The following is a 41,746-nucleotide window of genomic DNA, read 5'->3' on the forward strand; positions in this document are numbered from 1 at the left end:
TTATTGATTCGTTACCCTGATTTCCTGTATAATTTCCATTTCCTGTGTAATTTCCGTTTCCTGTTATTGACTCGTTATCCTGATTTCCTGTATAATTTCCATTTCCTGTGTAATTTCCGTTTCCTGTTATTGACTCGTTATCCTGATTTCCTGTGTAATTTCCATTTCCTGTTATTGATTCATTACCCTGATTTCCTGTGTAATTTCCATTTCCTGTCTTTGACTCATTACCCTGAATTCCTGTGTAATTTCCATTTCCTGTTATTGACGCATTACCCTGAATCCCTGTGTAGTTTCCATTTCCTGTCTTTGACTCATTATCTTCTATTGTTTCCTGAATCCCTGTGTAATTTTCATTTCCTGTCTTTGACTTATTCTCTTCCTCTACTGTTTCCTGATTTTCTGTACTTTTGTTTTCTTTTATTTTATACAGTTCAAAATTTAAAAGAGGAATTGGCGACTTAGTGACTTCTTCTACTGTTTCCTGATTTTCTGCACTTTTGTTTTCTTTTATTTTATACACTTCGAAATTTAAAAGAGGAATTTGTGGTTTAGTATCTTCTATTGTTTCCTGATTTCCTGTGTAATTTCCGTTTCCTGTTATTGACTCATTTTCTTCTTTTGCTGTTTCCTGAATCTCTGTGTAATTTCCTTTTCCTGTTATTGACTCATTATTCTCTTTTACTATTTCTTGAGTCCCCGTGTAATTTCCTCTTCCTGTTTTTGACTCATTCTCTTCTTCTACTATTTTCTGAGTCCTTGTGTAATTTCCTCTTCCAGTTTTTGATTTATTCTCTTCTACTGTTTCCTGATTTTCTGTACTTTTGTTTTCTTCTAATTTATGAACATTGAAATTTAAACGAGAAATTTGTGACTTATTATCTTTTTCTACTGTTTCCTGACTTCCTGTGTAATTTCCTTTTCCTGTCTTTGACTCATTATTCTCTTTTACTATTTTCTGAGTTCCTGTGTAATTTCCTTTTCCTGTCTTTGACTGATTATCTTCCCCTACTATCTTTTGAGTTTTCGTGTAATTTTGTTTTCCTGTTTTTGACTGATTATCTTCCCCTACTATCTTTTGAGTTTTCGTGTAATTTTGTTTTCCTGTTTTTGACTGATTATCTTCCCCTACTATCTTTTGAGTTTTCGTGTAATTTTGTTTTCCTGTTTTTGACTGATTATCTTCCCCTACTATCTTTTGAGTTTTCGTGTAATTTTGTTTTCCTGTTTTTGACTGATTATCTTCCCCTACTATCTTTTGAGTTTTCGTGTAATTTTGTTTTCCTGTTTTTGACTCAGTGTCCTCTGTGTTACCTTGTTCTCTACTTACTATACAGTAAGAACAATTATTCTCAGTATTATTACTTACTTTAATATTTGATTCGTGTACAGTTCTGTCGCTTACCTTGCTATTTGTGCTGCTTTCTTTTCCTGTAGCCGATACTGATATTACTAAAAAAACAAGAATAAGAGCAATAAAGATTAATCTCCACTTCCTACCATATGTTTCGTTATGAATCCCTGTTTTTCTCTTCAATCATTACACCCCTTAATTATTCTCTTTTCTGCTTAACTTCGGGTTTCTGCTTAATTTCGGGTTTCTGCTTAATTTCGGGTTTCTGCTTAACTTTGGGTTTCTGCTTAACTTTGGGTTTCTGCCTAAGCTTATAATTTTATATTTATTTATACAGTTATATGTAATCTTAAGTTTTATTTCAACATGATTTGTTATTTTGCAAATTTGTTAAGTTAAATTTCTTTTATTGTAATAATTTTAAGGAATTTTAAAGCCGCTTAAATATTTTTAATGAACTATTTTCTGTAAAAGCTTTTTCTTTTTTCAAATTTTTTCTCTTTGAATAACACTGTAGTAATTATAATATCATTGAGAACTCTAAGTCCACCTATCTTGACTTTTCATTACTTAAAGTATTCTTTCTTAGTTCAAACTCTTTTAGTAAATTTTCCTTATGGATTTAACTTGATTCAATAGGAATTTTACTTCTAGAGCCAGTTTCATGCAGGTTGCTGGCTGACCTGCTGGATATATCTCCAACAATCATATCCTATGTAATAGCTTCATAGATACTGAGGTAACTGTTTCTGAAAAGACTATATATCAGGATTTTGGATGTTAAAACAGAAGCTTGAATTTTATACGCCAATATGAGGAAAATAAAGAATTCCTTATCCTTCAAAGGCCATATAATAATTCAGTTCCAAGATATTATATTATAAAACAAATTCTTAAATGTTTTAGCTCAAATGTACACAATTTGCCAGTTATATAATTTAGAATACGCAATTTTTGAAAAATATCTTCCGAGAAATGAAATATATAAAGAAAGAACTAAATATATCTCTCTTTTATTTATTTGCACAGTCAGGCAGACCATAACCTCAGTACTGGATTATAATCTCACATGCAGGTGTCCTAAACTTAAATATAAAAATATAGATAAAACTCAAAACACCAGCATAATATCTAAAACAAGAATTATAGAGTTTTAAGCAAACTTCAACTGACAAATTCATCCGATCTCAAAAATGTTTTTGTAAAGGGTGATCGATTACAACTTAAAGCTTATAATTTACAAGTTTGCGTATAATCTAATATAGGCTGGTATACGTCTACTCTATTATAGTAGGCTTTGGTATACATCTTCTCTATATAGTAGGCTTGGTATACGTCTACTCTATTATAGTAGGCTTGGTATACGTCTACTCTATTATAGTAGGCTTGGTATACGCCTTCTCTAATTATAGTAAGCGTAGTATACGTACTTCTAAGCCGACATATGGTCATTTGCCGGCCGAGAAGTAGAGCTAGTATTCTTTTGACTATAGTTTCTAATATTTCAACTTCAATTTGGTAACAATAAGCTTAACTCTTTAATCTATTTACTTGTCTCTTACCTGAAACGGATTTTTTCTTTCTGAATTCTCTTCTCGCCCTACAAAGGCTTTATATATTAGATGTGCTATCTAAAGGCAAAGTACATCCGAGATGGAAATTTCACGCATTTTAGTGTTTGAAATTATCTAATCAGATCAATGTGATGCTTAATGCTAATATCCTGGAAGTTTCCGGGATATAGGGTTTTCTGCCGTTTTTTACGGGAGATTTCCTGCATTGAAGATAAATCCAGTGAGAAAAGTCGGATCAACATGAGTGTAAAAGGGCCAATGCTTTGAAACGCCCGCTTTTGGTGTCTTGACGGCGCCTAAAATCGCACGAAACTGTTCAGGTTTTCGATGAGTCGCGGTTGCAGTTACTGAATACTGAGGTTTCAAATCAGGGAACTGAATTCAAAATCAGGTTACTGAATACTGAAGTTTCAACTCAGGCTACTAATGTTTCAAATCAGGGCCGGATGCCTGGATTTGGGTCTGCCAGGATCGTAAAATCGGTCCTTTAAGAGTATGCTCCTGCTAGACAAGCTGGGAAGAGGATCGGATATTTGCAGATGCCTGAAGGAATTAGGGTACCGGGAGCAATAAAGCTCTGGTCTGCTCGAGGCATATCTGCCAGGCAGGTCTGAAAGACGTCCCTCCCCACCTGGTAGCGTTCGGGGAATCCAGTGCATTTTTCTTTTGCTACTCATGTTGAGCCGACCGGAGGGACTGGCATTTCAACTGAAATTTACGGAGTAGAAATATGGCAAGCATACACCGACCAAAACGAGGTTCCCTCGCATTCAGTCCGCGCAAGAGGGCAAAGAGCCACATTCCACGGTTCAGGTCCTGGCCGGAGGCTACAGGTGAACCAAAGCTACAGAGTTTTGCAGGGTACAAGGTGGGCATGACCCACGTGATCATGGTTGATGACATAAAGAACAGCCTTACCCAAGGTATGGAAATTTCCGTGCCTGTTACTGTCATCGAAACTCCTGCAATAAGGGTCGCAGCCATCCGGGCTTACGCAGAAGACAGCACCGGAGAAAAGGCAATTGCTGAAGTCTGGGCAGCAGATCTGGATCCTGAACTTAAGCGCAGGATCCCTATACCAGCAGCCGAAAACATGGCCGAAACCCTTGGAAATATTGGAAAAATGATAGAAGAAGGCAAGGTAAGCGACATCAAGGCAGTTACCTATACCCTGCCAAAGAGCCTTACCGGAGTCCCTAAAAAGACCCCAGACATCATGGAATCCGGAATTAGTGCCAGAGATCTCAGTACCAAATTCGAGTATGCAAAATCAATTCTCGGCACTCTTGTAAGCGTCACCGACGTTTTCAAAACCGGAACACTTGTTGACACGGCTGCTATTACTATCGGAAAAGGTACTCAGGGCCCAGTAAAGCGCTGGGGTATCCAGCTCATGAAGGGTAAGCACTCCAGGCAGGGCAGCCTTAGACAGGTCGGTACCCTTGGAGGTTTCAACCCTCGCCACGTTAACTGGAGAGTTCCACAGATGGGTCAGACAGGATACCACCAGAGAACCGAGTTCAACAAGCGCATCCTTAGGATTGGGTCCGATGGGGAAGAAGTCACTCCAGAAGGAGGCTTTATAAACTACGGCCTTGTCCGTGGAGACTATGTGTTGATTAAAGGCAGCGTTCCAGGACCTTCAAAAAGGATTATAAGACTTAGAGATCCGATCAGGGCTAAGAAAGCCGATCTTGGTGAACCGAATATCCTTCGCATAAGCAGGGAATCCAAGCAGGGGTGAAGTTAAATGGCTACAGCAAAAACAATAGACCTCACAGGGAAGGTTGTCAGGGAGATTGAGCTTCCCGATGTGTTTGATGTGGATTACCGCCCTGACCTGATTAAAAAGGCAGTGCTTGCGGCACAGGCAAACAGGCTTCAACCCTATGGTCCCCGTCTCTACGCAGGCATGGAAACTTCCGCAAGAGGCTGGGGTTCAGGGCGAGGCACATCCCATGTTCCAAGGCTCGTAAACAGCAGCAGAGCTGCAAGAGTTCCTCATGCAAGAGGCGGAAGAAGAGCTCACCCACCAAAACCGGAAGCTGACAGAAGCGAGAAAGTCAACACCAAGGAACGCCGCTATGCAATCCGCTCCGCAATCGCAGCAACAAGGGATCCGACTCTCGTAAGCCTGAGAGGCCATATCTTTGAAGCCGAACTTCCTATTGTTACGGAGAACGCTCTTGAAGACCTGGACAAAACAAAGCAGGTAATAGAATTCCTGCAGGCTATCGGAGTCTATGAAGACGTGCTCAGGGCAAAATATGGAAGACATATCAGAGCCGGCCGCGGAAAGCTAAGAGGCAGGAAATACAAGCACAAAAAGAGCATCCTTATTGTTGCAGGGGAAAATGCCCCTATCCTGAAGGCTGCAAGAAACCTCTCAGGAGTAGACATTGCAACAGTGGACTCACTTAATGCCGAACTGCTCGCACCTGGCACTCACGCAGGACGCCTAACTATCTGGACAGAATCCGCAGTTGAGAAACTGGAGGGTGCATTCCAATGAGTTCAATCAATTATCCTTTTGTTACTGAAAAAGCGATGATGTTGCTTGATGAAAACAAGCTTCAGTTTATCGCGGATACCAGGTCAAACAAAAAGCAGATCGTAGAAGACGTTGAAAAACTGTACGGGTTCAAAGTAAAATCCGTGCGAACCATGACCACCATGAAGGGCACGAAAAAAGCAATCCTGACATTCGAAGATCCTGAATCTGCACACGAGATTGCAACCCGGATAGGACTTATGTGAGGTGTGATGTATGGGTAAAAGAATCATATCACAAAATAGGGGTAGAGGTACTCCGACCTATAGAGCTCCTTCTCACAAGTACAAGGCAGAACTGAGGCATCCTCGCGTTGACGAGAATACGTCGATTCAGGGGAAAATCATTGATCTCGAGCACGACCCTGCTCGCTCAGCTCCTATAGCAAAAGTTGCCTTTGAAAATGGAGAAGAACTTCTCCTGCTTGCTTCAGAAGGAGTTGCAGTAGGGAGCACAATCGAGTGTGGAGACGATGCCGATGTCCAGCCAGGAAATATAGTTCCCATCGGAAAGGTGCCTGAAGGTTTCTTTATCTGCAACATCGAGTCGAAGCCAAATGATGGTGGCAGATTCGTGCGTTCTTCCGGTGTATACGCAACTGTCGTAACCCATGAGCCTAACAGGACTGCGGTGGCAATGCCTTCAGGTAACATTAAATGGTTAAATCCGAAATGCAGAGCAGTTGTCGGTATCGTTGCAGGAGGAGGCCGGGTTGACAGGCCATGGCTCAAAGCAGGGAAAAAGTACCACAAAATGAAAACAAGAGCTGCAAAGTATCCCAGGGTTTCAGGAGTTGCCATGAATCCGCGTGACCACCCATTCGGTGGAGGTGCATGGAAACATCCGGGCAAGCCTACAACAGTTAGCAGAAACGCTCCGCCTGGAAGGAAGGTCGGACTGATTGCAGCTAGAAGGACCGGAATGAAGCGCTGATGAGGGGTATTCGTTATGGCTAAAAAATTATCATCAAGATTACCAAAGAGAAAGGGTGAATATACCTACCGCGGGAAAACCGTCTCAGAACTTCAGGAACTGAGTCTTGAAGAATTTGCAGAACTCCTGCCTTCAAGGGAACGCAGGAGCATTAAACGCGGGTTTACCGACGGGCAGAAAAAAGTTCTGCATGATTTCAAGGAAGGAAAGAAGGTCAGGACTCATCACAGAGATATGATCATTCTACCTGAAATGATCGGACAGACGATTGAAATCCACAGTGGGAAAGGCTTTGTGAGTGTAGACCTTCAACCTGAAATGATCGGGCATCGCTTCGGAGAATTTGCACCCACAAGATCAAAGGTTTCACACGGCAGTGCCGGTGTGGGAGCAACCCGTTCAAGCAAATTCGTGCCGCTGAAATGAGGTGAGAGGGATGGCAAGAATTAATTATTCAGTTAAGGGAGACCCTGAGACTACCTCTAAGGCTATGGGTTCTGAACTCCATATTTCCCCTAAAAAGTCCCGTGAAGTCTGCTGCAAAATTAAGGGCATGAAAGTTGCTGAAGCAAGAAAGTTTTTAGAAGATGTAGTTGCTTTAAAGCAGGCAGTACCCTTCAAAAGACACCACGAAGGAACTGGACACCGAAAAGGTCCAATGGCTGCAGGCAGGTACCCTGTTAATGCTTCAAAAGAGATTCTCAAAATCTTGAAGAATGCAGAAAGCAATGCCGAATATAAGGGTCTTGAACCCGCAAACATGTATATTACCCACGCTGCAATTCAGCGCGGGAGGGTAATTCACGGGTTTATGCCAAGAGCTAGAGGACGGGCCACTCCCAAAGACACAGACACTGTAAATATTGAGATGATTCTTTCCGAGGTGCGCTAAATGGCAATAGAAAGAAAATTCGTCAATGACGGGTATGTTAAAGCCTCTATGGACGAGTATTTCGCAGAACAGCTGAACAGAGCTGGATACGGCGGTATGGAGCTTAACAGGACTCCTATGGGTACCCAAATCATTATCTATTCTGAAAAGCCTGGAATGGTAATTGGGAAAGCCGGAAAGGTCATCAGAAAGCTTACCAGGGACGTTGCAATCAAGTACAATCTCGAAAACCCACAGATTGACGCTCAGGAAGTTAAGAAACCTGAACTTAACGCTCAGATGATGGCATCAAGGCTTGCAGCTTCAATTGAGAGAGGCTGGTACTTCAGAAAAGCCGGACACAACACAATTCGAGCAGTCATGAATGCAGGCGCCCTCGGCTGTGAAGTCGTAATCTCAGGAAAGCTTACGGGTGCCAGGTCAAGAGTTGAAAAATTTATTGACGGGTACGTAAAGCACTCTGGACACCCTGTAGAAGAGGTCGTAGACGAAGGGTTTGCAGTAGCAGTCAAAAAGCTCGGAACCCTTGGTTGTAAAGTTAGGATCATTCAGCCGGACGTTATCCTGCCTGACTCATACAGGATTAAGGAAGCAAGTGAGATTGTGACTGAACCGGTTGAAAAACCTGCCGAAAAATCGGCTGAAAAGCCCGCTGAAGCCCCTAAAAAGGAAAGTGTGGCAAAGCCGCGAGCTCCCGCAGCAACACCTGCAAAACCTGTAGCAGTACCTACAGAACCAGTGGAAACACCTGCGAAACCGGTAGAAGCAACTGAAGTTGCAGAGCCTGAAGAAGCCGAGGAAGAACCCCAGGCTGAAGTAGCAGAAGACTTTGAAGAAGCTGAAGTCATTCAGGTCGAAGGCTCAGATGAACTGCGAAGACAGGTCAACGGAGTCTGGCAACACAAACACGAAGGTTACGACTACTGGCATCCCATGGCACGGGTTCATAAGGAGGCTAAGGAATAATGGCAATCCTCAGAGCCAGCGAAATCCGGAACATGTCACTTGAGGAACGGGCTGACGAACTCGAGACACTGAACAGTGAACTGGTCAGGGAACGTGCCCTTACCTCCGCAGGCGGAGCTCCTGAAAACCCGGGAAGAATCGGAGAAATCAGGAGAACGGTTGCCCGAATAAAGACAATTCAGCATGAGCTAAATGAAATCTAAAGTGGAAATTCTACCTTCGACCCTTATCTACCATGAATTGATAGGGCTCGAAATTCAGGTGATTCGTTCCACTAATCCAGCATTGACAGGAATCCGCGGCCGAGTGATCGACGAGACGAAAAATATGTTAGTCATAGAAAACTTAAAGTCGCGGGAACTGAAGATTCCAAAGGCGGATTCGGAATTTCTCTTCCGGATCCCTGCCGAGCTCTCAGAAAAAGGCCGCAGATCCGATACATTCGTTAAAATTCAGGGAAACCTGCTGCTCTCACAACCCGAAAATCGGATCAAGAACATCAAAAAGTTACGTAAATGGGGCTAAACTCATGGCAAGAGATATTGGATTGAACATACCGGCGCCATAAGAAGAATGTGATGATTCATACTGTCCCTTCCACGGAACACTTCCAGTAAGAGGTCAAATCCTTGTGGGCACCGTGGTCAGCAGCAAGATGGATAATACGGTAGTTATTGAAAGGCAATACATGAAATTGGTGCCGAAATACCAGAGATACGAGAAGAGACGCTCGAAGGTTCACGCACACAACCCGCCTTGCATTTCAGCTAAAGTCGGGGATATCGTTACGATTGCAGAATGCAGGCGTATAAGCAAAACGAAGTCCTATGTGGTAGTTAAAGCGGAGGTGCCCAAATGAAAGGCATACGCTCCAACATCCCAAGGGCTCTCAATGCAGGCGCCAAGATTCCCTGTGTGGACAACACAGGAGCCAAGGTCGTTGAGATTATTTCTGTCAAGAAGTACAGAGGGGTCAAGAACAGAATGCCCTGCGCAGGAATTGGGGACATGTGCGTTGTCTCGGTAAAAAAAGGCACACCCGAAATGAGGAAGCAGGTTCTCCTTGCAGTAGTGGTTCGCCAGAAACAGGAATTCCGCCGTCCGGACGGATTACGTGTGTCCTTTGAGGACAATGCCATGGTAATCACGGATGAAGATGGGATTCCCAAAGGCACGGACATAAAAGGTCCTGTAGCAAGAGAAGTAGCTGAGAGGTTCCCCAAAATCGGGACCACAGCATCTATCATTGTCTGAGGTGGCGAAAATGGTATCCAAACAGCCGAGAAAGCAGAGAAAGGCAAGATATAATGCGCCTCTGCACATCAGACAGAAATTCATGGGTGCAAGGCTCAGCGAAGAGCTCTCCAAGGAGTACGGTACAAGAAGCGCCGCAGTTATCGCGGGTGACACCGTGAAAGTCATGCGTGGAGACTATAAGGGTACTGAAGGAAAGGTCCAGACTGTTTCTCTTCAGGATAGCACAATTTCTGTGGACGGAGTTATTTCCACCAAAGTGGATGGCACCGAAGTCCCAAGACCCATATACCCCTCCAATGTTATGATTACAAAACTGGAACTGAAAGACGGGCGCAGAGCATCAAGCATTAAGAAGTGAGGCAGGTGATTTTGTGACACACCAGAAAAGATTATCAATCCCAAGAAGCTGGAAGGCCGGGAAAAAAGGTTATAAATGGGTCTCCACCACCCGCCCGGGGCCTCACAGTCAGGCACGCAGTCTTCCGCTTGGAATCGTAATTCGCGATATTCTCAAGCTTGTAGATAATAGCAGGGAAGGCAAGAGGATTCTCTCGGAAGGCAAAGTTCTTGTAGATGGGATTCCCAGAAAAGACCTAAGGTTCCCTGTCGGGCTTTTTGACGTAATTACACTCCCTCTCGTAAATGAAACATATAGAATGTTCCAGGATGAAAAGGGACGTCTGGCCCTTCACAAGTTGAATGAGACAAATGTTAACAAGTTGTGCAGGATCAACAACAAAATTACTCTCAAGGGAGGAAAGGTGCAGCTTAATCTGAACGATGGGACTAACATTCTCGGTTCTAGCGAGTATGGCACAAAAGACTCTTTGATTCTCTCAGTACCTGACAAGCAGATTGTAAAGCACCTGCAGTTCAAGGTCGGCAACCTGGCAATGGTAGTAGGCGGCCAGCACTCTGGAGAAATCGGAAAGATTACGGAGATCCGAGAAGTTAAGAGTTCCAGACACAATACGGTTGCGATTTCCGGGGAAACCGATTTTGAGACAATTGAAGATTACGTGATTGTCATTGGCGAGGACAAGCCGGAAATACGGCTCGGTGGTGAGGTAATTGAGTAATGTTATGCGCACCCCTGTTGTTGAGAAGGTAATTATCCACATGGGTGTTGGAGAAAGTGGCCAGCATCTCGTAAACGCCGAAGAAATCCTCAGGACTATCACAGGGCAGGGAGTTGTCAGGTGCTTTGCCAAGAGGACTCTTCCGGCCTTTTCGATCAAGAAGAGCGAACCCATAGGCTGCAAAGTGACACTTAGAGGCCAGAAAGCTCAGCAGTTTCTCGAGACTGCTCTTGGCATCGTCGATAAGACTCTTGTCAGGTCCCAGTTCGACTCCCTTGGAAACGTCTCTTTCGGAATTGAAGAACATACTGATTTTCCGGGCATGAGGTATGACCCGAATATCGGGGTTTTCGGAATGGACATAACAGTTGTTATCAAACGCCCTGGAGAAAGAATCTGCAAGAGAAGGATTGCAACAAGGAAGATCCCGGCTAACCACAGGGTCACAGTTGAGGACGCAGTTGCTTTCCTTAACGAGAGCTATGGAGTGGAGGTCGTGTAAATGGCAGAGAATATAAATAAATCCGGAAGAGGAGTAAACGTGTGCAAGCGGTGCGGAAGAAAGCAGGGACTTGTCCGTAAATACGACATTTACCTCTGCAGGCACTGTTTCAGGGAAATTGCCCACGAGATGGGCTTTGAGAAGTATTCATAAGGTGATTAAAATGGTATTACTTGATCCTCTTGCAAATGCCCTTTCCACAGTTAAGAATGCTGAAGCTATTGGGAAAAGTACCTGTATTATCAGGCCCGCTTCAAAAAATATTGGCAATGTGTTGAAGGTTATGCAAGATCTTGGCTACATTGGAGAATTCGAGCTTATCGATGACGGAAAAGCCGGAGTCTACAGTGTCACCCTTGTGGGAAGAGTCAACAAATGCGGTGCAATCAAGCCGCGGTATTCAGTAGGGACTGACAGCTTTGAACGCTGGGAAAAACAGTTCCTGCCTGCAAAGAACTTTGGTGCCCTTATAATTACTACTTCAAGCGGAGTTATGTCCCAGTACGAAGCCCGTGAGAAGAAGATTGGTGGGCAACTTCTTGCTTATGTGTACTGAGCTGGAGGGAACAGGAAATGGTTAAGGAAATTGCAAGAAAAATAGAGATTCCTGAAGGAATTTCCGTCTCTTTATCTCAGGATGTATTTACAGCCAGAGGCCCGATGGGAACTGTAGAAAGAAAACTATGGTACCCTGGAATCAAGATCGAAGTCAGGGACGGCGAAGTAGTAGTGGATGCCCAATCTTCCAGGAAAGAACAGAAAGCCATGGTAGGCACTTTCACTTCCCACATCAAAAACCTGATGAAAGGCGTAAATGAGGGTTTTGAGTGCAAGATGACTATTCTGTACGCTCACTTCCCTATGCAGGTAAAAGTTGATGGGAAGACTCTCATAATCGGAAACTTCCTTGGAGAAAAGAAGCCAAGAGTTGCAAAAATCCTTGGCGAGACAAAGGTTAAGGTATCCGGAAATGAGGTGACTGTTTCCGGAATCAACAAGGAAGATGTCGGGCAGACTGCTGCAAATATTGAACAGAAGACCAAGATCAAGAGATTCGACCCAAGGATTTTCCAGGACGGAATCTACATTGTGCAGAAGCCCTGAGGTGGTTATGATGGCAGAAGAACTCAAATCAGAAAATACTTCAGTTTCCACCCTTGATATGGACTCTGAATCCAGGCGATTATTCAATGTGAGAAAAGTCCAGAAGGGGAAAAAGCCCCAGTTTAAGAGAGCAGCCTGTCATAAATTTAAGAGGCTTGACAGCAACTGGAGGCGCCCGAGAGGTTCTCAGGGTAAACAGCGTAGAAAATACGTCTCAAAAGGTGCTCACGCGCAGGTGGGATATGGAAGCCCTGCAGCAGTAAAAAGCTTGCACCCATCCGGTTATTCTGATGTGCTTATTTCCAGCGTTGCTGAGCTTGAGCTTGTTGATCCTTCTTATGAGGCTATCAGGATAGCATCGACAGTAGGCGCAAGAAAGAAAGCTGTTATTATCACAAAAGCTGGAGAACTTGGTATTAAAGTACTGAACCCTGGAAGGAGTGAATAAAAATGTCAGATCTGGCCAATCAAAGAAGGTTAGCCTCCAAAATTCTCGAATGCGGACTTGACAGAGTATGGCTTAATCCGGAAGCCTCTGAAGAGATCGCGTCAGCAATTACCAGGGAAGATATTCGCGGGCTCATTGAAAAAGGCACTATTAAGGCCAAGCCGGTCAGAGGAGTCAGCAGAGGCCGAGCCAGAGCTCTTGCTGCCAAGCGCAAGTATGGGCACTGTAAAGGCCAAGGTTCAAGAAAAGGTAAGAAAGGGGCCCGCACTCCAAAGAAGGAGCAGTGGATGAAAAAGATCCGGGCGCTTAGAAGAAGGCTCAAGGAACTGCGTGCAGATGGAACACTTGACAAATCCGTCTACTGCAGACTTTATAGAAAAGCAAAAGGCGGCGAATACAGAAGCGTTTCCCACCTGAACTCCCATATTGGGTCTGAAAAACTGTTAAAGAAATAACCGGAGGAGCTAAATATGGCAACAGGACCGAGATATAAGGTTCCTTTTAGACGAAGAAGAGAAGGGCGCACTAACTACCACCTGCGACTCAAGTTACTGCTCTCAAAGCAGGACCGTGTGGTTGTCAGGAAGAGTACAAGAAATGTTCAAATCCAGTTAATAGCTCCAACCCCAGAGGGGGATATAACTTATTCCTCAGCCGTTTCGAGTGAGCTTGCTAAGTACGGTTATACAGGGGCTACCGGAAATACAACGGCTGCGTATCTTACAGGGTTCCTTTTCGGGCTTAAAAGCTTGAAGAAGGGATATGAAGGAGGAATTCTGGATATAGGACTTCAGGCTTCCTCTGCAGGCTCCAGGGTCTATGCTGCGCTTAAAGGCATAGTAGATTCGGGTTTCGAAGTCCCTTGCAGCCCTGAAGTTTTCCCTTCGGATGAGAGAGTCCGGGGAGAGCATATTGCTGAATATAGAGAAGAGAGCTCAGACCTGCCAGAGCAGTTTGAAGCAACCAAAGAGAAAATCTTTGCTGAATTTAGTTAAGGTGATTAAATGGCATTCGATGAACAATGGGTTCCAAAAACCAGGCTTGGAAAATTAGTCATGGAAGGACAGGTTGCTTCCATGGAAGAAGCAATCAGATCAGGCCTGCCTATTAGGGAACCCCAGATAATTGATATGCTGCTTCCTGACCTGGAAGACGAGGTACTCGATATTAACATGGTTCAGAGGATGACTGACTCCGGACGCCGTGTAAAATTCAGAGCAACCGTAATCGTAGGAAACAGAAACGGCTATGTAGGGCTCGGGCAGGCAAAGGATGTGCAGGTAGGACCTGCTATCCGTAAGGCAATTGATGCTGCAAAGCTCGACATCACTTACATCCGTAGAGGCTGCGGCTCATGGGAATGTGCCTGTGGTCTGCCTCACACTGTTCCTTATGAAGTTACCGGAAAGGCAGGCAGTGTAAGCGTAACTCTTATTCCGGCACCAAGAGGTCTTGGAATTGCTGCAGGAAATACTGCAACCAAAGTGCTGGAAAAAGCCGGAATTAAAGACGTATGGACCAAGACCTTCGGGACTACACGGTCTACCCTCAACTTCGCAAAGGCAACCTTCGATGCCCTTAACCATGTCAATATCATGAGGCTGCCAGTGTACTGTAAGGAGGAAGCCTGAGATGTATGCCATTGTTAGGTTGAGAGGTCAGGTTAATGTCCGGTATACGATTGAAGATACAATGAAGATGCTTCGTCTGCAAAAGGTTAACCTCTGTGTGCTTGTACCCGAGAACCCTCATTTCAAAGGTATGGTTCATAAGGTGAAGGACTACGTTGCTTATGGGAAAGTTGACGCAAAGGTTCTTGCAGAGATCCTCGAAAACCGTGGAAGACTCGAAGGCGGTACTCGCCTGACTGAGGAACACATACGGGAAAACACAGCCTATGATTCAATTCAGGCTTTTGCCGAAGCTGTAATTAACGGAGAAACTACCCTTAAGTCAGTTCCCAAACTGAAGCCTGTTTTCAGGCTTCACCCTCCAAGAAAAGGACATGCAGGGATTAAAAGAACCGTGCAGCAGGGCGGCGAGCTCGGAGACCACGGTGATAATATCAATGAGCTCCTGCACAAAATGAGATAAGGTGGTTGAAATGGATACAAAGAAGTTCAGAGGATCCAGGACCTGCGGAGGCGGTACTCATAAAAACAGGCGTGGAGCCGGAAACCGCGGAGGCCGTGGAAAAGCCGGAGGTTGTAAACACCACTTCGTAAGAGCTATGTTGAGAGGGTACAGCTACGGAAAGCACGGTTTCAAGTTACCGGCTGAGATTTCCAGGGACCCTTCCATAGTAAATGTGGGAGAACTTGATGAACTTGCTTCTTATCTTGTTGAAGAGGGGCTTGCAGAAATCAAGGACGGTGCATACCACATTAACCTTGAAAATCTCGGAATCGAAAAAGTACTCGGAAGCGGACGTGTTACGAAGAATCTTGTAGTTACTTCTGAAGATTTCTCCGCATCTGCCCGCGAAAAAATTGCAGCCGCTGGCGGAAGTTGCGTCGATGCCGAATAAGTAATGTCACCTGACATTACTTATTTTAATTCTTTTGGTAACTTTTTCATATTAGATGTTACTATACTTACCAATGTCTTACGGTAAAACGTGATCTTACATTTTAAATATTATAATAAATTATATTTTAAATGGTGTAATCGATGACTCTCAGGGATACGTTAGAACCGTTTTTTAACAAGTTACCTGCAGTAGCAAGTCCGGAAAAACACGTCCATTTTAAGGATAAGCTCTGGTGGACTCTGGGAGTCCTTTTGCTGTACTTTGCTCTGGCAAATGTACCGCTTTTCGGGATGTCCCAGGATTCGGTTGACCTTTTTGAATCTTACCGTGCCTTCTTTGCAGGCGCGTCTGGATCTCTAGTTCTCCTAGGTATCGGGCCTATTGTCACGGCTTCGATTGTCCTGCAACTTCTTGTTGGAGCAGATATTATCAAACTGGACCTGTCGGATCCCAAAGATCAGGCATTCTTTCAGGGAGCACAGAAATTTCTTGTGTTTATCATGATCATACTGGAAGCGCTGCCGCAGCTGCTTGGTGGATATATTCAGCCGGATCCGGGGCTTGCTTCTTCTCTCGGTGTAGGCCTGGGAGTAATCACCTTCCTGCTCCTTATACAGATATTCATTGGAGGCGTACTCATCCTGTTCATGGATGAAGTAGTTTCCAAATGGGGTATTGGTTCAGGAGTCGGGCTTTTCATTGTTGCGGGAATCTCACAACAGATTGTTACAGGGCTCGTTAACTGGGAGCCTGACTCAACAGGTTATCCGGTAGGGTTGATTCCGAAATGGATTTACATTGCGCAGACTGTCGGAGCGGATTACCTCTTCTCAGGTGACGGCGTGATATTCATGCTGGTCAGAGGAGGAATTCTGGCACTACTGAGTACAGTTATTATCTTCCTGCTTGTAGTATATGTGGAAAGTACAAGGATTGAAATCCCTCTCGCGCACAGTGCAGTTAGAGGGGCCAGAGGTCGTTTTCCTGTCAAGCTCATATACTCTTCGGTGCTGCCAATGATCCTTGTCCGAGCTCTTCAGGCTAACATCCAGATGATAGGGATTATTCTTGCAGGCAGGGGAATCACTTTCCTTGGAGAGTTCAACGGGTCCACACCTCTAAACGGGATCATGTATTACCTTGCTCCCATACACAGTCCTTATGACTGGGTCCCATCTCTTGTGAGAGAGTCCTTTTCAGGTTATGGTGTAACCGCTCCTGCTGGATGGCAGATAGGGCTTCATGTCTTTACGGATGCTTTCATGCTTATTGTAGGCGGGATTATCTTTTCCCTCTTCTGGATAGAAACTACAGGCATGGGGGCTAAACCTACAGCCCAGAAAATTTTCAACTCCGGTATGCAGATTCCGGGCTTCAGGCGGAATATTAGCAGTATTGAAAAAGTTACGCAGCGCTATATTCCAAAAGTTACCGTAATCGGTGGAGCTTTCATAGGATTACTTACTCTGGTTGCTAGCCTGCTAGGTACTCTTGGAAGTGCTGGAGGTACAGGGTTGCTACTTACTGTAAGTATTGTATACAGGCTGTACGAGGACATCGCATCCGAGCAGATGATGGAGATGCACCCGATGATACGTTCCTTCTTTGGAGAGCAGTAAACCCGCTTTGGATTGCAAAAAGGTATAAAAAGGAATCGAATTTAGATGTAATGTAAACAAACCAAAATACAGGGATCTTCGAATGAATATAATACTCTTCGGCCCTCCTGGTGCCGGAAAAGGCACCCAGGCCAAAAAAATGGTTGACTATTATGGAATCCCTCAGATTTCCACAGGAGATATCCTGCGGGCAAATGTCAGGGAAGGAACCGAACTTGGGCTTGCAGCCAAGAAATATATGGACAAAGGAGAGCTTGTTCCCGATGAGGTACTTATAGGGATTATTAAGAACCGTCTGAAAGAACAGGACTGTGAAAAGGGTTTCATTCTTGATGGGTATCCAAGGACACTACCTCAGGCTGATGCTCTTGCAGTCATCCTTGATGAGATCAATAAGCCCATAGATGTTGTTCTTAACCTTGAAGTGCCTGACGAAGAACTGGTTGAAAGAATAAGCGGTCGTCTAATGTGCAACTGTGGTGCGAGTTACCACAGGACTTTTAATCCGCCAAAAAAAGATGAGATCTGTGATATTTGCGGTGGCAAGGTTTTCCAACGTGCTGACGACAAAGAAGAAGCTGTTAAGACCCGTCTCAGTGTCTATAAAAAGCAGACCGAACCCCTCATTGACTATTATGCAAAGCAGGGAGTTCTGATAACGCTTGACGGTACAAAAGATATAGATGAAGTTTTTGAAGAAATAAAGGCAGTTCTTGTGAAATTTGCTTGAAATCTTTATTTCTTTTATCTTCATTTCTTTTTTCTTTTTAATATTTTCTCGTCACTTCGATTTTCTGTTAAGCCATCTATATTTTTCGAAAAACTTTATTTTTTTTCGTATCATCTTGATTCAAATAATTTGATTTAAATAATATGTAGCTATTTATGTTAACAAGAACTACACTACGGAGAAGCTGAGTTGGTATGACTGAAAACTCGATCGATGAACTGGTTAACTGGGTTATCAGCGTTGATCGCCGTTTAATTCTTATGGACTCCATGAAAAGGCATCCCTTTGTAAGGGCTTCGGATATTGCCCACGAGGCAAGCCGATCTACACAGAATATCAGCCACGCTTTAAAGGAACTTGAGAGCAGGGGTTTAATTAAGTGTTTGACTCCTGAGAAAACAACATGGAGAAAGTATACCCTGACAGAAGAGGGAAAAACAATTTTAGAAAAACTGGATGGAAAATACCTTTGATTATTGAAATAACGGAACGTCTCTATTAACTAAATTAACCAAATGTTAATAAGATCTTTAGCTGAATGTGTTAATCGGTAATTGGAACTATCCGAAAAATGTTGTGGCCTAATGAAAAGTGTTGTGGCCTAACGTATCTTAAAATTAACAGTACCGTATTCAGAAATGATACTGATATTACAGATCTATAGCTTAAAATCTGTTGTAGCTTAAAATCTGTTGTAGCTTAAAATCTGTTGTAGCTTTAAAATATGTTATTATTGACTTTTCTGATTGGTTCTCAGTCACATTACTACTGAACTCTAAGTAATTTATCATTCTGTATTTTCAAAAACCTCGGTTTTTTCGATCTTATTTTCCTGTAATATCCTTAAAGGTAGATCTTGATTCTCAAGTTGAAGCCTTTTATATCCTTCCACCAGTTCAAGATTTGCCCTGACAACAGATTCTTTGAACTCTGCAAGGTCTGTTGTGATATCTTCAAGTGCATTTGCCGCTCTTTGATCATTGATAACCCTTCCGTCAGGTACCATTTTGTGTGGAAGAATTTTGACTCCGCGAACAACAGCCTTGTGAAGAACCAGAGTATCTTTTCCCAGGGAGCAGTCAAACGTCAAGGCTCCAAAACCTACAAAACAATTTTCTCCTATCTCACAGGGGCCATGTACGATGCACCCGTGTGCAAGAGATGTGTTGTTACCTATCTCCACTTGTGAATTGTAAAGGGAATGAATTATTACATTGTCCTGAATATTACAGCCGCTTCGGATAACTATTGAAGACCCAGGTTCGTCTGCCCTAATTACGGCATTAGGGCCAACAAATACGTCTCCTTCTATAGTTACATCTCCTATTATAATCGCGGTGTCGAATATCAAGGCTTTACTGCTTATTTTTGGAAACTGTCCACTGGGGTTTGGAAACTGCATTTTTCAAATTCCTCCTAAAGCCTGCAGTATAAGTTTATCTCTCAACTTTCCAGACTGTAGTTTCTTATTATGATAATTTATGAAAAGATATTTAAACATTTTTTGTTTAAACATATTTAGCTGAATGGTAGTTTACAAGAGTGCAGTTACATGTGGCTGTAGTAGGTTAACAACTAGAGAAGCAAGCTAAAAATTATACCGGAGAGTTAGTGATTGTACGCTTATCTTTGACTGCTACTTGTCCGGTGTTGTTCGGGAAGGTTCAATCTGAATTTCATAGAATAGTATAACTTATATATACATCGACACTTATTAACCAGAACAACCTGTGTAATCGTTTAAAATTGGCTCCGTAATCGAGCTGATTTATCATGACCTTAAGATACTTTAAGCTTGTCAAGCTTTTATTATCGGAATTCTTCTACATTTGAAGATCTCAGAATAACTATTGAATCTGAACGGTGAGAACAACTTGGTTTCGGAGACATTAAAAAATCAAATAGACCGGTTCCTGCTAGCTCTCGGTTTTTCCCTTATGATCGGGATTATGGTTCTTGGGCAGGGTTTCAGAGAGGCTGTCGGAAAAGTCGTAGGGACTTTAATGAATCCCATACTTGCTCTGATCGGGCAGGAGAATTTCTATCTAATCCTTTTGGTAATGGCGTCTATTACTGCTATTTACGCATCCGTTATCCAGAAATACACAATTGACTGGGACCTCATGAAGAATACCCAGGAACGCATGAAAGCTTTCCAGAAGGAATTCCGGGAGGCGCAGCTTTCCCAGAACACTTATATGCTTAAAAAACTGGAAGAACAACGCCAGGAAATGATGGAAGACCAGATGAAGATGTCCAAGCAGCAGTTCAAGCCTATGGCTTACATCAGTATCATTTCCGTTCCTCTCTTTATGTGGGCTTATTATTACATCAGTGGACACGCGAACGCCACGATGGTTTTTCCTTTTTGGGGTAAACAGTTGCTGACTTCTCATGCTTTTTTGTACTTCCAGCACTGGCTATACTGGTATTTTATTTGTTCTCTTGGAGTTAGCCAATTTATCAGAAAGGCATTGAATATCGGTGGGGTCTGATGCGGATAACAGTTAGCGGGCTTCCCGGAAGTGGAACGACTACCGTCTCAAGACTCCTTGCAGAATATTATGAATTTGAACTGATTTCCTCGGGTGAAATTTTCAGGAAGATAGCCAGGGAGAAGGGAATGAGCCTGGCAGAATTCGGGGCTATGGCCGAAAAAGACCCTTCTATTGACCTGGCTATTGATAATAATCAGAGGGCTGTTATCCATAGTCACGAAAAGCTGATACTCGAAAGCAGGCTTGCGGGTCATATGGCTAAAGATGTCCCGAATGTACTTAAAATCTGGATAAAGGCTCCGCTACCTGCTCGGGTAAAACGAATCCTGAGGCGGGAAAAATCAATTTCTTTTGACGAAGAGCTCGAAAGAACAATTAAGCGGGAAAAATCCGAAGCCCTTCGTTATATGAGCTATTATAATATCGATATTAATGACCTCTCAGTTTACGACATCGTTATTGATTCTGAAAAATGGAACCAGTATCAGATCCTTGACATTCTCAGGACCGCTGTTGATTCTCTTGTAGGCCCGGAATAACTTCCCACAAGTTCTAAAAGGCTGGATTTTTATATAAAGCGTAGAGTTTTATTTGCCAGAAGCTGATATTACTGATATACTATAGCAATTATGAGTCTTCGGCATATGATCTCTCTTAAATCTCTCTTTAATTTAAATCTCTCTTTAATTAATACTGCCCGAATTTCCTTCTTACATGCATCGCGGGAATTTCCTTAAATCGCATTTATTTTCACTTGTCATGAGTTACGGGTTACTGTATACTATCGTATCTACGTCTATAAATTCAGTTAAGGAGTTTTTGAAAAACTATGTCACCTGCCGGCAAATTGCCATCAGAAGCTGAAAGAACTCTTGTCCGGAAATCCGTTGCCTGGTCAAATCCTTCTTACGGCTCTTATCCGGAAAAGCGCCCTATACTTGAGTACATCGAGAAAGGTGTTGTAAATATTGATAAGCCAAAGGGGCCGACAAGCCACGAGGTTGCAGCCTGGGTAAAAGCTATTCTGGGTGTGAATACGGCAGGGCATGCAGGCTCGCTTGATCCCAAGGTTACAGGGCTTTTGCCAACTTTACTCGGAAAGGCTACAAAAGCGGTCCCTGCTCTGCGCCTTTCCGGAAAGGAATATGTCTGCCTTCTGAAGCTTCATAAAGAAATGCCTCAAAAACTGGTAAGGAAGGTATGTGAGGAATTTACAGGCCCTATCTACCAGATGCCTCCTATCAAATCAGCTGTCAAACGCGTTGTCAGGGTAAGGACGATCTATTACCTTGAAGTGCTTGAAATTGAAGGCAGTTTTGTGCTCTTTCGCGTAGGATGTGAAGCCGGAACTTATATCAGGAAACTCTGCCATGACATTGGGCTTGCTCTTGGTTGTGGCGGACATATGCAGGAACTCAGGAGGACAAAAGCAGGCCCGTTTACCGAGGAGACGCTTGTCACCCTCCAGGATCTCAAAGATGCATATGTACTCTGGAAGGAAGACGGAGATGAGTCCGAAATCCGGCGGGTAGTCATGCCAATGGAAACGGCTGTATCCCACCTTCCTAAAATTATCCTGCGGGACAGTGCAGTAGATGCAGTCTGTTCAGGGGCTGCTCTGGCAGTTCCGGGCATAACAAGTCTGGATGCAAACCTTAAGAAAGGCGAACTGATAGCGTTATTTACCCTTAAAGGTGAATTCATTGCCCTTGCAAAAGCTGAATTAGGTACAGAAGAGCTCCTCAAAGCCTCGACCGGACTTGCAGCGACCTCAGTCCGGGTCATGATGGAAGCAGGAACTTATCCGAAAAGTTGGGACAAAAAAGAGTATGGTGTTAAGTCCTGACCTATAAAACTCTTTTAGAAATCCTTCTTTTAGAATAAAGTTTATATATCACTATTCCGTTATGGTATAAGTCGTGCCATAAGCTTTTTGGCAACCTTTCAAAGCAATCTTTCCAAAGGCTAGGTATAATTCACGTATAAAGATGTGGCATAAACGAGTTGTATTGAAGTTTTGTGCCGAGGTAGTCTAGTGGTAGGGCGCAAGCCTGGAAAGCTTGTGGGGCCTAGCCCCTCGGGAGTTCGAATCTCCCCCTCGGCGTATCTTCTTAAGCCTTTCTTGAATTATATTTATATATCTTTTCTAAGTTATGTTTACAAACTTTTTCTAAATTATGTTTACAAACTTTTTCTAAATTATGTTTACAAACTTTTTCTAAATTATGTTTACAAACTTTTTCTAAATTATGTTTACAAACTTTTTCTAAATTATGTTTACAAACTTTTTCTAAATTATGTTTACAAACTTTTTCTAAATTATGTTTACAAACTTTTTCTAAATTATGTTTACAAACTTTTTCTAAATTATGTTTTCAAGTCTTTTCTAAATTATGTTTAAATCTGTAGATGTCTCCGATTTTGTTGCGAATATATCTTCTCATACTCAATTGTATCTTGAATTACCAATAGTTTGAGTTCCTCCGAAAAAAGATCATAAGGAACACTTCCATTGTACATGAATTGTTGAACACTTCTCCTGTAAAAAGCAGGTTAAAAGGGTCATAAATATTTGAAGTTTTGATTAAAATTAAGTAAATTCTTATTCCTTAGGCTGGTAAGCTATATTTTTTTCCTGAAACAGATTGTAAATTTGTAAAAAGAAAAGTTTCTCTATTAAAAAAGTTAGTATTTGTAGAATGAGAATCTGAATAAAAATCTTTTAAAACCATGAGTGAAATGGGATAATACAGAAATTATGATCGAAGAAAGAAGTTAATCTGACAATGTCAAGGTAAGAAACCCAAAAATGATCGATTGATTTTCAGGCGGGAACGAGAAAAAATAAACGGAAACAAACAGGGAATATTGAAAATGAAACTGATCCTGAACCATATCGTAAAAAGTTTTGATAAAAAAGAGGTTTTACGGGGTGCGAGCTTTGCCTTTGAAAAGGGGAAAATTTATGGACTCCTCGGTAGAAACGGCTCAGGTAAAACCACACTGTTTAACTGCATCAATGAAGATTTGAAGATTGACAATGGCTCAATTCTCCTTGAAGAAAACAGAGTGAAGAGAGAACTTTGTCCAGACGATATCGGATATGTTCTATCGACGCCAGTCGTTCCGGAGTTCTTAACAGGTAGAGAGTTTTTAAAGTTCTTTCTTGACATCAACATGAAAAAGATTCCTGACATTAAGCCTATTGACGAATATTTCAACTTTGTAAAAATCGGAATGGAGGACCGCGACAGGCTTTTGAAGGACTATTCTCATGGCATGAAGAGTAAGATGCAAATGCTTGTAAGCTTCATAGCAAATCCCTGCATTCTACTTTTAGACGAGCCGCTGACCTCATTTGACGTTGTGGTCGCCGACGAAATGAAGAGGCTATTGCGCCAAATCAAAAAAGACCATATTATTATTTTTTCTACTCATATCATGGAGCTTGCACTGGATTTATGCGACGAGATCGTGATCCTGAGCGGCGGGGTTCTGGAAAATATGGAAAAGGATGACCTCAGCAACGAAGCTTTCAAGGATAAGATCATTCAGGCCCTCAGGAAGGATGAAAATGATTGATACTTTCCTCATGTCCTTCAGGCTTAAAAACGCATACCAAACAAATGGCATTATCTATTCGCTCAAATCCATCCCTGTCATCAAAAAGCTGCTACCGGTCTCACTCTATAGAAGTCCGGGGCTGAAAAGACTTGCCAATTTTGTCAGCATTTTATGGGAGATAATCTCGACTTTTCTGAGCAAGCTGCTTTATTTGTTTATTATGATCTTTCTTCTAAAAGACCACATGAAAAGTAGTCCTGCGAACAGCTTCATGCATATATTTTTCTTTCTTACCGTTGCTGGCGGTTTTCTCAACACGCAAATATTTGATCCCACCAGAGACAAGTATTATGCCATTTTTCTCATGCGAATGAGCGCGCGGAAGTATATGCTTTCGAATTATTTCTATTTCCTTTTGAAAATCGTTGTCGGATTTTTGCCTTTCACGCTGCTTCTCGGACTGCTTTCCGGGATACCTATGGTTATCTGCCTTTTGATGCCGCTTTTCGTAGTTTCCGTAAAACTGGTTTTTACTGCTTTCGCGCTTCATAGCTATGTCAGAACCGGCCATGCAAAAAATGAAAATAAGTTCAATCCGGTTGCCTTGATTGGCATTGCCGCATCATTGGTTGCAGCATATCTTCTGCCGTTTCTCGGCTATGCTATCAACGGAGCTATTTTTCTTACGTTGTTTGTCATTTCTGCTGTTATGGCTGTATTTTCCTTTTCTTATGTGCTCAAATTTCGTGAATACCGAAGTATTTGCAAGGAGCTTCTCACAGCGGACAGTTTTGTTATGAACAGAAAAGATATGGCTGCACGAGCTGTTCAAAAATCTTTGCAAACTAATATAGAAATTAAGGCAACAAGCAGCAAAAGCGGCTATCAGTATTTCAACGACCTTTTTGTTCAGCGGCACAGTATGTTGCTTACCAAATCGGCCAAATATATCACCTTAATTTCTCTTACGGTGCTTGCGTTTTCCATAACGGCCTGTTTTCTTATCCACGAGGCAAAACCGGTAATAAACGGGATGATGCTGACTTTTTTGCCTTATTTTCTGTTTGTCATGTATTTTATTAATCGCGGCAAGGTTATCACCCAAGCCATGTTCATGAACTGTGACCACAGTATGCTTACCTACAGGTTTTACAGGCAGCCACGTGCAATTTTGTTTCTCTTTACGGAACGGCTGAAATCCATTATATGGATAAATTTAATGCCCGCTTCGGTACTTGCATTCGGGCTGCCGCTTCTGTTATGGCTTACAGGCGGAACGGACAATGTACTGAATTATGTGTTACTGTTTGTTTCCATTGTCGCTATGTCGGTATTTTTTTCGGTGCACAATATGGTGTTATATTATCTTTTGCAGCCTTACAATATCGGTCTCGAAATAAAAAATGGTACTTTTTCCATTCTCAATTCCTTTACTTATTTCGTTTGTTATTTTGCCATTGGTAAGAAGGTCCCGACTCTGATTTTCGGCACGTTGATTTCAGTATTTTGCATTGTATATATCGCCGTTGCCTTGATTCTTGCATATAGGCTTGCACCGAAGACATTTAAGCTGCGGTAATAACGGTTTTATGTAAACTAAAAAAGAGGACAGATACTGAATCGCCCTCTTTTTATTTCTTCGAAATTAGGTTGATGCTGGTGGAGGATACTTTTCGACTTTTTACAGCAGGCCTGATATCAAGCCACGGCCAGCATAACTGTTATCAACTTTCAGTCCTTCGGAACATCCGCTTTCAGTTGGGTCTAAGCGCAGATATCCTTATATACTGGTAACTGCATGTAAATGAATTCATCAGTATGTGCTGTAAAGAAGCTCCTTTTGAGAGCTGCTCCTGACTTTTTCGTGTATTCTTTTAGGGTATTCGATCAGGGGCTACAGGATGCTGTATGCATTCCCCTGGAGGGAGTATATGGTAGAAGAAAAGAATAATGAAGAATTAAGGCATCTTGTTCGGATTATGAATACCGACTTGCAGGGGGCAAAACCGGTAGAGTACGCCCTTACAGGTCTTCCGGGAATCGGGAGACGCACTGCTATCCTTATTGCAAAGGGCGCAGGGGTAGATCCTACTGCTACACTTGGATACCTGCCAGATGAAGAAGTGGCAAAGCTAGATGACGCAATCGGGAATTTTGAGGAAATTGTCCCGTCCTGGATGTTAAACAGGCAAAGAGACCTGGCAACAGGACAGGATAAGCACCTGCTCGGAACGGATATCTTACTGACTTTCAGGGAAGATATTAACAACCTGAAAAAGGTTCGCGCCTACAGAGGACTCAGGCACGAAAGAGGCCTTAAGGTCAGAGGACAGAGAACAAAATCAACAGGCCGCCGCGGATCAACTGTCGGTGTCAGCAGAAAGAAGTGATTTTCCGGTCAGGTGATTTTAAATGGCATATCCAGGTAAACAAAGTAAAAGTTTTGAGACTCCTAAGCACCCCTGGCAGGAAGCCAGGATGGCATCTGAAGTCCAGCTTGTAAAGGCATACGGTCTAAGAAACAAGAGAGAAGTTTGGAAAGCAGCCAGTAAGCTCAGGATGTACAGATCTGAAGCCAGAACATTACTTGCAAGCGCTGCAAACTCTCAGGAAAGAGGACTTGAAGGACATCAAAAGACCCAGTCCGAAGAAATTCTTGCAAAGCTTATCCGTTACGGTATCATCAAATCAGATGCTAACATTGACGACATTCTCTCTTTAAAAACCGAAAATATTCTCGAAAGGAGACTCCAGACTCAGGTTCTCCGTCTCGGGCTTGCCAGAACGGTTGTCCAGGCTCGTCAGTTTATTACTCACGGGCATATCGCAATAAACGGCAGAAAAGCTACAGTTCCTGGAATGCTTGTCTCCAAGGAAGATGAAATGCATATCGGGTATTATTTAACCTCTCCGCTTGTTAGCGAATCTCACGCTGAAAGACCTGTGCAGGTGGCAGCTTTCCTTGCAGACAGCACAACTACTTTAAGAGCTGTTGCAGAAGCAAAACAGGCTAGAGAGAAACCTCCTGAAAGAGGCGGCGGAAAGAAGAAGAGAGGGAGGAGATAATCATGGCAGACATGAAATGGGCCGTAGCTCACATCAAATCTTCATTTAACAACACAATCATTACTGTAACCGATATTACAGGAGCTGAGACTATTGCAAAGTCTTCCGGCGGTATGGTTGTAAAAGCTGCACGAGACGAGAGCTCTCCTTATACTGCCATGCAGATGGCAGGCCAGCTTGCTGACCAGCTAAGGGACAAGGGGATCCACGGCATCCATATAAGGGTAAGAGCACCTGGCGGGAACAAGCAGAGAAGTCCGGGCCCTGGCGCTCAGGCTGCAATCAGGGCTTTTGCAAGAGCAGGAATCCGGATTGGCAGGATTGAAGATGTTACTCCTGTCCCGCACGATGGTACTCGCCCGAAAGGCGGAAGACGTGTATAAGAGAATTCTTCAGAGAATTTCTTCCGAAATTCTCCTAAAACTCTCTTTTTCAATGTTATCAAAAATATAAGGGAAATTAAGGAATATGACGATGGAAGTAGACATTCTGGAGTTATCGGATAGATCTGCAAAATTCGTGCTCTCAAAAGTTAGCACATCTTTTGCCAACGGCATTCGGCGCGCCATGGTCGCAGATGTACCAACGCTTGCGATTGAATATGTGAACCTTTATGACAACACCTCGGTACTCTATGATGAGCAGCTGGCTCTACGTCTGTCCTTAATCCCGCTTGTTACGGATGTAGAGACGTATGTGCCACAGGCAGAATGCGACGTCTGCGGAGGAGAGGGCTGTCCTGCCTGCGAGGTTTCCTTAACCCTGAGCGCAGAAGGTCCGGGCACGGTTTATTCACGGGATCTTATCTCCTCTGACCCAAAAATACAGCCTGCTGATCCCAATATCCCGATCGTTGAGCTGAAAAAAGGTCAGAAGCTTGTGCTTGAGGCCATTGCTCATATGGGCTACGGTAGGGACAGCGTTAAATGGCAGGCAGGAGTCGCTTGCGGCTACAAGAACGTGCCTGTTATAACCATTGAAAACTGCGATGCATGCGGGCACTGTGCAGCCGAATGCCCGAAAAGCATTATACGGTTTGAAGATTCAGGGGCCAAAGTTTCTGACGAAGATGTCCTGAAATGCTCACTCTGCAGGCTCTGCGAACAGGTCTGTGATATTAACGCGATAAAGATTGGCTTCGATGAGAATGCTTTTGTGTTTACAATGGAGTCCGATGGTTCTTACACAGCGAAAGACCTTGCCCTTAATGCAGCAGATGTGGTCAAAGGCAGAGCTGAAGAACTTTTAAGCATTCTGGACCAGTTCTGAGCTCCAGCTCGGATAGGCCCATACCCAATTTTTTGAAGTTAAAGGCACTTAGAGCCCTGAATATTTCAATGAGTAGACATTTCTCTGGACTTTCTATGCCTGATCTATTATTATTTTGTACCTGAATACTATAGAAGCCATTTTGTCTAATTAGTATTCTTCCAAAACTTATTCCCTGTGACCTTCATGACTCGAAATGTTTATATATTATCCATGATATTGTGAGGGAGTGCAAGGCGTAAAGCGCGCCGGATATTCATAACGAAACAGTACTAAACATAGATTTAACACAGATTAATACGAAATGCGAGGGTTGCCCAGCCAGGTCAAAGGCGCTAGGTTGAGGGCCTAGTTTCGTAGGAATTCGTGGGTTCGAATCCCATCCCTCGCACTAAATTTCTTAATCTGTCAACTTAAAATACTTAACTTCAAATTTTCATACGTTTTTAAAAGTTATTTTTGTGAAGAATTCCATATTCTTTGCTTGTAATATATCGCTATGCGAGGGTTGCCCAGCCAGGTCAAAGGCGCTAGGTTGAGGGCCTAGTTTCGTAGGAATTCGTGGGTTCGAATCCCATCCCTCGCACTAATGTTTTATCTATTTTCTTTAGCTGCTTTTCTCTGCTTTGAAGGCATATTTTGATCTTGCAATCTTATGCTTGATTTTTGTAGTTTCAGTTTCCAACATTGTAAATCCTATTAACAAATCGTTGTATAAACCACCTGCATAGGAAGCCCTTGAGAGTCTTTTTCAGGAACTTCGGGGATAGATTTTAGTCCCCTCTGAAAAGACAATTTTGCTGTTACAGAGACGACCAGAGCATCAAGAATATCGTCTTTTGCCACATCTTTACGTCTATATTTGGAAAGAGCATTCTGCACAATTTTATCTGTGGAAGTACAAATTCCTTGCAGTAGCTTCTTTCTTTCGTTAAAACCTTCACTCTCCTTTTTAGAATACTCCATTGGCTTTCCGGCAAGAGCCCAAAAGCAAACTTCGGGATGGGTTTCTATTATTTTTTCCTTTGCAGAACCTGTGGCTATAAGAAAATCATTCATTTCTCGGATTTTTGGAACGATTCCCCATGTTTGTTTTGTAAGCCGTTTGCCTGTAACTTCTTCATTGATGACACAAGCGCTTTCATAGTTTCTTGCATAGATTGCTTCTTTACAGGGAGTTGGAAAAACGCTGGATTGCCTGTAGGGTCTTAATAATCTTCGAGCTTCTACATCACAGGATCTTCTCTTTAAATTAGATTTGCTGTCTATTAAACCAATAGGAATGTCCACAAGTATACGCACATTAATTTTGCCGTCATAAAAATAGTTCCAGAGATCCGAGATTTTATAAAACTGAAATACACCAAAACTATCAGTTTCTGTTAGTGCAACTGCAAACCAACCAGCTCTGCATCCGTCTACACCAACAAACACTTTTTTATCCATATGCAGGGTTTGCAGTTCAGGCATATAGAACCTTTTAGAGGAAGCTTTGAATAGGGTTATTTGTAATTTATCAGACGTAATTACCAGCTCTTTCTTATAATACAATCTGCTTATTGCTTGAAATTAGTTCTGACAAATGTGAAAAAATAAATTCTTCACAAGCTATGTGATGAATTTGAAAGCCGCATGCTTCTAAAAACCACAAAATCGAATTAATTGTGCATTAATACAGCAAAAACCGCACTAAATGATAGAAAAACAAAGTCTGAGAAAGAGGTTATTGAATTTCTAAAAAGGTAATCGATCTGTACATTTTTACTTGAAAGTATGATTTTATTTTTCAACATAAAGGTTAGAAACCTCATTTTTCCATCTTGTTTTCATGTTGTTTTTATCCTGTTTCCATCCTGTTTCTCCTATCTTTTTTGGATTTTTGGATTTTTAGCCAGCCTTCAATCTGTTTTATCTCAAAAGTATTTCGTTTTTAAATAATGGTCTTGTTCCATTGTCTGGTTGGTATCTCATCTTTAAATGTACCTGTTCAATTGCATTCGTTTTCTAAACTTACCAGCATACTTGAAACTAAAACCTGCAAAACAAGACAAATGGATGCAGAGCGCAAATCTGTGCATTTTCTGGGTAGACATTGACTTATTACTGAAGAACTGCCAGGAAAAACATAAGGGTGTAATTACACCCTGTCCTGAAATTTGTTTTTATGAAACCTGTGTTCTTCGGATTTCAGAGCTCTTTTCCGGGCCCCTCATCTTCCATTATAAATTCATCAGGTCCGCATACTTTCTCAATTTTCTCCTTTATTTTGTCAGCTTTTGCAGCGTATTCTTCTGCTTCTTTTTCTCTGCCCATATCCGTGAGTAAATTTGAGTATTCTGCAAATGTTACTGCTGCTCCACCCAGATCTAAGAAATTTTCAGGTTTTTCTTCAAGTATTTTTGCGTTTAGGGGAATGCTTTTTTCGAAAGCCTCTTTTGATTTGTCATACTCTCCGGCTGAATGATATGTAATACCTAGCTGTGTATATAAAACACTCATCATTGACTGGTACTCAAGGTTATCGGGTTCAGACTCAATATGTTTATCCAGGATCGTCTGAATTGATTCGTAGATTGGGATAGCTACGTCGTAATTCCCGAGTTGTTCATGTAAAATCCCGTTAAGTGTCCGAATTTCACAGACGGCTTTCCAGTTTTCCGGTTTTTCAGGAGCTTTTTTATATAAGTCCTCATAGTAATCACGGACAAAGGCCAGGTATTCTTTCGCAAGATCGTACTTTTTTTCATGAATGAACAAAGTTGCCTGCTTCTGGAGTAACATCGCCAGCAGGTCTTTTACAAAGTCTTCTTCGTTTTCATCTTGAAGAATACTCCTGAAAACATCGGCTGATTTTGAATACTGCAGTTTTGCAAATTCCGGTTTTCCTGCTTTTTCAAAAAGTAGCCCAAGGTCTTTGTAGGAAAGAGCCAGTTCTTTTTTGTAACCGTTGTCTTCTGGATCCTCGCTGGCAATCTGCAAGCTCAGTTCTGTGATGCGCTCACGGTGCTGGATTGCGCTTTCATATTGTTTTTGCCTCAAAGCTAGGGATTCAAGGTCCTTCAGGGTATAAATGAGATCTTCCCTGTAATCTATACTCTCCGGGAAAAGCTTCAAGGCTTTTTCTTTTATTTTAAGAGCTTTTTCATAGTAATTGAGAGCGGTTTCAGGCTCAAGATCCGGATATAGTTCACCTATGTAATCCAGGGAATTTGCGATACCTATTTCATTGTCAATATTTTTTGGATCAGATTCAAGCAATTTTTTATAGATGTCAATTCCCTCTTCATAGTACTGTTTTGCAGTTTCTATATCTTCTTTTCCTGCGTAGAGGTGTCCGATCTGGTCCAGAGTGGCTGCTATATTTGCTGCATTTACCTGGTTTTCAGGATCTCTTTTTTGAATATTCCTGTAAATTTTGATTTCCTGCATGCGACACTCTTTTGCATGCTCTATGTCTTCCAGCTCTTCAAATAGTTTCCCAAGTTCGGCAAAGTCGTCGGAAATCTCATATTGATATCTCAGGTTCTCCGATTTTTTCCCGGCTAATTCTTTGAGTGTTTCAAGGGCTTTTTCAGCATATTGAGTCGCTTTTTCAACTTCATTTTCATCATAAAAAATCCTGCTGAGAGTCTGGTATATTTCGCGCTGTTTCCGGATGTAACTAATTTTACCAGGTTGTTTTCTGAGTTTTTCGTTTAGAAAGTCGAGGGCCCGGAGGTAGGTTTCCTCAGTTTTCTCGATGTTTCCAAGTTTTATGTACAGGTCAGCTGAGACTTCGTATAAGGAAAGAAGATGATTAGAGACTATCATGTTTCCGGGTTCTTTTTTGAGGATTTTTTTATAGATTTCTTCTATCTGTTCAAAGACCCGGTTTGCATCCTCAAAATTCCCGAATAAAAGACAATAATCTTTAAATTGTTCCGTGATTTTCTTCAGGTTATCAAATAATTCCTGTTTCCCGGGAATCAGTTCGAATAATTTCCCATAATTTTGCACGATTCTTTTGACCAGTTCTAGCTCAGCTTCAGTCTTCTGAGCTTTCAGGTAATAGGTTCTTATATTTTCCAAAAATTTCAAATAATTATGTATGTATTCCGGATTATCCGGAACCCTGACAATAAGATTATCATAAGTGGCAAGAATTCTATTTATATCTCTTTTACTTCTGTATAAATACTCCTCCGTTTTTGAAACACTGTCAAACTCGTAGAGAGTCTTTATAGTGAAACCAAATGAATTGTAGATATAGTACTGATGCACCGGTTCTCCGGGGTCAGCCTGAAAGAGAGGCACGGCAAATTCGATTAGATTCTGGAACTCTTCCAGGGCTTCCTCTTTCCTTTGCTCGGCAAGCAAAGCTCTTCCTTTTAACATAAAGATCGAGCACAGGTAGTCAGGTCTCTTTGCCTTTTCAGAAAGCTTTTCGGCTTTTGCAAGGTTTTCAAGCGCTTTTTTAGATTTTCCAGTATTAATTTGCACTAAAGAGGTCTCTAGAATCCGTTGTATTGTATCCATAAGCTGTTTGGACATAGAAATAGATTGTAATTCCAGTAATAAAAGATATCTCCAGTTCAGGGGCCTACAAAAAATAAGCGGAAAGTCCAACACTGTCAAAAAAGCCTTACTCTTAATTTGAATCATTTTTAATTTCTTACCATACCTGTACAAATCTGAAATTCTAATAAGTCCCTTTAGTTGAAGATTTAAACTTTTAACAAACACTTATGGGATTAATTCTTAATTTAATCATCTGTTTCTGAAGCCTAATCCAGAACATTTAACTGGGTTTATATACAGTTGGAGGTATAAATATTATAAATATGTTAGTGGTATCTCCAATGAAAAAAACAAATATGTCGGCAGATGTTGGCAGGGCCGGGACTTTGAGTTTTGTTCATGCTGCGGATTTACACCTTGACAGTCCATTTACTGGGATCTCCGGGATTGATCCTGAGCTTGGGGAAAGGCTTGCGAAAGCTACCTTTCAGGCTTATGAGGCGATTATAGAGCTCTGTATGGATGAAGAAGTCGATTTTCTGCTTATTGCGGGGGACATATATGACAGTGCCGACAAAAGCCTCTATGCGCAGGTGAAGTTTGTAGAGGGGCTCAGGAGACTCGAAACCGCCGGAATTCAGGTTTTTATCTGCCATGGGAACCACGATCCTCTTGACGGCTGGTCTGCAAGCCTTACATGGCCCGAAAATGTACATATCATGAGTGGGGAAGGGGCCGAGGTTGTGGAATTCAAAAAAGAAGGGAAAACTGCCGCCGTCATAGTGGGGATGAGCTATCCGACACAGCACATAATGAAAAATCTTGTAAAAGACTTTCCAAGAAAAGAAGATAACTGGCCGTTTACCATAGGGCTTCTGCATTGCAGCGTGGGAAGCAACCCGGAACATGATCCTTATGCACCCTGTACCCTGCAGGACCTCAGGGAGCTCAATTATGATTACTGGGCTCTTGGTCACATCCATACTCCTTCTGTAGTTTGCAAAGAAGCTCCGGTTGTGATATATCCCGGAAATCCGCAGGGCAGGCATCCCGGTGAAACCGGGGCCAGGGGGTGCTTTGTTGTGAATGTTTCCTCAGGAGGAGATACTTCTACCAGGTTTATAGAGACCGACTCTGTCCGCTGGCATATCAGGGAAATTTCCATAGAAGGTCTGGAAAAAGAAGGGGAGTTAATAGAAAGCCTTCAAAGCCAGCTTGACGATATAAGGGAAAAGTCAGGAGGAAGATCTGCTATTTGCAGGTTTATTCTTAAAGGAAGGGGACCGCTGCATTACATTCTCAGTCAGGAGGGATTGCTTGAGGATCTCATGCGTTTGCTCAGGGAAGGAGAAAACTGGAGTAGACAGTTCATCTGGATAGAGCGCATTGAAAATGAGACGCTCTTTTCGGTAGAAAGAGAGCTTCTTCTGAAAAGGGAAGATTTTGTAGGAGATCTGGTAAAAATTGTAGAGGGCTTGAAGACTGATGAAAAAGCTCGAAATGAGTTCCGTGAGTTTCTTTCACCTCTTTTTTTTAGTTCCAGGAACGGAAGAAAATACATTACCAGAATTGATAACGAAGAGATGAGTTCTCTGCTTCAGCGAGCTGAAAATATCCTGCTTGATGCCTTACTTACGGAGGAAGATAATGAAAATTAATGCCATCCATATTGATGGCTTCGGCAAGTTTTCCAGCTTGTCTATGGGAGATCTTCCCTCAGGTCTGGTCGTTTTTACAGGGGCAAATGAGGCAGGAAAATCGACATTATTTACTTTTATCCGGAGAATGAATTTCGGTCTAACTAACACAAGGCTCTGCAACCTCTATCCTCCACTTGAAGGTGTAAAGCATGGGGGACGGCTTGCGGTGACTGATTCTACCGGAGACCGATGGGTCATAGAGAGAAATGCAGGCAGAAAAGAAGATGTAAAGGTTTTGCTTCCAGATGGGAATCTAGGAGGTAAGGCTGAACTCCTTAAACTATTAGGCTATGCGGACAGAAATGTCTTTGAAAATATCTATGCTTTTGGCCTTGAAGAACTACAGAGTTTCGAGACCCTGAACGACCTGAGCATCAACAGTAAACTCTACAGTGCTGGCACGGGAGTTGGAGTTTCTATTTCAGGACTGATGAACTCGGTCAGCAGCATTGAAAACAATCTGTATAGGCCTAGAGGTAGCAAACCTCTTATAAATGAGCTATTAAGGGAGATAGGAAAAACTGAAGTAAAAATTTCCGAATTTGAAGGAGTCCAGAAAAAATACGATTCGCTTCATTTCGAAATGGAACAGAAAACTCTGGAAATTAACCAATTAAAACAAAAGTCTCAGAATATAAGGAAAAAACTAAACCACATTCAAAACTTAATTTCTGTCTGGGAAGACTGGAAGGTCTTCAGTGAGTCAAAAATCGCCCTTGAAAGCTTACCTGAGCTTGAAAGTTTCCCTGAAAAAGGGGGGGAAAAGCTTACAAGACTCAAGGAGCGAACTGGGGAAATAAGGGAGACTATCTCGAGGCTGCAGCAGGAACTGGATAAAAATGCCGTTAAAGAAATAAGCTTTTCACCTGACGAAAACCTTCTGCAGCAAAAAGATTCGGTGCTGGAACTGAGAAGCGGAATTGAAAAGTACAGGTCTGAAGAAAAAACGCTTCCTTCTCTGGAAATGAACCTCAGGCAGGAAAAAGCCGGGCTTACTGAGCTTCTTCTGGAACTCGGTCCGGCCTGGAACGAAGAATCTCTGGATCGTTTTGACCGCTCTATCCCTGCAAAGGAATCAGTTATTCAGATGCGAAGGTCAGTAGAGGAAATTGAAGATAAAGTAAAAGAGACCAGAAACGAACTTCAGCAGGTCCTTAACAGCATCGAAAGGATACTCCAGGAAAATAATCTTTTTGAAGAAAGCCTTCTTGTACACAGAGACCGGGTCATCGAACTTGGAAACGGAATCGAAAAATACCAGGCTGATAAGGATTTTCTCCTTTTCGGAACTCAGGAACTTCAGGATAGGAAGGCTGAACTCAGGAAAACTCTTTCAGGACTTGAGGAGGGATGGGATGAAACTGTCCTTGATCTTTTCGAGCATTCCATCATTTCAAAAGAAACTGTGCTCAGAAAGCGAAGGGAAATGGAGGAGGCAGGAAAAATAATTGAGAGGCACTGTGACAGGCTTAAACTTGCTTCTGAGGAAATTAGAGAAGTCTGCGAGGAAATCGAGGCTCTAAAAGAGAAAATTGAGGTATACTCGACCTTTCCCAGGCCTGAAGAGCTGAAGCAGGAGCTTGAAGCTGTAAGCTATCTCAGGGTGACCCAACCTCTCCTGAGAGAAAAAGAAAATGAACTCAAAAATCTGGAAAAAGAAGAAATGCTTTTTACAGCTTTGGGACACAGAGAAACCGAAAATGAGAGCGGACTTCCACTCTGGCCTGCAGGAATGATTCTGCTTTCAGGTTGCATTGGCCTGGTTTACGAAAGTATTAATGGTACTCTGCTTTCCGGACTTGTCATATTTCTTCTTCTTTTCACTACCTCTGCAGTATACTTTTTGAAAGCCACTAATAAGTCCTCGGTCCAGCCGGCATGGGAAGAACACCCGGAGAATACTAAATCCCGTAAACAGGATATAAAGGACTCAAAGGAAAAGCTGTTCAGAGAGATTGCTGCACTGAAAGTATCTATGAAAACCCGTGCAAAAAAATGTGGCTTTGAAGATATTCCTGATCCCTCAATAAGGGAAAAAAAAGCCGATGAACTGCAAAGGGCCATGGTTGAGTTGAAGACTGCCTCGGAGCTGCGCCAGAGGGAGGAAAAGCTCCAGAAGAAGCTGGATAGGTTAAATGCAAGTTATATGGGACTTAAGGATACTCTCAGGACCGAAGAGGCAAAGCAGGAAAAAGTTTTCCAGGAATGGAAGGTATGGCTCGTTTCTTCAGGGCTCAGCCCTGAGTTCTCTCCAGAGGATGTGCTTGAACTTGTTTCCGCAGTTGGCGCCTGCCTGGAAAAACAAAAGAATATAATAGAACTGGAAAAACAGGTAAAGCTCAAAGAAGCTACTGTTAGAAAATACGAAGAAAAAGCCTGTAAAGTTCTGGAAGCATGTGGAAGGCCTTTTTCAGGAATCATAATCGAAAGTGAAATAGCAAAACTCAGGGAAGACGTAAGTTTTGCATTTAATCAGGCTGAAAGAGTGAGAAAACTTGAGGCTGAGTCCGAAGGCCTTAATCATAAAAAAGGAAAGCTGGAAGCCAGGCTCCTTGAGGAGAAAAAGGCAAGTGATGCCATATCCGAAAAGTGGACTAGCTGGCTTAGGAATTACGGACTTGATCCTTCGCTTTCAGTAGAAAGTGTGCTTGAAATTTTTTCGGTAATCAGGACGTGCTTTGACAGGCAGCGGGCTATCCGGAAACTTGAAGAACAGGCAGCTTCCAGCAGAACGTCGATAGAAGCCTATGAAGCAAAAGTAGCCGGGGTCCTGCAAGAATGTGGACTTCCTTTTTCCGGACTCTCTTTTGACGCCCGGGTTGAAAAACTCCTTTCAGACTTTGAAAAGTCATCTGATGAGGCAAGAAACCTTCAGCAGCTGAAAACGAAATCGAAAGAACTCAATATTGAACTTCAGGCAGCCAGGAATAAGTATGAAGAGGCTGCAGAAGAGTTTGCAGTTCTTCTTAATTCCGGTTATGCAGAGACGGAAGAAGAATTCTACGAAAACGCTCGGTTCTGGGCTCAACGAACCGAGCTGGAAACTAGGAAAAGAGAAGCTGAACAACAAATCCGGCGGGTTTCCAGAGATGACGAAGAGTACAAGCTTTTAGTGGGAGAGCTGCAAGCCTCTGATCTCTCAGGTCTGAAAGACGAGAATTGCAGGCTTGAGGAGTGCCTGAAAACCCTGGAACAAGAGGTCTCAAATACTATAGACAGTCGTGGAGCGATACGAAACCAGATCGAACAGCTTGAACATGGAAGCGAAGGTTCCCTGGCAAGGGTAATGCAGGAAAGCCTGCTGGAAGAACTCCACGAAAAGTCAAGGGAATGGGCTTCTCTGGTTTTAGCCCGGGAGATCCTTGCTAAAGCAGTCAAAGTCTATGAAAAGGAAAGACAGCCTGCAGTTCTCGTGGAAGCCCAGGCTTTTTTCTCAAATATTACCGGAGGCAGGTACACAAGGATTTATTCTCCACTCAACTCTACCGAAATTTATGTTGAAGACCGGAATGGACGTCAGAAGAGCATCCAGGAACTCAGTCGGGGAACGGCCGAACAGCTTTATCTCTCTCTACGCTTCGGTTTCATTAGAGAATTCGGCCGACATTCGGAATCTCTTCCAATTGTTTTTGATGACGTTCTGGTGAACTTTGATCCTGTACGTTGCAAAAGTACCTGTGAAGCCATAAAGGATCTTGCATCGGACAACCAGATTTTTTATTTCACTTGTCATCCAGAAACCGTACGGATGCTCGTTGAAAGTTTTCCTGAAGCCAGAGCTGTAGACCTTGATGCAGTATAACAGAAAGTTAAACGTAAAAGAGCCTGATAGAGAGTTAAAGCGTAAAAGAGCTGGTGGATCATATAAGGAGCTGCTAATCCAAAAGTTTAAATTTACTTTTCTTAGTCAAATTTCAAATGACCATCGATTATTTAATAACAAAAGTGACTCCAAGACTTTAATTGAAATCTCATTTATTTTTGAATCTGTCAAATTCTCTCAGAATCCGACATCGGCGGCTAAGTAAATCTTGATTTTTTTCATCAAACTTTTTTACCAGGGAGCTCTACTTTTTCCAATATCTTTTTTCAAAAAGTATATTTTAATATTACATTGCAAATATATATCCGTGGGAAATATATCTTCTTGGGAAATATTTCGGGTTAATGAGAACAAGTGCAGGTTTAAGGTCAGCGAGCTTAGTAAAGCCAACAAATCTCGTTTGATAAGTGATTAAGTAAAATTCTTAAGTAAAATTCTGATAATGAGTTCTGGCAATGAGTTCTGGCAATGAATCCTGATAATGAATCCTGATAATGAATTCTGATAATGAATTCTGATAATGAGTTCTGATAATGAGTTCTGATAATGAGTTCTGATAATGAGTTCTGATAATGAGTTCTGATAATGAGTTCTGATAATGAATTCTGATAGTGAATTCTGATAATGAGTTCTGGCAATGAATTCTGACAAACATATTTTCGGGTTCTGATAATATGAGTGCAACGGATAAAAGTCGTGAGTTTCATCACTCTAAGAGAGACTCATTTTATGAAGAGGAATTTATCGGATTAGAAACGTATGAAGGAAGAAAAAACGATATTGAAGTCATTAACATTCTCGGGTCTTTAATGCAGGATGAAGACTTTTCATTAGAAGATGAGAGCAGCTTTACTATTAAGAAAATACTGGCTTTTCTTGAAAAAGAAATAACTGAAGATCAATATTTTACTGAGGCATGGCTGATTAAAGGTACTGTACTCTATAAAACCGGCAAATACAGAAGTTCAATAGAAGCTTTTGACAGTGCCCTGGAAACTATACCAGAGGTAATTTCTAAAGAAAACCTGTACCTATGGAAAAAGAGTGACAATATAAACTATAAATATGCACTAAAGTTCAAGGCTCTTGCCTTATTCAAGCTTGGAAGATATAAAGAGGCAATGGATACACTTAACGAGATCCTTTCACTCTATCCAGAGGACGTTGAAATCCAGAAATATAAAAACATGTTGTCTAAACTCGAAGATGAAAGTCTGATTAAAGAGTTGAATACTCTCCCATATAACTCTCCTGAAGTGTCCGGTAAGGGGCACAGAGACAGGCAGGTTTACGAACCGGATAAGTATGTGAGAGCGCTGGAAGAATTTGATAAATGTCTTGAAATCAACCCGGATGATGCAGATATCTGGAACTATAAAGGCTCTGCTCTTTATACTCTTGGTAGATATGAAGAGGCTTTAGAAGCATTTGATAAATCTCTTGAGATTAATCCTAAAAATGAAAACGTTTGGAGTTTCAAAGGTTCTACTCTTTATATGCTTGATAGGCCTGAAAAAGCATTAAAGGCACTTGATAAAGCGCTGCAGAGTAACCCAAACAGACCTGAAGCCTGGTTCAACAAAGGGTCTATTCTCTTTGAACTCGGAAGATATAAGCAGTCACTATCTGCAGTAGAGAATACTTTAAGAATTAGTGCGGAAGACACAAATGCTTTGAATCTCAAAAACTCTATTCTTCATAAACTTGGGGAGGACAAAGAACCAATTACCTGAAAAGGATGACGAATCAATTATTTGTTTATTTCTCTAATATATTTCTTTCCAGACTCATATCTTGATGGATAAGTATTATCTTTTGAGGAAAATTTAAGGGATTATTTTCCCCTCTTAAAAATTCAAGACAAAAGGCGGTCTGAACCGAAGTTACAGTTTTTCCATCTTGTTTTTGGTCTTCTGCTTTAACCTTCTGTTTTAATCTTCTGTTTTAATCTTCTGTTTTAATCTTCTGTTTTAATCTTTCGCTTTTAGCGGCTACCTGTCTGAAATCGAATTATCTGTTCTGGATTCTGGCTCTGCATTCTTTGATAACATCATCAGGGCTGGAGTATTCCTTATCCGGGCAGGCCTCAAGAGCTTTTATTATTACATCACGGACATGAAGATCTCTAGCTTCATTGACCAGCTCCTGTTTTGTTGCAGGATATTTCCTTTTATGGAAAGCTTCTACAGCCTTTTGAAAACCTTCAAATTCATTGACGACGTCGTCAGCGCTGTTGTATTTCCTGTCTGGAATGTTCTCAAGAGTCTGCATTGTGTCGCCACTAATATTCTGTTTTCGGGCTTCGTCGATGACCTGGTTCTTCGTTGCAGGATATTTTACATTTCCTAAAATGCTCTGAACTTCAGTAGTGCTTGCTTGCATTACTTTTTCTCCCCCATATTATGATTTTTTCCCATATTATGATTTTATTTTCTCGGAGTTCCTTTCGATCTCAACCTGTTTTACTCCTTGTTTGATAAGTTCATTTTCTAAATTTAGGTTTCCAAAGCCTTTCCCAATTTAATTTCTCACCCTCTTTTATTCCCTCTTTACTACTACTCTAGTTTAATATAAAAAGAATTCAAACTAAATGTTTGTTAAAAGAGAGTTACTCAGGTCAGTAAGGCGATAGTTCTTAAAAGATTAGGCTTTATCTTAAAAGCTTAAAGGCTTATCTTAAAAAGCTTGATCTTTACCTTTGCCAGTGAGTTTCTTCCATATCAATAGCTGCAAAAATCTGTACAAGAGGGTGTCTTTTTATAGCTCTCATCAAATCTTCTGGGGTATACTCCATACCATATTCATAGCATGAAAAAAGTCCCATATGATAAAGGATTATATCCCTTTCGTTGCGTGTAAGTCTTATATACTTTTTAATTCTCTCAATAGAAAGAATTGAATGCTTATTATTTGCAGGATGATCTGGTAACGTCCGATAATTTCCATAATCCCCAATATATAATCCTTCTTTACAGACATCGTGGCACAAAGCAATAATTATTAAAGAATCTTCAGGAAGTTGCTCTTTTTCCTTAAGACGAGAGTTCGATAATTTCAGCGGTTCTAATAAATTGAGGCAATGTTCCGCAAGTCCGCCGGGATAATCTCTATGATATTTTGTACTTGCTGGTGCAGAAAAGAAATCAGAGGTTTCAATGTACTGGATGTAATCTTTAACTCCTTCTCTCTCCACTTCATTTAAGAGATCGCGAATATAAGTTTCGTTGGCAAAGATTTCATCCTCAGTCAACATTTCAGTTCCTTCAAATATCAAAAATTATTGAGATTCTTATATAGTTTGACTTCAACAAATGTTATTTTTCTGATAAAAAGTAAATTTTGCTCCTACCTATCTATATATTAGATAGCTGGAAACTAAATAAATGCAATAGAATAAATTTTCCTTAAGTTTAATAATTATAGAAAACGTACATGATATTCTTCGAATAACATGCACAACTAAATGAAAGTACTCCCCTCTCTTTTTTTTGACTATTAAGGTATCCTCTTCAAATTGAGTGGAAAGCTCTCAATTTCTGCTTATTGAGCTTTTTTCTCTGATTAGTTGAGCCAGAGATGGCATCCCAAATGTACCGCTAACTCTATCACATATGTACTGATATGCACTTACACCCAGTTTCTTTGCTGTCTGAACAATCGTCATAAATGTGTCATTTGCTTTTGTTCCTTCCTCTGTTATGGTTTGAAGGCTCACATCTCTTTTTCTGACTTTTGCTCTCGCCGCTAGTTCCGCTGCATTGTTATGCAGCGGAACCTCTGGCAACAGCAG

The 41,746-nt window shown here is 41.9% G+C and carries 44 protein-coding genes, 3 tRNA genes and 3 pseudogenes; 42 read left to right on the top strand and 8 right to left on the bottom strand.

Annotated elements, in window-relative coordinates; all coding sequences use genetic code 11:
- Window positions 1-1,537: pseudogene (locus ASJ81_RS09680) on the bottom strand (hypothetical protein); the annotation flags it as partial.
- A 1,822-nt stretch (window positions 1,538-3,359) separates the two neighbouring features.
- Complete coding sequence (locus ASJ81_RS22150) at window positions 3,360-3,605, bottom strand: hypothetical protein (protein ID WP_141241653.1); 246 nt, start codon at window positions 3,603-3,605, stop codon at window positions 3,360-3,362.
- A gap of 53 nt (window positions 3,606-3,658) precedes the next feature.
- Between ASJ81_RS22150 and rpl3p the strand changes: the two genes are divergently transcribed.
- From rpl3p to ASJ81_RS09810, 26 genes and pseudogenes are all read left to right on the top strand, one after another.
- Entirely contained in the window at window positions 3,659-4,672 is a 1,014-nt protein-coding gene (gene rpl3p, locus ASJ81_RS09685; RefSeq protein ID WP_095644290.1) for a 50S ribosomal protein L3, read from the top strand.
- A 6-nt stretch (window positions 4,673-4,678) separates the two neighbouring features.
- On the top strand, window positions 4,679-5,440 hold the full coding sequence (rpl4p, locus tag ASJ81_RS09690) for a 50S ribosomal protein L4 (protein WP_095644291.1): 762 nt from the start codon (window positions 4,679-4,681) through the stop codon (window positions 5,438-5,440).
- Complete coding sequence (locus tag ASJ81_RS09695; protein WP_095644292.1) at window positions 5,437-5,685, top strand: 50S ribosomal protein L23; 249 nt, start codon at window positions 5,437-5,439, stop codon at window positions 5,683-5,685. Before rpl4p ends, ASJ81_RS09695 begins: the two co-directional genes overlap by 4 nt.
- A gap of 10 nt (window positions 5,686-5,695) precedes the next feature.
- Window positions 5,696-6,412, top strand: a complete 717-nt coding sequence (locus ASJ81_RS09700) for a 50S ribosomal protein L2 (protein WP_095644293.1) — start codon at window positions 5,696-5,698, stop codon at window positions 6,410-6,412.
- Between the two features lie 15 nt (window positions 6,413-6,427).
- Window positions 6,428-6,838 (top strand): 30S ribosomal protein S19, encoded by a 411-nt coding sequence (locus ASJ81_RS09705; RefSeq protein ID WP_095644294.1) that lies wholly within the window; start codon window positions 6,428-6,430, stop codon window positions 6,836-6,838.
- A 10-nt stretch (window positions 6,839-6,848) separates the two neighbouring features.
- On the top strand, window positions 6,849-7,304 hold the full coding sequence (locus ASJ81_RS09710) for a 50S ribosomal protein L22 (protein WP_095644295.1): 456 nt from the start codon (window positions 6,849-6,851) through the stop codon (window positions 7,302-7,304).
- Complete coding sequence (locus tag ASJ81_RS09715) at window positions 7,305-8,270, top strand: 30S ribosomal protein S3 (RefSeq protein WP_095644296.1); 966 nt, start codon at window positions 7,305-7,307, stop codon at window positions 8,268-8,270.
- Window positions 8,270-8,473, top strand: a complete 204-nt coding sequence (gene rpmC, locus ASJ81_RS09720; RefSeq protein WP_095644297.1) for a 50S ribosomal protein L29 — start codon at window positions 8,270-8,272, stop codon at window positions 8,471-8,473. Before ASJ81_RS09715 ends, rpmC begins: the two co-directional genes overlap by 1 nt.
- Window positions 8,463-8,795, top strand: a complete 333-nt coding sequence (gene rnp1, locus ASJ81_RS09725) for a ribonuclease P protein component 1 (protein WP_095644298.1) — start codon at window positions 8,463-8,465, stop codon at window positions 8,793-8,795. The genes rpmC and rnp1 overlap by 11 nt, the downstream gene beginning before the upstream one ends.
- A gap of 4 nt (window positions 8,796-8,799) precedes the next feature.
- A pseudogene (locus tag ASJ81_RS09730) lies at window positions 8,800-9,129 on the top strand (30S ribosomal protein S17).
- On the top strand, window positions 9,126-9,524 hold the full coding sequence (rpl14p, locus tag ASJ81_RS09735; protein WP_048108856.1) for a 50S ribosomal protein L14: 399 nt from the start codon (window positions 9,126-9,128) through the stop codon (window positions 9,522-9,524). Before ASJ81_RS09730 ends, rpl14p begins: the two are co-directional and overlap by 4 nt.
- A 10-nt stretch (window positions 9,525-9,534) precedes the next feature.
- Window positions 9,535-9,885, top strand: coding sequence for a 50S ribosomal protein L24 (rplX, locus tag ASJ81_RS09740; protein ID WP_095644299.1), 351 nt, complete (start codon window positions 9,535-9,537; stop codon window positions 9,883-9,885).
- Window positions 9,886-9,898: 13 nt separating this feature from the next.
- Window positions 9,899-10,606 (top strand): 30S ribosomal protein S4e, encoded by a 708-nt coding sequence (locus ASJ81_RS09745; protein WP_095644300.1) that lies wholly within the window; start codon window positions 9,899-9,901, stop codon window positions 10,604-10,606.
- A gap of 4 nt (window positions 10,607-10,610) precedes the next feature.
- Window positions 10,611-11,108: a 50S ribosomal protein L5 gene (locus ASJ81_RS09750; protein ID WP_095644326.1), complete on the top strand. Its 498-nt coding sequence runs from the start codon at window positions 10,611-10,613 to the stop codon at window positions 11,106-11,108.
- Complete coding sequence (locus ASJ81_RS09755; protein WP_048108853.1) at window positions 11,109-11,261, top strand: 30S ribosomal protein S14; 153 nt, start codon at window positions 11,109-11,111, stop codon at window positions 11,259-11,261.
- A gap of 10 nt (window positions 11,262-11,271) precedes the next feature.
- A complete protein-coding gene (locus ASJ81_RS09760; protein ID WP_095644301.1) occupies window positions 11,272-11,664 on the top strand; it encodes a 30S ribosomal protein S8 in 393 nt (130 codons plus the stop codon).
- Between the two features lie 17 nt (window positions 11,665-11,681).
- A complete protein-coding gene (locus ASJ81_RS09765; protein ID WP_095644302.1) occupies window positions 11,682-12,212 on the top strand; it encodes a 50S ribosomal protein L6 in 531 nt (176 codons plus the stop codon).
- A gap of 10 nt (window positions 12,213-12,222) precedes the next feature.
- Window positions 12,223-12,660 (top strand): 50S ribosomal protein L32e, encoded by a 438-nt coding sequence (locus tag ASJ81_RS09770; protein WP_095644303.1) that lies wholly within the window; start codon window positions 12,223-12,225, stop codon window positions 12,658-12,660.
- Window positions 12,661-12,662: 2 nt separating this feature from the next.
- The gene (locus tag ASJ81_RS09775; RefSeq protein WP_095644304.1) at window positions 12,663-13,115 is read left to right on the top strand and encodes a 50S ribosomal protein L19e; all 453 of its coding nucleotides are present in this window, start codon (window positions 12,663-12,665) and stop codon (window positions 13,113-13,115) included.
- A gap of 15 nt (window positions 13,116-13,130) precedes the next feature.
- The gene (locus tag ASJ81_RS09780) at window positions 13,131-13,655 is read left to right on the top strand and encodes a 50S ribosomal protein L18 (RefSeq protein WP_095644305.1); all 525 of its coding nucleotides are present in this window, start codon (window positions 13,131-13,133) and stop codon (window positions 13,653-13,655) included.
- A gap of 9 nt (window positions 13,656-13,664) precedes the next feature.
- Window positions 13,665-14,291, top strand: a complete 627-nt coding sequence (locus ASJ81_RS09785) for a 30S ribosomal protein S5 (RefSeq protein ID WP_095644306.1) — start codon at window positions 13,665-13,667, stop codon at window positions 14,289-14,291.
- A gap of 1 nt (window position 14,292) precedes the next feature.
- Complete coding sequence (locus ASJ81_RS09790) at window positions 14,293-14,754, top strand: 50S ribosomal protein L30 (protein WP_095644307.1); 462 nt, start codon at window positions 14,293-14,295, stop codon at window positions 14,752-14,754.
- Between the two features lie 10 nt (window positions 14,755-14,764).
- Complete coding sequence (locus ASJ81_RS09795) at window positions 14,765-15,187, top strand: uL15m family ribosomal protein (RefSeq protein ID WP_095644327.1); 423 nt, start codon at window positions 14,765-14,767, stop codon at window positions 15,185-15,187.
- Window positions 15,188-15,330: 143 nt separating this feature from the next.
- Entirely contained in the window at window positions 15,331-16,809 is a 1,479-nt protein-coding gene (gene secY, locus ASJ81_RS09800; protein ID WP_095644308.1) for a preprotein translocase subunit SecY, read from the top strand.
- Between the two features lie 82 nt (window positions 16,810-16,891).
- On the top strand, window positions 16,892-17,539 hold the full coding sequence (locus ASJ81_RS09805) for an adenylate kinase (RefSeq protein ID WP_095644309.1): 648 nt from the start codon (window positions 16,892-16,894) through the stop codon (window positions 17,537-17,539).
- 194 nt (window positions 17,540-17,733) lie between these two features.
- On the top strand, window positions 17,734-18,012 hold the full coding sequence (locus tag ASJ81_RS09810; protein ID WP_095644310.1) for a winged helix-turn-helix transcriptional regulator: 279 nt from the start codon (window positions 17,734-17,736) through the stop codon (window positions 18,010-18,012).
- Window positions 18,013-18,326: 314 nt separating this feature from the next.
- On the opposite strand, the gene ASJ81_RS09815 is transcribed toward ASJ81_RS09810, so the two are convergent.
- Window positions 18,327-18,941, bottom strand: coding sequence for a carbonate dehydratase (locus tag ASJ81_RS09815; RefSeq protein ID WP_095644311.1), 615 nt, complete (start codon window positions 18,939-18,941; stop codon window positions 18,327-18,329).
- A 472-nt stretch (window positions 18,942-19,413) separates the two neighbouring features.
- Here ASJ81_RS09815 and ASJ81_RS09820 point away from each other — a divergent pair, with 472 nt between their 5' ends.
- The 13 genes from ASJ81_RS09820 (at window position 19,414) to ASJ81_RS09875 (ending at window position 28,522) form a co-directional block, all read left to right on the top strand.
- Window positions 19,414-20,034, top strand: a complete 621-nt coding sequence (locus tag ASJ81_RS09820; RefSeq protein ID WP_095644328.1) for a DUF106 domain-containing protein — start codon at window positions 19,414-19,416, stop codon at window positions 20,032-20,034.
- Window positions 20,034-20,576: a (d)CMP kinase gene (gene cmk / locus ASJ81_RS09825; protein ID WP_048108841.1), complete on the top strand. Its 543-nt coding sequence runs from the start codon at window positions 20,034-20,036 to the stop codon at window positions 20,574-20,576. The genes ASJ81_RS09820 and cmk overlap by 1 nt, the downstream gene beginning before the upstream one ends.
- Window positions 20,577-20,866: 290 nt before the next feature.
- Entirely contained in the window at window positions 20,867-21,883 is a 1,017-nt protein-coding gene (locus tag ASJ81_RS09830; protein WP_095644312.1) for an RNA-guided pseudouridylation complex pseudouridine synthase subunit Cbf5, read from the top strand.
- 175 nt (window positions 21,884-22,058) lie between these two features.
- Window positions 22,059-22,141 (top strand) — tRNA-Ser (locus tag ASJ81_RS09835).
- A gap of 770 nt (window positions 22,142-22,911) precedes the next feature.
- The gene (locus tag ASJ81_RS09840; RefSeq protein WP_095644313.1) at window positions 22,912-23,619 is read left to right on the top strand and encodes an ABC transporter ATP-binding protein; all 708 of its coding nucleotides are present in this window, start codon (window positions 22,912-22,914) and stop codon (window positions 23,617-23,619) included.
- Window positions 23,612-25,180 carry a hypothetical protein gene (locus ASJ81_RS09845; RefSeq protein ID WP_095644329.1) on the top strand — a complete coding sequence of 523 codons (1,569 nt, stop codon included), beginning with the start codon at window positions 23,612-23,614 and terminating at the stop codon, window positions 25,178-25,180. The genes ASJ81_RS09840 and ASJ81_RS09845 overlap by 8 nt, the downstream gene beginning before the upstream one ends.
- 225 nt (window positions 25,181-25,405) lie before the next feature.
- Window positions 25,406-25,552, top strand: coding sequence for a hypothetical protein (locus ASJ81_RS22755; protein ID WP_170943266.1), 147 nt, complete (start codon window positions 25,406-25,408; stop codon window positions 25,550-25,552).
- The gene (locus tag ASJ81_RS09850) at window positions 25,503-25,991 is read left to right on the top strand and encodes a 30S ribosomal protein S13 (protein WP_095644314.1); all 489 of its coding nucleotides are present in this window, start codon (window positions 25,503-25,505) and stop codon (window positions 25,989-25,991) included. Before ASJ81_RS22755 ends, ASJ81_RS09850 begins: the two co-directional genes overlap by 50 nt.
- A gap of 22 nt (window positions 25,992-26,013) precedes the next feature.
- The gene (locus tag ASJ81_RS09855; RefSeq protein ID WP_095644315.1) at window positions 26,014-26,667 is read left to right on the top strand and encodes a 30S ribosomal protein S4; all 654 of its coding nucleotides are present in this window, start codon (window positions 26,014-26,016) and stop codon (window positions 26,665-26,667) included.
- Window positions 26,668-26,669: 2 nt separating this feature from the next.
- The gene (locus ASJ81_RS09860; protein WP_011305118.1) at window positions 26,670-27,050 is read left to right on the top strand and encodes a 30S ribosomal protein S11; all 381 of its coding nucleotides are present in this window, start codon (window positions 26,670-26,672) and stop codon (window positions 27,048-27,050) included.
- Window positions 27,051-27,135: 85 nt separating this feature from the next.
- Entirely contained in the window at window positions 27,136-27,936 is an 801-nt protein-coding gene (locus ASJ81_RS09865) for a DNA-directed RNA polymerase subunit D (protein ID WP_095644316.1), read from the top strand.
- Window positions 27,937-28,242: 306 nt separating this feature from the next.
- A tRNA-Leu gene (locus tag ASJ81_RS09870) sits at window positions 28,243-28,327 on the top strand.
- Between the two features lie 110 nt (window positions 28,328-28,437).
- Window positions 28,438-28,522: transfer RNA gene (locus tag ASJ81_RS09875), tRNA-Leu, on the top strand.
- A 113-nt stretch (window positions 28,523-28,635) separates the two neighbouring features.
- On the opposite strand, the gene ASJ81_RS09880 is transcribed toward ASJ81_RS09875, so the two are convergent.
- Both ASJ81_RS09880 and ASJ81_RS09885 read right to left on the bottom strand, forming a co-directional pair.
- Window positions 28,636-29,406 (bottom strand): DUF429 domain-containing protein, encoded by a 771-nt coding sequence (locus ASJ81_RS09880; protein ID WP_095644317.1) that lies wholly within the window; start codon window positions 29,404-29,406, stop codon window positions 28,636-28,638.
- A gap of 717 nt (window positions 29,407-30,123) precedes the next feature.
- Window positions 30,124-32,415: a tetratricopeptide repeat protein gene (locus ASJ81_RS09885; protein ID WP_245860012.1), complete on the bottom strand. Its 2,292-nt coding sequence runs from the start codon at window positions 32,413-32,415 to the stop codon at window positions 30,124-30,126.
- 359 nt (window positions 32,416-32,774) lie between these two features.
- On the opposite strand from ASJ81_RS09885, the gene ASJ81_RS09890 reads away from it, so the two are divergent.
- The 3 genes from ASJ81_RS09890 to ASJ81_RS09905 all read left to right on the top strand — a co-directional run bounded on the left by ASJ81_RS09890 (window position 32,775) and on the right by ASJ81_RS09905 (window position 39,689).
- A complete protein-coding gene (locus tag ASJ81_RS09890) occupies window positions 32,775-34,091 on the top strand; it encodes a metallophosphoesterase family protein (protein ID WP_245860014.1) in 1,317 nt (438 codons plus the stop codon).
- Entirely contained in the window at window positions 34,081-37,935 is a 3,855-nt protein-coding gene (locus ASJ81_RS09895; protein ID WP_095644320.1) for an AAA family ATPase, read from the top strand. The genes ASJ81_RS09890 and ASJ81_RS09895 overlap by 11 nt, the downstream gene beginning before the upstream one ends.
- A 695-nt stretch (window positions 37,936-38,630) precedes the next feature.
- Window positions 38,631-39,689 carry a tetratricopeptide repeat protein gene (locus tag ASJ81_RS09905; RefSeq protein WP_095644322.1) on the top strand — a complete coding sequence of 353 codons (1,059 nt, stop codon included), beginning with the start codon at window positions 38,631-38,633 and terminating at the stop codon, window positions 39,687-39,689.
- Window positions 39,690-39,966: 277 nt separating this feature from the next.
- Here ASJ81_RS09905 and ASJ81_RS09910 read toward each other — a convergent pair whose 3' ends face one another.
- From ASJ81_RS09910 to ASJ81_RS22760, 3 genes and pseudogenes are all read right to left on the bottom strand, one after another.
- A complete protein-coding gene (locus ASJ81_RS09910) occupies window positions 39,967-40,338 on the bottom strand; it encodes a DUF2795 domain-containing protein (RefSeq protein ID WP_095644323.1) in 372 nt (123 codons plus the stop codon).
- 310 nt (window positions 40,339-40,648) lie between these two features.
- Window positions 40,649-41,206 (bottom strand): hypothetical protein, encoded by a 558-nt coding sequence (locus ASJ81_RS09915; RefSeq protein ID WP_141241654.1) that lies wholly within the window; start codon window positions 41,204-41,206, stop codon window positions 40,649-40,651.
- A 279-nt stretch (window positions 41,207-41,485) separates the two neighbouring features.
- Window positions 41,486-41,746 (bottom strand): annotated as a pseudogene (locus tag ASJ81_RS22760) (hypothetical protein); the annotation flags it as partial.

This window comes from Methanosarcina spelaei, from assembly GCF_002287235.1.
GTDB lineage: Archaea > Halobacteriota > Methanosarcinia > Methanosarcinales > Methanosarcinaceae > Methanosarcina > Methanosarcina spelaei.

Coding starts and splice junctions, on each gene's coding strand:
- ASJ81_RS22150 (WP_141241653.1), bottom strand. CDS start 3,605: ATGAGTAGCAAAAGAAAAATGCACTGGATTCCCCGAACGCTACCAGGT.
- rpl3p (WP_095644290.1), top strand. CDS start 3,659: ATGGCAAGCATACACCGACCAAAACGAGGTTCCCTCGCATTCAGTCCG.
- rpl4p (WP_095644291.1), top strand. CDS start 4,679: ATGGCTACAGCAAAAACAATAGACCTCACAGGGAAGGTTGTCAGGGAG.
- ASJ81_RS09695 (WP_095644292.1), top strand. CDS start 5,437: ATGAGTTCAATCAATTATCCTTTTGTTACTGAAAAAGCGATGATGTTG.
- ASJ81_RS09700 (WP_095644293.1), top strand. CDS start 5,696: ATGGGTAAAAGAATCATATCACAAAATAGGGGTAGAGGTACTCCGACC.
- ASJ81_RS09705 (WP_095644294.1), top strand. CDS start 6,428: ATGGCTAAAAAATTATCATCAAGATTACCAAAGAGAAAGGGTGAATAT.
- ASJ81_RS09710 (WP_095644295.1), top strand. CDS start 6,849: ATGGCAAGAATTAATTATTCAGTTAAGGGAGACCCTGAGACTACCTCT.
- ASJ81_RS09715 (WP_095644296.1), top strand. CDS start 7,305: ATGGCAATAGAAAGAAAATTCGTCAATGACGGGTATGTTAAAGCCTCT.
- rpmC (WP_095644297.1), top strand. CDS start 8,270: ATGGCAATCCTCAGAGCCAGCGAAATCCGGAACATGTCACTTGAGGAA.
- rnp1 (WP_095644298.1), top strand. CDS start 8,463: ATGAAATCTAAAGTGGAAATTCTACCTTCGACCCTTATCTACCATGAA.
- rpl14p (WP_048108856.1), top strand. CDS start 9,126: ATGAAAGGCATACGCTCCAACATCCCAAGGGCTCTCAATGCAGGCGCC.
- rplX (WP_095644299.1), top strand. CDS start 9,535: ATGGTATCCAAACAGCCGAGAAAGCAGAGAAAGGCAAGATATAATGCG.
- ASJ81_RS09750 (WP_095644326.1), top strand. CDS start 10,611: ATGCGCACCCCTGTTGTTGAGAAGGTAATTATCCACATGGGTGTTGGA.
- ASJ81_RS09755 (WP_048108853.1), top strand. CDS start 11,109: ATGGCAGAGAATATAAATAAATCCGGAAGAGGAGTAAACGTGTGCAAG.
- ASJ81_RS09760 (WP_095644301.1), top strand. CDS start 11,272: ATGGTATTACTTGATCCTCTTGCAAATGCCCTTTCCACAGTTAAGAAT.
- ASJ81_RS09765 (WP_095644302.1), top strand. CDS start 11,682: ATGGTTAAGGAAATTGCAAGAAAAATAGAGATTCCTGAAGGAATTTCC.
- ASJ81_RS09770 (WP_095644303.1), top strand. CDS start 12,223: ATGGCAGAAGAACTCAAATCAGAAAATACTTCAGTTTCCACCCTTGAT.
- ASJ81_RS09775 (WP_095644304.1), top strand. CDS start 12,663: ATGTCAGATCTGGCCAATCAAAGAAGGTTAGCCTCCAAAATTCTCGAA.
- ASJ81_RS09780 (WP_095644305.1), top strand. CDS start 13,131: ATGGCAACAGGACCGAGATATAAGGTTCCTTTTAGACGAAGAAGAGAA.
- ASJ81_RS09785 (WP_095644306.1), top strand. CDS start 13,665: ATGGCATTCGATGAACAATGGGTTCCAAAAACCAGGCTTGGAAAATTA.
- ASJ81_RS09790 (WP_095644307.1), top strand. CDS start 14,293: ATGTATGCCATTGTTAGGTTGAGAGGTCAGGTTAATGTCCGGTATACG.
- ASJ81_RS09795 (WP_095644327.1), top strand. CDS start 14,765: ATGGATACAAAGAAGTTCAGAGGATCCAGGACCTGCGGAGGCGGTACT.
- secY (WP_095644308.1), top strand. CDS start 15,331: ATGACTCTCAGGGATACGTTAGAACCGTTTTTTAACAAGTTACCTGCA.
- ASJ81_RS09805 (WP_095644309.1), top strand. CDS start 16,892: ATGAATATAATACTCTTCGGCCCTCCTGGTGCCGGAAAAGGCACCCAG.
- ASJ81_RS09810 (WP_095644310.1), top strand. CDS start 17,734: ATGACTGAAAACTCGATCGATGAACTGGTTAACTGGGTTATCAGCGTT.
- ASJ81_RS09815 (WP_095644311.1), bottom strand. CDS start 18,941: ATGCAGTTTCCAAACCCCAGTGGACAGTTTCCAAAAATAAGCAGTAAA.
- cmk (WP_048108841.1), top strand. CDS start 20,034: ATGCGGATAACAGTTAGCGGGCTTCCCGGAAGTGGAACGACTACCGTC.
- ASJ81_RS09830 (WP_095644312.1), top strand. CDS start 20,867: ATGTCACCTGCCGGCAAATTGCCATCAGAAGCTGAAAGAACTCTTGTC.
- ASJ81_RS09840 (WP_095644313.1), top strand. CDS start 22,912: ATGAAACTGATCCTGAACCATATCGTAAAAAGTTTTGATAAAAAAGAG.
- ASJ81_RS09845 (WP_095644329.1), top strand. CDS start 23,612: ATGATTGATACTTTCCTCATGTCCTTCAGGCTTAAAAACGCATACCAA.
- ASJ81_RS22755 (WP_170943266.1), top strand. CDS start 25,406: ATGAATTCATCAGTATGTGCTGTAAAGAAGCTCCTTTTGAGAGCTGCT.
- ASJ81_RS09850 (WP_095644314.1), top strand. CDS start 25,503: ATGCTGTATGCATTCCCCTGGAGGGAGTATATGGTAGAAGAAAAGAAT.
- ASJ81_RS09855 (WP_095644315.1), top strand. CDS start 26,014: ATGGCATATCCAGGTAAACAAAGTAAAAGTTTTGAGACTCCTAAGCAC.
- ASJ81_RS09860 (WP_011305118.1), top strand. CDS start 26,670: ATGGCAGACATGAAATGGGCCGTAGCTCACATCAAATCTTCATTTAAC.
- ASJ81_RS09865 (WP_095644316.1), top strand. CDS start 27,136: ATGACGATGGAAGTAGACATTCTGGAGTTATCGGATAGATCTGCAAAA.
- ASJ81_RS09880 (WP_095644317.1), bottom strand. CDS start 29,406: ATGCCTGAACTGCAAACCCTGCATATGGATAAAAAAGTGTTTGTTGGT.
- ASJ81_RS09890 (WP_245860014.1), top strand. CDS start 32,775: ATGAAAAAAACAAATATGTCGGCAGATGTTGGCAGGGCCGGGACTTTG.
- ASJ81_RS09895 (WP_095644320.1), top strand. CDS start 34,081: ATGAAAATTAATGCCATCCATATTGATGGCTTCGGCAAGTTTTCCAGC.
- ASJ81_RS09905 (WP_095644322.1), top strand. CDS start 38,631: ATGAGTGCAACGGATAAAAGTCGTGAGTTTCATCACTCTAAGAGAGAC.
- ASJ81_RS09910 (WP_095644323.1), bottom strand. CDS start 40,338: ATGCAAGCAAGCACTACTGAAGTTCAGAGCATTTTAGGAAATGTAAAA.